The organism is Flavobacterium sp. (assembly GCF_043780635.1).
GTDB lineage: Bacteria > Bacteroidota > Bacteroidia > Flavobacteriales > Flavobacteriaceae > Flavobacterium.
Genome location: NZ_JAYWCK010000147.1, coordinates 1 through 44,387, shown reverse-complemented (window position 1 = coordinate 44,387; position 44,387 = coordinate 1). Strand labels below are relative to the sequence as shown.

The following is a 44,387-nucleotide window of genomic DNA, read 5'->3' as shown; positions in this document are numbered from 1 at the left end:
AATCCATTCAGGGATGAAAACGGAAAATTAGTTTTTAGACCAGGAGGTCATGGTGCTTTAATTGAGAATTTGAATAATCTTGAAACCGATCTTATTTTTATAAAAAACATTGACAATGTTATTCAAGATCATATCGATAGTATCGCTTTGTATAAAAAAGCATTGGCTGGAATTTTGGTTGAATTGCAACAACAAATTTTTAACTATTTGAATGAAATTGAAAAAGCGAAGGATGATAAATTGGATGAAATTATTGCTTTCGCCAAAAACAATTTGAATATAGAAATACTTGATAATTTTCAGAAATACACTTTAGACAATAAAATCAGCTATATAAAAAACATTCTAAACAGACCGATTCGTGTTTGTGGAATGGTGAAAAACGAAGGAGAACCTGGTGGCGGACCATTTTGGGTTCGTGATTCAAGGGGAAGTCTTTCATTGCAAATTGTCGAAACTTCACAAGTGGATTTGGCTAATTCCAATCAAATTAAAATTATGGCAAATGCGACACATTTCAATCCTGTAGATTTGGTTTGCGGAATTCGAAATTATAAAAATGAAAGATTTGATTTTACTGATTTTGTGGATCACAACAGCGGTTTTATTGTCGAAAAAGCTCAAAACGGAAAACCATTAAAAAGCTATGAGTTGCCTGGTTTGTGGAATGGAGCTATGGCAAAATGGATAACAGTTTTTGTCGAAGTGCCGTTAATTACCTTCAATCCTGTGAAAACAGTAAACGATTTATTAAAGGCAGCACACCAACCACAATAATTTTGGAACCCAATAAAATCATATCCGAATTACAGTATAAAGCCGTTCGCAGCAGTGGTCCTGGTGGTCAAAACGTGAACAAAGTTTCCTCGAAAGTTGTTTTGACTTTTGATTTAAAAAATTCCCAAGCTTTGTCAGAAGAGGAAAAGGCATTGTTGGAGACTAAATTTTCCTCAAGACTAACATCGGATTTTGTTTTAATTTTGAATTGCGACGAAGATAGAAGCCAACTCAAAAATAAGGAAATTGTAACTAAACGTTTTCTAGACCTAATCACTGCCGGGCTTCATATTCCAAAAATTAGGAAAGCCACAAAAGTCCCTAAATCTGTAATTCGAAAACGAATCAAAGACAAAAAGAATATATCCGAGATAAAGAAGTCCAGAAGAAAGCCGGAATTTTAATTTTCAAAAATCTTTAGACTTTAAACAAAAAAAACTATATTTGCCCGTCTCAAAGGGGTGCTCTAAATAACGAGCTGAGATTATACCCATAGAACCTGAACAGGTAATGCTGTTAAGGGAAAATAGAATTAAAGATGAAGTGCACGTCATCCGAAAATTCAGAAAAAATCAATTTTTAATTTAACAAAAGAATAATTCCCCCTTTTATTGGTAATACTTTTTACGGATGAACACAATTATTAGTTTCAAAATCAAAGAGCCGAAGAGACTTACTATTTCAATTTCTTTTCTCTTTTCTCTTTTCTCTTTTCTCTCTTTTTCACAAGAAAAACAGCAAGACACAACCAAAGTCAACCAACTCGATGAGGTTTTGGTTTCGGCAGTTCGTGCAACTACAAAAATGCCGGTTAGTTTCAGTAATTTGGACAAAAAAGAAATCAAGCTCCGAAATTTGGGACAGGATATTCCCATTTTGATGAACTATTTACCATCAGTTGTCACCACTTCCGATGCGGGAAATGGTGTAGGTTACACCGGAATTCGCGTTCGCGGAAGCGATGCCACCCGAGTAAATGTCACCATCAACGGAATTCCATACAATGATTCGGAAAGCCACGGAACATATTGGGTCAATATGCCTGATTTTGCCTCTTCGGTCGAAAGTTTACAATTGCAGCGTGGCGTGGGAACTTCTACTAATGGAGCTGGAGCTTTTGGCGCTAGTTTAAATATGCTGACGGATTCTTATTCCGACAACCCTTCAGGTGAAATTTCGAGTTCCTTTGGAAGTTTTAATACGTTTAAAAATACAGTGAAATTCAGCACAGGCTTGATTAACAACCATTTTGAAATTGCAGGTCGTTTATCAGCATTAAAATCTGATGGATATATTGACAGGGCGAAATCTGATTTGAAATCGTATTTTCTTCAAGGGACTTATGTGGGCAAAACAACCTTAATCAAAGCTTTGGCATTTGGAGGAAAAGAAAAAACCTATCAAGCTTGGTATGGTGTTGATGCAGCAACAATGGAAACCGATAGAACCTTCAATCCTGCTGGAATGTATACAGACGAATCTGGAAATACTCGTTTTTATGACAATCAAACCGACAATTACCAGCAAGATCATTATCAATTGCATTGGAATGAAAGAATTACCGATAATTGGAGTACGAACCTAGCATTTCATTATACTAAAGGGAAAGGATATTACGAAGAATATCAAGAAGATCAAAATTTTGCAGACTATGGTTTAGCACCAATTGTTGCTGCACCAACTGTAAATACTACTGATTTGGTTCGTCAAAAATGGTTGGACAATGATTTTTATGGAACCACTTTCTCGGCAAATTACAAAGAAGAAAACCTGGATTTGATTTTTGGTGGAGGCTGGAATAAATATGAAGGAGATCATTTTGGAAAAGTAATATGGGCACGTTTTGCTTCGCAAAGCGAATTGGGAGACCATTATTATGATGATTTTTCAACAAAAACCGATGGTAATATTTTTGCCAAAGCCAATTATAAACTATCCGATGAATGGAGTCTTTTCGGTGATTTACAATTGCGAAACGTTACTTATAAAGCCAATTCAGCAGAAACAGGTTTGGTAAATGACACCTTTAATTTCTTTAATCCAAAAGCTGGTGTCACTTATAAACTAAATGATATCAATAGTTTGTATTTTTCGTATGCGAGAGCAAATAGAGAACCCAACCGAACGGATTATGAAAGTGGAAGTCCTAAACCAGAAAAACTAAATGATTTTGAAATGGGATGGCGCTATCTTTCCGATAAAATTAAGTTGAATGCCAATGGGTATTTTATGAAATACCAAGATCAATTGGTTTTAACTGGAGAATTGAATGATGTGGGTTCGCCAATAAGAACCAATAGCGGCGATAGTTATAGAGTAGGAATTGAATTGGATGCTACTTTTCAACTTTCGGAAAAATGGTTGTTGCAACCTAATGTCACTTTAAGTCAAAACAAAAACAAAGATTTCTATTTTACAAAAGACGGTGTTTTGCAAAATTTAGGGAATACCAATATTGCGTATTCGCCAAATGTTGTTGCTGGAAATCGTTTGTCTTTTATGCCGACTAAAGATTTTCAAATTTCATTGTATTCCAAATTTGTTGGAGAACAGTATATGGCAAACATCGATTCCGATGGTTCAAAATTAGACAGCTATTTCGTTAATGATTTGAATGTGTCCTATGAGTTTAGACCAAAAAGTGTTTTCAAGTCTATTTTGGTTTCTGCTTTGGTCAATAACATCTTTGACTTGAAGTACGTGAGTAATGGTTATTTTTATACTTATGACGATGATTACAGCAATCCACCAGCTATAACAACGATAGAAGGCGCTGGTTATTATCCGCAAGCTGGAATCAATTTCTTGGTTGGATTAAGTTTGAAATTTTAGATTGCTTTGTTGAATTAAAAAAATCCTGATGGTTATTCTGTCATGATTTTTTTAATTATACACGTGTACCAAATTTCCGTTGACTTCAACTCGGTATTGCTTTAAAGGATATTGTTTCCCGGTACATTGACCTGAAAACAAACTATATTCCGCATTATCACAAGCACAAAGAGCATTTATCCCTTTTATTGTCATTGTAGAACAGGAACTCAAAGCCTGATTAGGACAAGCAGCGTCAAAGGCATTATATGTAGTGCCTGAATTATTAAAAACAATTATTCCACGCACTCCTTGATTGGGAATATAAACAGCATTACTCACGAATTTAAGATTGGAATATTCAGGAAGACTCAAATTAATATTTACATTAACAGGGTAATTTGGTAAATTGGGATTGTTGTTATTAAGAGAATTGGTGCTACAACCAAATAGCATTGGAAAGGCTATCAGCAAAAGGAAATATTTTTTCATTATTCAAAATATATTAAAAGAATTAGCGAAACAAATTTAATTTATTTAACTTTGAAATAGATATGTTTAACGTATATTTATAGATTAAATAAAATTAAAGTATCTTTGTGGAAAGAAATCCCGTCCTGATGGGATTTTTTCTATTTTATATAAACGATGAAGCTATGACCAAAGTATCTTATTACACCGCCGAAGGATTAAAGAAATTAAGAGAAGAATTAGACTATTTAAAAAGTGTGATGCGTCCAAAAGCGTCCCAAGATATAGCAGAAGCAAGAGATAAAGGCGATTTGTCTGAGAATGCCGAATACGATGCTGCCAAAGAAGCACAAGGAATGTTGGAAATGAGAATTGCCAAGCTGGAAGACGTGCATTCAAACGCAAGATTAATTGACGAAACACAACTTGATGTTTCTAAAGTTTTGGTTTTATCGAATGTAAAAATCAAGAATCAAGCTAATGGAATGGAAATGAAATATACGCTTGTAGCCGAAAGTGAAGCTGATTTAAAAACAGGAAAAATATCTGTAACTTCTCCTATTGGTAGAGGTTTACTAGGGAAAAAAGTAGGCGAAATAGCAGAAATCACCGTTCCAAACGGAGTTTTGAAATTCGAAATTCTCGAAATTTCTCGTGATTAAACAAGTAAACAAATAACCTTTTAAACAATGTCAAGTATTTTCACAAAAATCATAAAAGGAGAAATTCCTTGCTACAAAATAGCTGAGGATGATAATTTTTTGGCTTTTTTGGATGTAAATCCAAATGCAAAAGGGCATACTTTGTGTGTGCCAAAACAAGAAATTGACAAAATTTTCGACATCGAAGATGACTTGTATCTTGGGCTGATGCAGTTTTCCAAAAAAATTGCCATTGCGCTCGAAAAAACAGTTCCTTGTAAAAGAATAGGAATGGCAGTCATAGGACTTGAAGTTCCTCACGCCCATGTACATTTGATTCCTTTGAACGAAATGGGAGAAATGACATTCAAGCACAAAGTAAGTTTGACCAAAGAAGAATTTGAAACTTTGGCAGAAAGTATTAAAGCTAATTTATAATGTTTTATAAATAAAACAAATTGGTATGGTTTTCGTTTAGAAAGGGAATGGGTGAAAATCTATTCCCTTTTAATTTATGAGTTATCCTAAAACATGAAAAATATTTATATACTACTTTCTTTCCTTTTCTCCATTTTAAGTTTTGGTCAAGCCAATGTTGGATATGCTTTGATCGACAAAAAAATGGCGGAAATTCCACAAAAGTCAAGCACTTCTACAGATGCAATTGCACAGTATATTAACTCAAATTTTAAAACAGAAAACGATAAAATCCGTGCAATTTTTTATTGGACAGCTTCAAACATTAGTTACGATATAAAGAATATGTATGCGGTCACTTTAAATGAAAATCCACAAGGTAGAATCGCAAAAACATTAAAAACAAAAAGAGGAATTTGTGGTGACTATGCTGCAATTTTTAATGAAGTTGCCGCTTTAGTTGGTGTAAAGTCCGTTGTTGTTGAAGGTTATACGAAGCAAAACGGAAAAGTAGCCGCCTTGTCTCACGCTTGGTGTGCGGCAAAAATTGACAAAAAATGGTATTTATTTGACCCAACTTGGGGTTCTGGTTCAGTTTATAATGGGAAGTTTATTAAGAAAAGAAATGATTATTATTTTAAAACTGAACCTGAAAAAATAATTTCATCACACATTCCATTTGATTATTTGTGGCAATTTCTAAATTATCCTATTACTAATCAAGAGTTTTATGATGGTAAAATTCAAGTCAATAAATCAAAAAAGTATTTTAATTATCAAACAGAAATTGATAAATATGAACAACTATCAGACGGAGATAAGGCATTTGAGACAGCAGAAAGAATACAGAAAAACGGCATTTTAAATAATTTAATTTTAGAACAATATAATTACAAAAAGAACGAATTTGCAATTTTGACCCATAATTTAAATATTGAAAAATTAAATTCAATAACTAGCGATTATAATCAAGCCATAACTTTATTGAACGATTTTATTTATTACAGAAACAAAAAATTCAAACCCACTTTACCCGATTCTGAAATCAGCAAAATGATTCAAACCCCAAAAGAGAATTTGGTCAAATGCCAGAACGATATTAATTTTGTTGGTTCTGTAGGAAGTGAGAATGCTTCTAGTATAGCATCATTGAAAAAAAATATTTACGAAGCCTTAGCTCAGGCCGACGAATATGAAACGTTTGTAAAAGAATATTTAAGCAAGTCAAAAACGGGAAGAAAATCGATGTTTACCAAAGTAACTTGGTTTGGAGCCCCGTTAAATTAACTTATTTTTTTAAAACTCACTTGCATCGTAGTTCCTTTTCCTATTTCGGAATTCAGCACTTTTATAGTTCCTTTATGATATTCTTCGACAATTCTTTTTGTTAGAGAAAGACCTAAACCCCAACCTCGTTTCTTAGTTGTAAATCCAGGTTCAAACACATTTTTAAACTGTTTTTTTGGAATTCCATTTCCCGTATCCGAAACTTTTATTTTAACGAATTCGCCGTCCTCTTCAATTGAAACTGCTAATTTTCCCCTTCCTTTCATTGCATCAATGGCATTTTTCACCAGGTTTTCTATCGTCCAGCCGTGTAACGTTGGGTTCATAAATACAATAATTGGTTTACTTGGAGCTTTAAAAGAAAACTCAACTTGTTTTGAAAATCGGGATTGTAAATAATCATAGGATTGAAGTGTTTCTTCCACAATATCTTTGTTTTCTAGTTTTGGTTCTGAACCTATTTTCGAAAAACGATCCGTAATGGTTTTCAAGCGTTCGATGTCTTTCTCGATTTCAAACGTCGTAGATTCATCAACATTTTCGGCTTTCAGGAGTTCAACCCAACCTATTAATGACGAAAGAGGAGTTCCTATTTGATGCGCTGTTTCCTTTGCCATTCCTGCCCAAAGTTTGTTTTGAGTCGCCATTTTCGTACTGCGATAAAAATTATAAACCAGTCCTGTAAACAATACTATTATGAGTAATAAAGCGACGGGATAATATTTAAGTTTTTTCAATAACTCCGAGTTCCCATAGTATATTTTTTGAAATTTTCCTGGGACATATTCTATCACAATAGGGTCATTTTCGCTTTTTAGGCCAGACAAAACAGCTCTTATTCGTTGTTTGTCTTTAACAATCGCGTCATCAATATTCCTCGTATTTATGATGGAGTCATTTTCGGTAAGAATAATTGGAATTGAAGTATTGTTGCTGAAAATTTGAAGTGGAAGTTCTACATCAGTGGTTTCACCAGCATTTATGAGCGTCTTATGAGCATTTGCCCAAAGGTTCATTTTTAATCTTTCTTCATTTTTAAAAATTTGAAAAAAAGTATAGGTGTTCCAAAGAATTAATGAAATGATTAAAAAAGAGGCACAAATGATAACCCAGCGGGTTGTGTTTCTACTTTTGGAAAACTGCATACAACTAATTTTTGTGGCATAAATATAACGAAATAATCTATGTAAGATTGTGTTTTTTGAATTTCAGAAGATTTTTCTGCTTCCCGATAACTATCGGGACGTTTTATCCCCGATAAATAAAAATTACGGCTTAAAAAAAGCCTTGTTTTTATAAATCGGGAGATACCACTTCCATCAGGGCTAGGGCAGTTGTTTTTCAGACGAATATTTTGCTAAAATTCAACATTCTTATTCCTAATCACTACTTTTGTTTTAAATGAAAATTTTATGATTAGCATTGAACCAAAAGACCTTTCGATGTCACAATTGCAAGGGTATTTACAAGGAGCTGTTGCTCCACGACCAATAGCATTTGCAAGCACTTTGAGCAAAAGTGGAAAACCAAATTTATCACCTTTCAGTTTTTTTAATCTCTTTGGTTTTAATCCGCCAATACTTGTTTTTTCACCAGTGAGGAAAGGAAGTGATAATACAGCGAAACACACTTTAGTCAATTGCGAAGGGACTCGCGAGGTAGTTATCAATTTGGTCAATTATGATATCGTGCAACAAATGTCATTGTCAAGCGCCGATTATCCTGATGGTGTCAATGAATTTCTAAAATCAGGTTTGACGCCAATCCCTTCGGATATTGTGAAACCCTATCGCGTTGCCGAAAGCCCAGTTCAATTTGAATGCAAAGTCAACGAAATTATCCCTTTGGGAAAAGAAGGCGGAGCTGGAAATTTAATCATTTGCGAAGTGGTGAAAATCCATATCAATGAAGCTGTCTTGGACGAGAGCGGAGCAATCGATCCTTTCAAAATAGATTTGGTTTCCCGTTTAAGTGGTGATTGGTATTCAAGAGCAAAAACAGGATTGTTTTCAGTCGAAAAACCTTTGGCGACTTTGGGAATAGGAGTAGATGCTTTTCCTGATTTTGTCATGCAAAGTGTTGTTTTTGATGGGAATGATTTGGGAAAATTAGGCAACATTAATTGTTTGCCTACTAATGAAGAAATTGATATATTTGTAAAGCAAAATTTTGCCGTAAAAGGAGTTTTAAGTTCTGATGATGCCCAAAAAATACATTTGAAAGCGAAAGAATACTTGAATAACAATGATGCGATTTCGGCATGGAAACTGCTTCTCGCCAAAGGAATTTAAACAGAATAACAACAATAAAATTAAATAAAGTAAGATGGAAGTTACAGGAAAAATCAAAATGATTGATCAAACCAAAGAGGTTGGATCTGCAGGTTTCAAAAAAAGAGATGTTGTTGTTACAACAGATGAGCAATATCCACAGCATATTTTGGTTCAGTTTGTTCAGGACAAATGTGATTTGTTGAATAGTTTCCAAGTAGGAGATGCCGTAAAAATTGATATTAATTTGAGAGGACGTGAATGGACTAATCCACAAGGAGAAACTGTTTATTTCAATACAATTCAAGGTTGGAGAATTGGTAAAGCGCAAGCTGAAACTGCTTCACCTCAAGCCCCACCAATGCCTGCTGCAGCTGCGTTTCCGCCAGCAACAAGCTTAAATGAAGAGGAACCGGACGATTTACCGTTCTAAAAATAATCAAAAAAATCCTTTCAAATTTTAAAGGATTTTTTTTGGACTTTAGTGAAATCACACCAAATAGATTTGAATTTACTGGGAAAAACCCTTATTGTTTTGTCATTTCGACGAAGGAGAAATCACATTAGTTGCTCTCGTTATGTGATTTCTCCTTCGTCGAAATGACAAATTCATTTTCGTAAATTTTATACAAAAATGTTATTAATTCAGTTGAATAAGCGCCCCCATTCCGATTTGGCTTCCAATTTGCGGAAAAACATAAGCCGTAGTTTTTTTCTTTTTTCCAAAAGTTACTGACTTAAAAGGATTCCAATAAGAAACAACTAATCCTGATGCCAACCCTATTCCTGCGCCGGCAAGAACATCAGAAGTGTAATGTTTATTATTTGCAATTCGGAGAATTCCTGTTGCAGTTGCAAACAAAAATCCGCTGCTGGCATACCATAAATTCGAATCTTTGTACTCATAATAAAGAAGTGCAGCGTTTGTAAAAGCAGTTGCAGTATGACCGGAAGGAAAACTTAAATTATCTGAATTATCAGGTCTTTCTTCTTTAACAGTATGTTTTAAAGAATAAACTACAGTTCCCATAATAACATTGGCAATCACAATATTAATGGTTTGATGTTGGAAATCGTTCTTTGGTTTAAACCCAAAAGTCTTACCTAAATAGATTTGCGCTACAGGAACAAATTGAAGATAATTGTCGGCAGATGTATGAAAATCTTCACCAAAAAAATTGTTGGCGTTTGATTGTAAATCTTCATTAAGAGTCGTGTTCAAAAGCAATGTTCCAGCGGTTATAAGAGCAGCTGGAGCAATAAATTGTTTATATGAAAGTTTGTCTTGATTTTTTAGCGGAGCAATAGAATCTTTGGTTTGCGCATTTCCTAGGAAAACCAATAATGAAAATGTAAAAGTGATGAGTTTGGTTTTCATAGTTTTTTGAAAAACTTTAAGATTGATTTATAAAGCGTAAATTCGCTTTGCCAAATTTATACTTTTGTTTGAAACTATGTATTTTTTATCCAAAGAATTATTTTTTCCTCCAGTTTCCGAAGCCAATTCCGATGGAATTCTTGCCATTGGCGGCGATTTGTCCACAGAACGATTATTGTTAGCTTACAAAAGCGGAATATTTCCTTGGTTTGAAGAAGGAGAACCTATTTTTTGGTGGTCGCCCAATCCCAGAATGGTTTTGTTTCTAGATGAATTAGTAGTTTCAAAAAGTATGAGAAACATCCTTAATAGAAATATTTTCAAAGTCACTTTCAACCAAAATTTTAGAGAAGTGATTTCGAATTGCCAAAAGATAAAACGTGAGGATCAAAACGGAACTTGGATTACCAATGATATGATTGAAGCCTATTGTAAACTCAATGAATTAGGAATTGCAAAATCAGTCGAAGTTTGGCAAAACAACGAATTGGTTGGTGGTTTATACGGCATCGATTTGGGACATATTTTCTGTGGCGAAAGTATGTTTTCTAAAGTTTCAAATGCTTCAAAAGTGGCGTTTATTGCTTTGGTAAACCAATTAAAAGCAGCAAATTATAATTTATTAGATTGCCAGGTTTATAATGAACATCTCGAAAGTTTAGGCTGTCGCGAAATTGAAAGAGAGGAATTTATGAGGATTTTAGAATAGCTTTCAGTCGTTAATAGAGTAAATATTGCTAGTAATCCATCCTGCTGCAATCTGTCATCTGAAATCTGCAACCTGACCATTTCTTTTAAAACAATCTTCCACGTGATCGTCAACCATACCCGTGGCTTGCATATGAGCATAAATAACTGTTGAGCCTACGAATTTGAACCCACGTTTTTTTAAATCTTTGCTAATTTCATCCGAAAGTGGAGTAGTAGCGGGAACTTCTTTTAATGATTTACGATTATTTTTTATTGGTTTTCCATCGGTAAATTGCCAAATGTATTTACTGAAACTGCCAAATTCTTCCTGCACTTTTATAAAAGCAATCGCATTGGAAACTGCAGCGCGAATCTTTAATTGGTTGCGAATAATTCCAGTATCTTGTAGTAATTCCTGAATCTTTTCTTCGGGATATTGTGCGACTTTTTTATAGTCAAAATCATTAAAAGCAAGTTGAAAGTTTTCTCTCTTTTTTAGAATGGTAATCCAACTCAATCCTGCCTGAAAAGTTTCGAGAATAAGGAATTCGAATAATTTTTGGTCATCGTAAACAGGAACACCCCATTCTTCGTCATGGTATTGTTTGTACAAATCACTGGATAAGCACCAACCACATCTTGTTTTGTCTTCCATTTTTTCGTTGAATTAGAGTTTCAAATATAAAAAAATCCCATTTCAAATTGCTGTAAAATTGGATTTATAATTTGAAAAATTCGGGTATAAATTTTAATCAAATAAGCCATCCGGATTTAGTTGGGCAATGTTTATGTTGTAAATCAAATACATACAATTCAAAATAAGAGAGGTTATACAATTTAACAGGTTTCTGAAAATTAAGATTGTAATCAATCTAAAATATCTTATTTTAGAAACATTTTTTTGATTATCACATTTTTTTATCTGAATAAATAACTATAATTTGCGCCTTAAATATTTAACAATTTATAATGAAAAAAATAATTTTATCAACATTTGTTCTTTTAGTTTATTCCACGATTTCTTGGGGTCAAAACACGCTAAATTCTAATACGGATTTGAACACAAAAGTATCTGAATTACTTTCTAAAATGACTACCGAAGAAAAAATTGGACAAATGACACAAATTACGGTCACCATTTTTGAGAAAAAAGGAAAGCCAGGAGTATTTGATATGGTAAAATTAAATGAAGCTATCCAGAACTATCATATTGGATCTATATTGAATGTTCCAAATCCTGGAGCACAAACTATTAAACAGTGGAATGAAGTACAAACTATAATTAGTAATGAGTCAAATAAAACAAGGCTAAAAATCCCGATTTTGTATGGAATTGATGCCATACACGGTTCAAGTTATACGGCAGGTGCAACGCTGTTTCCACAGCAAATAGGAATTGCAGCAACTTTTAATACAGCAATAGCCAAAAAGGGAGCCGAAATTTCGGCTTATGAAACCAGAGCTTCCTCTATTCCTTGGGTTTTTTCTCCTGATTTAGATTTGCCTAGAAATCCATCTTGGTCTAGAATGTGGGAATCTTTTGGTGAGGATGCTTATTTGGCTTCCCAAATGGGGATTTCTTTTGTTGAAGGATTTCAAGGAACTGATATAGGTTCAAAATACAATGTAGCCTCCTGTATGAAGCATTTTATTGGTTACGGAAGTACAACAAGTGGTAAAGACAGGACGCCAAGTATTATTCCCGAGCGCATTTTACGTCAGTATGATTTGACTATTTATCAAGCTGCAATTCAGGCAGGGGCCAAAAGCGTAATGATTAGTTCAGGCGAAATCAATGGAACTCCTGTTCACGCTAGCAAATATTTAATTACGGATGTTTTGAAAAATGAATTAGGTTTTAAAGGCGTTGTGGTAACAGATTGGCAAGACATTGTTTATTTGCATACACGTCATAAAGTCGCGGAAACGAACAGAGATGCTGTTAGAATTTCAGTTAACGCAGGAATCGATATGAGCATGGTTCCCAAAGATTATAGTTTTTATGATATTTTACTGGATTTGGTTGCTGCAGGAGAAGTACCAATGTCAAGAATTGACGACGCCGTTTTCAGAATTCTAAAGATGAAATTTGAACTAAATTTGTTTCAGAACACTGTTGCCAATTTGAAGGATTATCCAAAATTTGGTTCCAAAGAATTTATCGACGTTGCTTATAATGCTGCTGCTGAATCCATTACGTTATTGAAAAATATTAATGCTGTTCTGCCTTTAAATAAGTCAGATAAAATCTTGGTGACAGGTCCAACTGCCAATAGCATGAAATATTTGAATGGTGGTTGGTCTTATAATTGGCAAGGAGAAAATTCAGATAAATATGCGGCTGATAAATTTACAATTCTTGAAGCTTTACAAAATAAAGTTGGAAAAGAGAATGTACTTTATACAAAAGGGGCTGATTTATCCACAGAAAATGATGAGGAACTTCAAAAAGCTGTAGATATGGCCAATGAGGCTTCTAAAATTATATTGTGTCTTGGAGAAAAAAATTATACTGAGACTCCTGGAGACATTAGTGATTTGTATTTAAGTGCTTCTCAAATAAAATTGGCTTTGGCTTTAGCCAAACTCAACAAACCTATTGTTTTAGTTTTAAATGAAGGAAGGCCCAGATTAATTAACAATTTTGAAGATAAAATGAACGCTGTAATTCAATGTTATTTGCCAGGGAATGAGGGAGGAAGAGCCTTAGTTGATATACTTTATGGTGATGTAAATCCCAGTGGAAAATTGCCTTACAACTATCCAAGATATCCAAATTCTCTAGAGAAATACAATAGGAAATATACAGAAAGTTTGTCTGACGACGAACAGAATGACGATGCAAAATACGAGAAAAGTTATTCACCACAATTCGAATTTGGTACTGGATTATCGTATACCACTTTTAGTTATTCTAATTTGAAATTTGATAAATCAGAAATCAGTAATACTGATACTTTGACAATCACAGTTGATGTGAAGAATACAGGAAACCGAAGCGGAAAAGAAGCGGTATTGTTGTATTTGTCTGATAATTATGCAAGTATTACCCCCGAAGTTAAAGTATTAAAAAGATTCGAAAAAATTAATCTAGAACCCAATGAATCTAAAACGATAACTTTTGTTTTAAATCAAAAGGATCTTCAATTTGTAAATAACGACTTGAAATGGATTTCAGAAAAAGGAACATTTAAGGTTCAAATTTCAAACCTTACCAAGGAATTCTTGTTGAAATTATAAATAAGAGATTCAATTTATTATACAATTGAAATTAGTTATGATTTAATGTTTTATCAAACTAATAATTACTTAAGACATAGTAACATTGAGTACCACTAACCCGTGCTTAATTTTTGCCAAAAAGCCGGAAAGTTACAAAGAACAACAACTAAATCGGTTGACTTAAAATAAATGTATCTAATAAGACGAATGCTATTTTATATAGACCCACGGTTAAAATCGTGGGCAATAGTATGAAATTAAAATTATAGAGCAGTTGAAAACCCTAGGTTTCAAACGTGGGTACATTAGGAAAAGCTACATTATTTATTTGAGGCTTCATTTCTTTGACAGAAAATCCCATTTCAAATTGCTAGAAATGGAATTTATAATTTGTATTTAACCGTAAATAGCGAGACAAATTAATTAATCAAACAATTCATTTGGATTAATTAGTTGATTTAATTTAGTTTTTAAATCTTTATTTAAAAGTGATAATCCCAATTGAAATGAGGCATTCATCCAGCCAAAACCTTCTCGGCTGATATATTCGAAATCGGTTCCTTGGTTTCCATATTCGGCAAAAACCTTGTGTGATGCACTTACTACATCGTATTTTTCCGGAACTGTTCCGTTATAATCAGCAGCATTTTTACTTATCATCCAAAGCCATCTATATATTAATTCTTGCGCTTTTTCTTCATATCCATAATTGAATAAGCCTTGCCAAATAACCATTTGATGTGGTGGCCATCCATTAGGAAAATCCCATTGCCGCTGCATTTGGTCATCTGAAATATTTGAAAGCGCCTCTTCTGAACAACCAGCAATTCCTCCTAAATAAATTAATTTTGGCAAACACTTTTCAATCATTTTATCCGCTTGTTCTTGTGTGGCGCAATTTGCCCAAAGAGGAAAAAAACTGGTTGCAGATAGAAAAATATTTTGTTTTTGGGTTTTCAAATTATAATCAAAAAAACAACTTTCTTGCTCATTCCAAAGGTATTGATTCATCAATATTTTTCGGCTAACTGCTTTTTCAGTCCAGTATTTTTGATTGTAAGTTGTAGTATTATATTCGAATTTATCATCAAAATGTGAGACGATTAATTCAGCAAAATCGGTTTCATATTTATACAACATTGCATTGAGTTCTACCACATTCAAATCAGCACAAATTGCTTCTAATCGATAAGTCGTATCGTGACCGCTTTCGCGAACGCTTCTATCGTGAACAAAATAGGCATCGAGTGTTTTGTTATCTATTTTTCTTTGGTAATAAAGCTTTTCGTATTCAGGAATTGACAAATTTGCTTCGTCGGCAAATGATTTCAAAATATCATCATAATGTCCTGATTCTGTTTCTGGTGGCAATCCAATTCCTTGTGCAAAATAACGATTTAATCCGTTTTCTGTAAGCCTTTTTCCGCTTTCCATCCAAACGCTTTCGTATTCTTTAATACAAATTTGGAGTTTTTCTCTTAACCATTTATAGTCTTTGATTTGCATTTTTTCAAAAACTTCTCGAATCATACTGGAGTAAAATGGTGGTTGTGTTCTGGTAAGATAATAGGATCTGTTTGCGTTTAGAATTTTACCATAATGCGTTATTTGATAGGCGAAATTTTCGACCATGCTTTGCGCTAATTCTAATTTTCCATCAATTAGCAATCCTATATTTTCAAAATAACTGTCCCAACCGTACATTTCGTTGAATCTAGCGCCAGGAACTACAAATGGATATCCTCTAACATTTTGACCTTCCTTTTTTAAAGCCAAAGCCAAAATTCCTCCTTCATCATTAATTCTGCTAACATATTCCGGAGAAATTATTTTGGGTAATTGTACCACTTTTAAATTGAAATTTGACGCAATTTTTTGATAATATTGCAATCCAAAATCATCTGAAAAAGGTATATAAATTATAGGCTTTTCGGTTTTAGATTTTGTATCAATTAATAATTTCTCTAATCCTTTTTCGTCCAAAGTTCTCGTTAAACCATCCCAAAAATAATTGCAAATCATTTTCGAAATTCGATTTGCCGGAAGTTCAAAAACGGAATCAGTTTCAATAAAATCTTGATTATTTTCCTTGGCTAAAACTAATTCTTGCAACAAATTGGAGAGATGATAAGTTCCTTCAACAACAATTTCTTCGGTCGTATTTTTTAATGTAAAATGTTTTGGCCCCTTGTCATCAACGGTTATTCTTTTATCGCCATCAGTATCTTCTTGCTCTAAAAGTTGTTGAATTGTTTGGTTAATATTAAGATTAATTTTCATTTTTAGAAGTTAATTTTTTTAATATAAAGAATGATACTAATAATAATGACATAGGAATTAAAGTAAAATAGAATGCGTTTTCTGGGCCTTGATTCATAAATAACCAACCGATTATTCGAGAACCAATTGTTCCGCCAAGAGCTGAAAAAACCACAATTAATCCCGTCATAGAACTATGTAATTTTTTGGGTAATGCACTTAAAATAACCGAATTTAACAATGGATAAATAGGTGCAATAAATAATCCAACAAGCGGAAATGCAAACCCTATTAATGGGATATCAGTCAATGAATTAATATTAGTTACTTTGAGTCCTACTGTTTTTGGGAGTACAAATAATACGATTAACATTGCGCAGATAATGCAAAAAACCAACACCCAAATCCAATTAATTTTCTTTGTTATTTGCCCAGCTAGTAGCCTTCCTACTGCTAAAGAGACGGCTAAAATACTTGCCATCATTATGCTGATATTTTCTGGAAGGTGAAGTACTTTGTCGTTAAATGTAGGCAACCAAGTCATAATTCCTTGTTCAATCATTACAAACAAGAAGGCACTAATCACAAAAACTATAGTTAAAAGTTTTGCAAATAATTTAAACATTTGTCTGAAATCATCAGCTAAATCAACACCTGGAATTTGAGTTTGACTTTCGAATTTTGCAAAAAATAGAAAGCCAAATGATAACAAAGAAACAAAAGCCAAGAACAAATATACATTCAGCCAAGCATCAGGATTAGTCTCAGAATTAAATGCTGGAAAAAGGAAATAAGCCAAGGCAATTCCAATCATAAACACCCCTTCGATGCTACTCATTAAACTATTATGTTCTTTTTGATTTTCTGTAATGGTTCCTATTAAAGAATAAACGGACACTTTAATTAATGCAAATGAAATACCTACGGTTGCAAAAAGTAATTTTGCAGTGTCAAAAGAATTTCCAAAATACATACTTATACAAGCAAAAGTTACCAATCCTAAACCGATAAGCATCGCTTTCTTATAACCTATTCGGGGTAAAAAAGATGCTATTAAAAAGGAGACAATGGCAATAGGTAAATCTTTGAAAGCTTCTAATATGCTTGCTTGTATTTCATTGACACCGTAATTTTTTTGAGATTTCAGAATCACTATACCTACACTGTTTAGCAAAATTGCGAAAACAAAATAGTTGAGATACATTGCTATTTTGATGGAGTTTTTTTTCATTGATTTTGTTTTCTAGTTAAATAATATTCATTTCAATATGTAGGAATTTTAGAATATTTTCCCACCAAAAAAAGCTTGATGTTTTATATAGGATTTTTAACTTGGTTGTAAGGTAATTTTACAAAAAAATTAAAAATATGATTCATTATAGTAATGAATACATAAATTCTAAAAATAGAAAAAATAACAATACTAAATACAGGATAATTACGGTTTTTTAAAACTAAGTTAGATCACTAAATCAATAGCTAAAAATAGTTGATATTCCATTCTCAAATTGCTCAATTGTAAAATTATAGGTATCAAGATCGGCCTTCAAATGGACAACAGATTTATCGTTTATCCATTTGATATCAATTTTATCTTCAATAGCATCATTTATTTCTATTTGACCTAAAAATGCTTTTGATGTGTTTCTTAAACGAATGATTTTGAGTTGTTTTTTTACAATGGCTGTTTTCAAACCTTGAGCTACGTCTTGCATCGACAATGTGGTACGATTTATTTCTTTATGACCAGCACTACCTCCATTATCAGCTGCTTGATAATTGTTTTTTCCAGCAAAAATATCGAGATACCAAACTTGTGGAATCCCAGGCATAAACATTTGTATTGCTCTTGCCAAAAGCATTTTTTGTTCATCTTCACCCAATGCACTAAAAAATGTAGCATTTATCTGGTAATACGAAATTTTGTTCCCTGATGGGTCATAAAGATTTTTTACACGACCGCCACGTTCCATAATTGTGGTCATGATTTTTTCAATCTCGGCATCCTCTAACAATCCTTTATTATAAACACCATCTATTTCCTTACCTTTCAAATCTAAAACGGGTATTCCATCGTGGCAACCCAACATGTTTACCGTTTTATATCCTTTGGCAATAATCTCATTTGCCCAACTCAATAAGGCTTTACTCGATTTGCTCTCAATAGTGTGAATTGTCAGTGCTGGTAAGAAAAAATCATAAATAGTGTAGCCCTTGTTTGCTACTTCATCATGTAAATGAAGTCCATATTCTGCATGAATTTCTGGCAAAAGCATCAAATTATTTTTTTGAGCTATGTTTTTAATTTGCTCTAAATATTCCCAAGTTCCCGGTTTATTAAAGAAATTTGATTCACCTACTTGTTTATGCAAATAGGCAAAAGCATCCAAGCGCAAAATATTGCAACCATAACTACTTAATTTCTGTAGTGTTTCTTCGTAAAATTCCCATACCAAGGAAGAGGAGGCATTTACATCCATTTGTCCCAAATAGGAACGTTTATTCTCTACAATTTGTACTATTTCTGTTTTTAAATTATTAGACTCTTCAAAATTAATCGTGCTGAAATCTATAGATTGTTCGATAGCAGAATTAATTTTTTGTACAATTTGAGGTTTTAATGAATCTGTCAATCCTTGAATGCTTTTTAAATCAGCTTCAATAATTGGATTGTATGTTATTTGTTGGTAAAATGTATTCCAATAAGGTTGCTCAGATCCATCAGGGAATCGCACTTTTAATATTGGCAATCCCGATTTTCTCATAAACAGTTTATTGAGAAACTGTGGTTCTGGAATGACGATGTCATCTTCGTTTTTTACTCCGTAACCTTCCCAGAACTCATTCCAATTAATAAAAAAATCTTTAAAAATAGATTTGTCACCTTTTTGCAGTAAATCTTTAAATTGTGGTGATCCAACCGATAAATGGTTTAACACAATATCAAATTTTAATTTGATATCAAGTGTATTTAAATCATTCAAATCATTTGTGTCAACTAAATCTTTATTAATATTATAATCAATAATTGAAAAACCCCTGTCTAAATCGCTATTAAAAAAAGTAGGCAACACATACATAAAAGAAAAAACATCTTTAAATTCAGACATTTTAAGCATTGCAACTGTATCGCTAAATTTGGTTCCAATGCTATCCGGGTAAGCATTAAGCATTACACCATTATTGATTTCATTATTTTGTTGCATATTATTTTATAAAAGTTGAGATAGAATATTGATATTATCCGGTAATCTTCCTACGTTTTGCAGTTTTAAAGCCGCTAATTTCAAGGCAATACTCAAACATTCATCAATTGGTTTTTCTTTGATATATGCAAATAAAAAACCAGACCAAAAAGCATCTCCAGCTCCAGTGGAATCCATAACCTTATCAATTTTAATTGCTGGCAATTGTATGATTTCTTTTCCTTTTTGAGATAATTTGACACCTTTGCTTCCTAAAGTTAAGCATACAATATCTACACCCTCGTTATGGAAAAAATTAAAAATTTCTTCATGTGGCATTTCCTTTTCAAAAAGGCGAAGCATATCGTCTTCACTAATTTTAATCAATGGATTAAAACTGCAATAGGTTTTAATTACCTGAAAAGCTTCTTCTTGACTACTCCAAAGTTTTTTGGCGTAATTAACATCTATACTTAATTGACATCCTAAGTTATAAGCTTCTTGCGCTTTTTTCAGAATTGTTTTTTGGGCAGGGTTTTTACTTAATGCAAAGCAAGTGGTATGGTATATTTTGGTATTAGATAAAATTTGCTCAGAAATTTGTTCTTCATAAATGCAGCAATCTGCTTCGCGATAGGGTATAAAATCTGGTGTCCCATCGGACCTTGAAACGAAAATGACGCTTGTTGATTTACTATCTATGACATTAACATGATTCGTATTTACCCCAACACTTGACAATCTATCTAAGATATAACTACCGAAACCATCATTGCCTACAGTAGCAACTAATGTAGTATTCAAACCTAATCTCGTAGAATTCATGGCGACATTAGTAGGAGAACCTCCTAAATATCTGTGATAATCTCTGGTTTCGTCGATAAGAACACTTTCTTGGTGCCCAATAAAATCTACTAATACTTCTCCAACGCAAAGGATATCTATATTTTCTGTCATATTATTTGTTGAATTATTCGCTTAATTTTCTGTTTTTTATTTTAATTAATAAAGTACAAATAGCTGCTAGGACTAATAATACACCCGCAAAACGAATTGCTTGACGAGGATCGTTATCTAAGAAGTTCTTTAAAATATAACCAAAGGAGAGGTTTTGGATAATCATTGGAATAACAATCATCATATTTATAATTCCCATATAAACCCCATAACGCTCTTTTGGAACAACTGCTACAACCATCAAATATGGAATACCCATCATACTTGCCCAGGCAATACCGTAGCCAATAATCACCGCAAAAAACACGTATTGATTTTGAACTATTGGAAACCATAAAAAGGAAATAGCACCTAATAGAAGACACGCAAAATGAATCATTTTCGCACCATGTTTTTTAGCTAATTTGGCCAAATAAAAAGCAATAGAGAATGTCACTATAAATCCAAAAGCGCCAATTAATCCATTCCATTCAACCGCTTTTTCGTAACCCATCACATCCTTTGGAGTTACATTCCACACAGACAAGGCAATACTTTTTGAATTGTTTTGCCAATAGCACATCATCGCATACCACTGAAACAAATACACCAGAGACAGTTGCCACATCACTGTTGGCATATCTAAAACGGCTTTGTAAATATCAATGAAAGGCGAAAAAACATTTAAAGGTTCTGCTTTTAAAATGGCTAATTCTTCTGCTGTTGGAGGAATTTCTTTTGTTTTGCTCATACTCCACCAAATGGAAGTTACAGAAAGTATTGCTCCTAAAAAGAAGGAAGCATAAATCCAAGTTGGTAACGACCCAGTATAACCTACAAAAACAATTGGAAAAAGAAAAAGAGAAATGTATGCCAAAAACTGTCCAAAACCTGTAAAAAAGCTTTGAGCCTGAAAACCTATTGGTTGTTGTTCTTCATTCAGCGTATCTGCAATAAAAGCTCGATAGGGCTCCATGGCGGTGTTGTTACCAACATCTAGAATCCAAAGCAAACCGGCAGCCATCCATAATGAACTACTAAATGGAAATAGAAATAAAGCGATACTACAAACTATAGCTCCAATAAAAAAATAAGGTTTTCGTCTTCCCCATCTTGGATGCCAAGTTTTATCACTCATTGCACCAATAATGGGTTGAATCAATAAGCCAGTTAATGGTCCTGCAAGATTTAATATCGGAATTTGATCTGGACTTGCGTGTAAAAAATCATAAATGGGGTTAACAGCACTTTGTTGTAAACCAAAACTATATTGAATACCAAAAAAACCGACATTCATATTGATAATCTGCCAAAAGCTTAATTTTACTTTAAAACCCATTATATTTATTTAAGTGATTAGAATCTAAATGTAATGTTAAATTGCTAAAACATTACATATTCAAGACAAAAACGCCTTCGGGAATGCCGAAAACGTTTTCGTATTGTTAAATAAATTGTGATTTTTTATTTCAAGGATTTATTTGTAGGGAATAATGATTTTAGTTTCCCATTGAAGCTCTTCTCCACCATTAAATGGGTTGGCCAAAAAATGTTCCAATGGTTTAGTATTTAGTTCTATTTTATTTCTTTTAGCATAATCCAAAATTGCAAACCAAGCTCTATCTGAAGTTCTAAAATTACCATAATACGTTGCCTGAATTCCCTTTAATGCAGGTATAGTTTTAAACTTTACCATCGGGTCTTCAACATATTTGGTATTTTTTGCAATAGGAAAACAATAATTAAATTCTAGCTGTTCTGTTTTTTGGTTCCATTTTAAGATTTCAACATATGGTTTTCCAATAATAGGTATAGCGTTTTGTCCTAAATACCCTGTAATCACACCATCATCTCTAATCATTTTTTGGGCCTTTTCTTGCATTACGCTTTTTAAAGTTATGTATGCCACAAAATCCTCTTTTGATGTTCCTTCACCATCAATTTTTACTTTAAAATTTTTAATGTGATTTTCTAAGCCATCTTTAAAACTTTTAATTTTATTGATTTGCGATAGTTTAAAAGCTGTATTGACAAAAGGCGCAGTAAGTCTATTATAAATGGAATGATTTGCGTCTTTTATACTTACTGCAACTTGAGTTATTGAATCATTGATAGAATTCATTTCCCATTTATAAGTCATCAACTCATTCTTGAATTGAAAGTTATGAATAATATGATTGTAATTGCTTTTCTCTAAAACAACATAATTACCATGATTATTTTTTTGCTCACCATCAGTCCATTCTTCAATTCCTTGAAAAATAGTACCAGTTGCCCCCTTAACTTTAAAAGTTATAGTGTAATCACTTTCTTTGAATCCTAAATACCAAATGATTCCAAAAGTAAACAATACTCCAAAACCAATCCATAATTTTTTTGCTGACATTATTTGGTCATTTTTAATTTTGAAACAATAAAAGCACCAATATTTTTCCCTTGATCTATTCCATTTACAATTCCAGCTTTATAATGTATTCCTCCATAAAAACGACTCATTGCGGCCTCTTTTGAAGCATCCTTAAACGACTTAAAAGATCTTTTTGGAAGTCCAAAAGGGATTTCAGTATCATCTATATACGTAAAATTTTCTCCAAAAATTGATGTTAAAACTGTTGCTGAACAAGTAGAAACTACCGAATGTCCACTTGTGTATTCAGGGAAAGGTGGTGTTTGTAATAATGGTTTCCAATTTTCGTCGATGTTTTGATTGATTAATGTTTCAGGACGTACTACATTACTTCTATACTTTTCGTCCCAGCAACTTATAAAGCCATCGAAAATTCCAATAGAAGTTTTTGTATAGGCATAAACTGTTTTTGCAAAGTCTGATTTGGTTTGTTTACAAGCAATTTTTACAATTCCCATCCAATGTGCGCCAGGTGTAATTTTCTTTTTTGCAAACATCATATGCCCTTGACTAACTGTGACATATGGATTACAGTCCCAAAATTGTGCTATCTGGATTTCTTCGCAAGTATCACCTTTTTTTGCGACCATCAAACTGATATCATAAACCTCTTGAACCTCCTTGAAAAATGGCGAATTTTTTTCCAATGAAAAAGGCAAGGCAGGAATTGGTTTGAACTGTGAAGCCGAATCTAAAACCAATGTTCTAATTTCTCCCCAATGTGGCTCGATTGCATCCATATAGGCTGGAGGCGTAGGTTGCCACCTTCCTTTGTTACCAGAAAAAACAGAAAATTTTGAAAAGGTTCTCGTTTGCTTGTAATTATCGGCACCCATCCATTTTTTGATGCGTTCGGCAACTTTTAGTCCATATTCTTTAGAAACTTCAAATTCATTTGAGTTTTCATCGCCCCATTTTTTATATAAACTATCTCTGAATTTTTCGACTAATTCCTCTGAGAAAACCAATTGTTTGCTGACTTCCATATGTGCAATTATAGCTGCCAAAGGCTTGTTTACATTGCTTTTTGGGTCTAAAACTGGAATAGAATCAAGTCCTTTTAATTGGCCTTGAAGACTTACATATTCTTTGCTATTCTGAGCCATGATTTCATAAGCAGCAATATTCGGATAGACATAAATTCGACTTGCAACAGGAGGTGAAAAAATATCATGAATCATAATTTGCGTTACATTATCAATCGCAGCATGATATTCTGTTGTGGTAACTTCGATTGACTTATCCTTTGTGCAAGAAACCAATAAAAAACCTATCGCAAGCACACTATAAATTCTGGATTTCATTTGATTGAATTTATTAAAATTATTTTGTTTTGTTATTATTTATTTCATAAACCTCGGCATGCTTATTATTGATTGTCACTAACATATATTTTTTGTTATTAAGAGTTAGTATATCAAGATGACGAACTGCCTTTTGTGTTAAATTTATTCCAATTTCATTTCCCAAATAGATCTTTTTGTTGTTTTTAATCAATGCACCTGCAAAACCGTCCAATCTACTGTGGTATGGGGTCACGCCGAAGTAGTTACCAGCAGCAAAAACCTCTTCATCTTTATCCGAATCAAAATTAGCTTTTACAAAACAGTTGATAGGAGCAACTTGTAGTTTATTAGTAAAAGTAATAAAAGTGAATTTTCCGTTTTCGTTTTTCAGGTAACCCGATTTTAAATTATGAACTTCATATAATTTTGCTTTTTCTAGCATTTTGGCATCAAAAATCTCTTCTAATTTTTTCCCTGCAAATGATTTATAAGTAACAAATTTCTTTTTTAACATTCCGCTAAACTGTTCTGCTAACTCGTCAAGCCCCAGAGTTGTATAATAACTTCCATTCTTTTCGATGGCAACAATTGTTTCAAAAGTTCCGTTGGTATCGAAGTCGTCATAGTACATTTTTATAGGAAAAGTTGCCGAAGCTTTAAACTTGGTATTAACACCCCAATTACCCACCAAATAGTCTAAATCTCCATCTTTATCAATGTCAAAAGGTAAGACCGATTGCCATAAACCATTATTTTCTTCAGGATAAACAGTTTGGGTTACATTGGTAAATTTTCCGTTTTTATTTGCAAAAAATGTTGGTTTCATCCATTCTCCTACTACAATAAGATCGTACTTACCGTCTTGATTGAAATCGGTAAAAACGGCATCAGTAACCATTCCTATTCCTTCAAAAGTCTTGCTTTGAACAAGAGTGAAAACTCCTTTTTTGTTATTCAACAAAAAACAATCTGATGAACTACCAAATCGATTGTTAAGAGAATTGTTACCAATAAAAATATCTAAATCTCCATCTGAATCGTAATCAAATGATTTAACTACTGAAGCATTTTGGACTAGATTTGGCAAGGTTGTTTTAGTCATTTGATTTATACCGTTGAGATATAATCGATCTTGAAGATTTGATGCGTTTTCTCCACCGCCAGAAGCGATAAAGAGATCATTTTTTTTATCTAAATTAAAATCAGCAATGACTGCAGCAACGTCTTCAAAAACAGAATCATTCTTTATTGCTGAATATTCTTTTAAAGCAAACCCTGAATTATTTTGTAAATAAATGGCAGCTTTTTTCCCTTTTGAGCCGCCAAAGAAAACATCATCTTTTCCATCACCATTTAGATCGCCAATAGCTGCAGCCGGTCCTCTGTCAGATCTTTGATACGGAATCAATTTTTGAACTGTAAAATCAATATAGTCGTTTTCTTGGTGAGTAAAATTAATTCCTAAATTAGAAGTTATTTTTTGAAGTAATGGTAAAACTCTAGGATGCAATGTGCTGTAATCAAAGGTTTTTCTGATTGTATTAGGTTTTATAGTTATTGTTTGATTGACTTTGACCCCTTTCAAAGTTTGAAAAGTTTTATCAGGCCAGATTACCACAATCGAATCTAACATTGATATCTTACCATAGCCGAAATGCACTATTGGTTCCGATGACGATTGAAAACCTCTAGTTGTTTGTAGCTCTTTGAACTGTTTATTTCCCTTACTGTATGAGATTACTTTTGAGCCTATTCCGAAAGTGTTTTGACCTTGAAATCGCAATTTAATTTTTAGATAATTGGATTTTGTGTTCGTTTGATTACAATAGACTGAAGCCACAGCATTTATATTATTTGTAATTATATCTAAATCGCCGTCGTTATCAATATCAGCATAACCGCTTCCATTAGAAATAATAGAATCTTTTTCAATCCAATCCTTTGACTTATCTATAAATTTCAAATCTGCTCCACCTTGAAAAATATAGTTTGGGACATTTCCTGTAGGCATTTTGTTGAGTGCTTGCTTATCGAGTAATTTTGTGGTAGTGATTTTCGTCTTAACTTGATCGTTAGAATAATACTTCACATAATCTAAATCATTTGGTCGTTTTGGAATTCCATTAGAAACAAAGATATCCTGCTCTCCATCTTGATCATAATCTGCAAATAAGGTACTCCAACTCCAATCTGTTGCCGCTACTCCGCTCAATAAAGCAGTTTCTGTAAAGTATTGCCCAGCTTGATTTAGTTGCAACATGTTTCTCGAATATTGGTAATGATAGCCTAATTTTTCGGTTCTCATTTTCATCATTTGTACATTATCATCTCCTAGAGAAGATTTTAATACCTTCTCGTCTTCGGGTAACATATCTAAAGTCATAATGTCGGGAAATCCATCATGATTAATATCGGCGACATCTACACCCATTGAAAAACGACTTGTATGACCAAAATACTGTTTTAAACTTTCGGTAAAAGTTCCATCACCATTATTTAAATAATAATAATCATCCTCGTGAAAATCGTTGCCAACATAAATATCTGGATAGCCATCTAAGTTAAAATCCGCAACAGCTAAGCCTAAACCATACCCATTTGCCCCTCCAAAAATGCCTGCTTTTTCTGATACATCAACAAATTTCCCATTATTGTTTTGAAAAAGTTTATCTCCACATTCATAACTTCTTTTATTTCTGATAGCAGCATTGCCAAAAGACAATTCAGAATGCACCGCATGGTTTAATAAATACATATCTAAATCACCATCTAAATCATAATCAAAAAAAGCAGCAGATGAGCTGTAATTATCTAAATCCAATCCATACTCAGCAGCACTTTCTGTAAATGTGTTGTTTTTATTATTGATAAATAATTCGTTATGACCTTCAAAGCCATTAATTCCAACAACAGCACACACATAAATATCCAAAAACCCATCACCATTAACATCGGCCATAACGGTTCCGGAGCTCCAATCACTTTGTCCTTCTACTCCAGCTTTCCCGGTAATATCTTCAAATTTATTATTTCCCTTGTTTAGATATAATTTGTTCTTTCCTTGGTTTGATGAAAAATAAATATCTACTAAACCATCATTGTTTATATCCCCAAGAGCGACACCTCCGCCATTATAATAATAGAGATAATCTAATATTGAAATGTTTTTTGATGGTAATAATTCATTGGTAAAATTGATATTAGTATTCTTAACATCTAACTTTTCGAACAATAGATTTTCTTTTTTTGAGCAACCAATCAATAGTAAAGAAATAATGATGGTTTTATAAAAATTATTCATTCTTTTTAAAAATTACTGGTTTACTATTATTTACAACTGCAATAACAGTTTCTGACTTGTTTTTGTTCTTAATCGCTTTAATATGTTTTACTTGACCTTTTACAACAAAACCAGACTCTGCATAGGGCAGCCAAGTATAAGTTCCTTTTTTATTTCCGATAAGTACGGAACCAAAATTAGCATCAATTCTAGAAAATTGTGGTTTAAATCCGTATTGATTTCCCCCAAGAATAATATCCAAAATTCCATCTTTATTAACATCCATCGTACAAATAGCGTTTACTGTAGAAAACTGAACTTCTTTGGGCAATGCAGTCACTTGAAAGTTTCCATTTCCCTTATTAATTGCAATCACACTTTCTTGAATTGTTACTGTATGTTGAATAGAATTTTCAATAACATCTTGTTTAAACAATTCTTGAAAAGATTTTTTAGAATAATCAGTATAACTTAAATTCTCCTTTTTTATCATCGGAATTTGCTTTGCTAATTCTTGTTTTAAAGGAATCGGCAGATCCCTTCCTCCAATTGAACGAGTAGAAATTTGTTCTATAGTTCCGTTATTATCAAAATCATTTACAAATAATTTCATCGGATTAGAAGTAGTTGCTTTATAGGCCGTATTAGTCCCTCTATTTCCTAGTACTAAATCTTTCTTACCATCGTTGTTCAAATCAACGCAACTTACTGCATTCCAAAAACCCGAATAATTAATTAGGTTAGATTTATAATCAGCAAGTCTTTTTCCTGTATTTTTAAAAATACGAGGCGCCATCCAATCACCCACAATGATCAAATCTTTTTTCCCATCATTATCAATATCTTCCCAGACTGCATCGGTAATCATGCCAACTTCATTTAATTTAAATGCTTTTTTGTCCGTAACATTTGTAAAATTTCCTTTTCCATCGTTTTCTAGAAATAAATGTTTTGGTACAATTCCGTAAACTCCAGGAACACTGCGACTGCCAATAAAAACATCTATATCTCCATCATCGTCAAAATCATAAGCAGCAATTACTGCAACATTAGTATTTGCGGTAGGGATATTTGAATTACTTTTCACAAAAACTCCTTTTCCGTTATTCAAATACAAACGGTTTTTATAATTTGATTGATCTGCCTTATCATTCCCTCCTGATCCAATTAATAAATCCATATCTCCATCTTGATCGGCATCGAAAAAGCTTGCAGCTGTATCTTCAAATAACATATCCTTTTCTAATTCTTTTTGTGGTGATTGTACAAAAGATTCATTTCCTTTATTCAAGTAAATTTTTCCTGATTGTCCTTTTGTTCCTCCTATAAAAACATCTTCATTTCCATCTCCATTTACATCAGCTACAGCAAACGCTGGACCTTCTTGAGATAACATTTTTGAAATCAGCCCTTCAAAGTCAAAATCGATATAATCATTTTCAAAATGTGCTGCCATCGAATTTGATTTTTCAGAAAAAAGTTTGTTAATGGCTATTTCTACTTTTTGTTTAGCTAATACAGCATCTCCAATCTTTAAAGTCAATGTTGAATTATTTTTAATCTTTTTGATAGTTTGCGTTTTCAGATTGGGCCAAATAACGCGAAGTGAATCTATTTTTTTTGCACCAATACCAAAAGTTAAAACATAATCTATCGAAGATTGAAAACCACGTGTAGGTATTAATTCTTGACGTAGAATTTCTTTTCCAGAAAATAATTCGACTACACTTCCAATCGCAAATTTATTAAGATTCTCTCCTTTTAATTTTACTTTAACAAAATGATTTGCTTTGTTTTTCTCAGAATTGTTTCGATATACAAACGCTTCTTGGTTTACATTATTGACTATTAAATCAAGATCGCCATCATTATCTAAATCACCATAAGCGGCACCATTTGAAAAACTAGGTGTATCAAGCCCCCAATTTGTTGCCTCATTTGTAAAAGTTAAATTTTTGTTGTTTCTAAATGCATAATTAGGAATAGGAGTACTTGGCATTTTGGCAATAATATTTTCTATTTGTTCTTTTTTGCCAGTAACGACCATTTGTTGCATTAAACCGTTTGCAAAAAAGTCCATGAAATCTTGATTCGTTAAATCATTATTAATACCATTACAAACATAAATATCCTTAAATCCATCATTATCCATATCAAATAATAATGCTCCCCAACTCCAATCTGTTTTAGATACTCCGGCGTAATTTGCGATTTCTAAAAATTGATTATTATCTGAATTGAGTTGCAAAGTGTTTTGCATATATTGATTGAAGAAGTCCAATTTTAACTTTCTTGTAAACAAATCAAAATTATCAAAACTAGTTGTTGTTTTCAGTCTTTCATCTCCTTCGGGTAGCATATCTGTTACAAAAATATCAGCTTTACCATCATTGTTAATATCTGCCATGTCAGCTCCCATCGAAGATTGACTGGTGTGCGAAGCCCAACTTTGTATCTGTTCTGAAAAGGTGCCATTCTTGTTGTTGATATAGAGATAATCTCTTTCGTAAAAGTCATTTGAAATATAAATATCCTCATACGAATCGCCATTTACATCTCCAACAGTTACTCCAAGACCAAAACCAATAAGACTTCCATAAATTCCAGCGGATTCACTAACGTCTACGAATTTTCCATTATCATTGCGCATCAGCTTATCACCTCCGCCTTTTAAAATGTTATTTACTTTCCAATCTTTGTCTCGTAATTCCCTTTTATTAGAATAATTTAAACTGCTTACAGGGATAAAACTGTTATTCAATATATATACATCAAGATCTCCATCTTTATCATAATCAAAAAATGCCGCGTGAGTTGTAATTCCGGTGTCAGCCAGATTATACTCAGCCGCTTTTTCTGTAAATGTAAGGTTTCCATTATTGATAAAAAGTTCGCTTTTTCGAGTTGCATCTATGCCATTTCCAGCATTGCAAACAAAAATATCCAACAAACCATCACCGTTGATGTCAATCATTGCCACGCCTGTTGACCAAGATTTAGTAATTACAATTCCAGAAGATTTGGAAATGTCTTGAAACTTAAAATTTCCTTTATTTAAATAGAGTTTGTTTTCACCAATGTTCGAAGTAAAAAAAACATCGGCAAGCCCATCATTATTAATATCACCTATAGAAACACCACCTCCATTGTAAAAATTACGATATTTAAATATATTCATATTCTTACCATTCTTAATTTCGTTGACGAAATTAATCCCAGTCTTTGAAGCTTCTAATTTGGTAAATAAAGAATCAGTATTATCTTTTGAACAATTACTTAAAAAAGGAATAAGAACGAAAAAAGAGACAATCCGTTTAAACATATTATGTTGAGTTTGGTTAGGAAATTAGTGGGATTACAATTGCCTAAATTATAATATATAATTTAATAAAAAAATAAGATTTCAAATATAATTAAAAAAAATAAAGAGGGTAAAATACCCTCTTTATTACTAACTAACCACAAAAATATTAAAAAACCAAATTAAACTTAGTAACCAGGATTTTGTTGTACATTAGGGTTGAATAATGCATCAGCTGGAATTGGGTAAAGTAAGAATTTAGGGTCAGACACAGCTGGTTTTAATTCTCTAGCTGCTAAAAATTTACCAAAACGAATCATATCGTTTCTTCTCCAACCTTCAAACCATAACTCTTTTCCTCTTTCTAAATAAACACCGTCTAGTGTTGCTGGAGTTGTACCTGCTACAAGCTTTGCTCTAACATCTATTTGATCGATTATTATTTTAGCAGCAGCAGCTCCACCTGTTCCACCACGTAATGCAGCTTCTGCTTTCATTAATAAAGCGTCAGAATAGCGCATTAATACGTAGTCATTTTCAGGAGCACCTAAATTTGCGTTGTCCGGTTCGTATTTTTGTGTACGAATACCTGCTGTTTCTATAGCAGTAGCATTAGATATTACAAGAGTTACAGCAGGAGTGAAGATTAATGGGTTACCATTTCTGTCTTTCAACGGAGTAACTCCTCCCGGTTTGTACATTTGTCCTATTTGAAAACCAATTGGATTTCCAAAATTCGCAATAATTGAAGGAGTAGAGTGTTGTCTACGATCATCAGTTGTAGCAAATCTATTATAATACTCCGCTACAGTAGCAAATCCATTCCATCCATCTGGAGTTTGGTTGTAGTGCATACCCATTCTCCAACGAGATTGTATACCTCCACCATTTCCTAAAACATTTTTAGAGGAGAATAAAATTTCATTAGAAGTATTATTGGTAGGTGCAAAGTTGCTCCAATAATCTGTAGCCAAAGTTGATGTAATTGCATCAACATAGGAAATTACTTTGTTCATGTCTGCTGCATCAAAAGTGTAAGGTCCTGCAGGACTTGCTGCATTAAATACTGCTTTATTAAGATACAATTTAGCTAATAAAAAGTTACATGCATCTTTATTTGCCATACTTGCATCATTAGCAACACGAGTTGGTAATTTTGGAAGCACAGCTTCAAGTTCGCTGATTATTAAAGCAGTAGCTTCTTTTCTTGACCAAAATTTTGGAGGATCTGTAATAGCAGATCCTACTTCTCTGTACGGTGCTTGACCGAACAAATCTACTACATTGTAGTAATAAAAAGCTCTTAAAAATCTTGCTTGAGTTTTTTGATCATCAGTTGCCGTATTATTTATTACCAAGTCACAATTGTAAACTTGTGTCAATAAATCATTATAAGCACCTCTAATTTCCTCATTATCTGCACCCCAAGTATGTACGTGAAATTGTCTCCATTTCGCGTTATCATCCCAGTCACTCCCTCTTGTAGGCCCAACAAGTGCATCTGTAGACATTTCGTCCATTGTAAATGTACCTCCCTGACCTTGAAAGGTTCTTAATCCCTCGTATGCGGATTGTAAGAAATTACCAGTATTTACATTACCGCCAGTTCCGCTAGCATTTACGAAACCATCTAAAACTTCTTCATCTAAATTTGTACAACTTATTCCAAAAGTAATTGTACCCATAAATAAGATGCTTTTTATTATATTTATTCTTTTCATTTTTCTTTTAATTAAAATGTTACATTAAGACCAAGAGCTATACTTCTATCTCTAGGATAGGATAAATAATCCATTCCCGCAGAAGGTACTCCATTTAGCGTTTTATCAGTATCTACTTCAGGATCAAATCCAGAATAGCTTGTGATTACAAATAAGTTATTTGCACTTACAAAGAAACGAGCAGATTTAATTTTCAACTTATCCATTGTAGGGCCATTCAAAGTGTACCCAAATGTTAAATTACCCATTCTTAAGAAATCTCCTTTTTCCAAAAATTTAGTGGAAGGAGAGTTTGGATCTGACCCATTTTGAGTAGATGCGCCTACAGCTTGGGTTACGTTTCTACCACCTAACAAGGCGCTTTTAACGAAGTAAGCATTAGCAGTATTGTTGTATAAATAATGACCCGCAGCACCATAGAATGAAGTACTTGCATCAAATCCTTTATAAGTAAAATTAGTAGAGAAACCATAACTCATCGTTGGTAATGCTCGTTTGTCAAGGTATTTTTTGTCCGCAGTTCCTAAACCTGTTGGTGCCCCATTAACATCCGTATAAATAGAATTTCCTGCTGCATCATATCCTTGAAAGTCATATAAAAAATAAGTATACAATGGATAGTTATTTTTAATTACCTCAGCATAAGCTCCTGACAAACCTTGCCCGTTGATGCCTCCTGCCAATAAATCTACAGGAAAATTTTCAATTTTATTATCTAAGAATGCTACATTTCCTGAAACAGACCAAGACATATCTTCATTATCAAGAATTTTATAGTTTAATCCAACCTCATAACCAGTATTGATTAAGTTTCCTTTTAAGTTTTCAGCTTTTATCGATGGGGGACCTGGTTGTCCTGAAGCTGCTGGAATAGGTGAAATTAAATCTTTTGTGTCTCTATGGAAATAATCTAACGAACCTGTTAAACGATTATTGATTAGCGTGAAATCGGTACCTACACCATAAGTAGTTGTAGTTTCCCAACGTAAGTCCAAGCTAGTACCAGAAGTTGCTCTTGGTGTACCCCCATTTTCATAAACAGTTCTAGCATTAGCAGAGTAAACAGGAAATTCTGAATTACCAGTAAGACCATAAGTTCCTCTTACTTTGAAATCATTTACTATACCATCTTTACTACTGATTATTTTATATGCAGCACCTACAGCAGGGAAGGCTCCCCATTTATTATTAGCACCTAGTTTTGAAGAACCATCAAAACGAATTGAACCTGTTAGAAGAAAATCTTTGTAAATGACCATTTCTGCTCTTGCAAAATACGATTGTAATTCAACTTTATTTTTATAGGAACTTACTCTAAATTCATTTGCAATACCACCTTGAATATCGTCAATCAAATTAGTTTGTTCTGGAACATATCCTTTTCCTCTAGCTTGATTTCCATTAGTGTCATAAGAATAATAAGAGAAACCTAATAATCCGTTTAATTTAAAATTATCACTGAAACTGTTGTCATAGGCAAGTGTGTTTTCAAAAGTTTTGTTGAATTGGTTAACGCCTGCTATTTCAGCAAATCCTCTTTTTAATACTCCACCATTTGCAGTATCATTACCTTGTAAATCCGCACTATTAATTCTAATAGTTGGCAACAATTGGCGTTTTCTAGTTGAAGTTGAATTTTCTACTCCAAACAAAAATTTATATTTAAGTTTGCTAGTTATTTTTAAAGTAGCAGCAATATTACCCAATATTTTATTTGTGTTGGAATAATCCTTATATGAATTTAGCAACTGTACTGGGTTTAAATAACTATCTCCAACAAAAGTATAAGAACCATCCGGTTGATTTATTGGTAAAGTTGGATTCCAGTACAATGCTGTACCAATTAAATTCCCAATAAAACCAGCATTAGTACTTAATAATGTAGTTTCATCATTTAGAGCAGCATACTGTAAATTTGTGTCTAATTTTAAATATCCATTAAAAAAAGTATTACTATTATTAAAAGACATAGTATACTTATCAAGACCAGTGTTTTTTACAACACCCTCTGAATTTGTAGCGCCTATTGAAACTCTTGTGTTAGAGTTTTCAGTACCACTACTATAGGTTAAGTCGTGATTTTGGGTAAATCCATTTCGTAAAATTGCATCTTCCCAATTGTAAGATTTTGAACCTTTATCTGGTCCGCCAGCTTTTACAAATTCATCACCACTTAATAATTTGAAACCATTCAATGCTGGTTTGCTAAAACTATAAGAGGTTCCGTATGTTATAGTGGGGATTTTTGATTTTCCTTTTTTAGTAGTAATTATAATTACACCATTTGCCGCACGAGAGCCATAAATTGCAGTAGAAGAGGCATCTTTCAAAACAGATATGCTTTCGATATCATTTTGATTGATAAAGTTTAAAGGATTTCTTGCAGCAGAAACGCCTAAATCACGTATTTCAGCTCCACTAGCAGAAACATTTCCACCGCCTAACGGAACACCATCTACAACATACAAAGGTTCATTTCCAGAACGAATTGATGAGTTTCCTCTAATTCTAACTGATATAGCAGCTCCTGGCTCACCACTTGATGTTGTAACTTGTACTCCAGAAACTTTACCTCTTAACAATTCTGCTGGCGAAGTGGCTGCTACATTGTCAAATTCTTTTGAAGTAAGCATATCTACAGCGCCTGTTGCATCTTTCTTTTTAACAGTACCGTAACCAACAACAATTACTTCTTTTAACTCAGCATTGTCAGGAATTAAAGTTACGTTTAAATTACTTTTTCCTGTTACATTGATTTCTTGCGATTTTAGTCCGATGTAACTAAAAACTAAAACTGCATTTGTTCCCACATTTCTGATGATAAATTTACCATCTAAATCGGTTTGAGCTCCATTTGTTGTTCCTTTTACTAAAACAGAAGCCCCGGGAAGTGGACCACTAGAATCGGATACTGTTCCTGACACATCTTGCGAATAAGTCAGACTCGTAAATAGCATCGTTAGAAACACCATTAAGCCTTTGATTAGACTGTTTTTCATACGTAATAAATAAGTTTGGTTAGTATTATTTTTATTTAGTTTAAATAACTTTTCCAAACATAAACTATTTTTTTATGATAATATTAAGAAATACATAACTAAAACGTTATAGTAGTATCGAAAACGTTTTCGATTTTGTAAATTACCTGTTAAAATTTTATGAGTACGAAATTTATATTAAAATAAAAAAACACATAATATAATTTTATTCATTTAATTTTAAAGATTTGATAAATTAAACAGATAAAAAGGAATTGTCTAGCCACTTCAAAAACAATTGCTAAATTCATTCTAAATATTTTTCATCAAATTGACAATTAAAAAACACAATTACTTCATTATCAAAACGATAAAAATTAATTTGTCAAACTATAAAAAATCTTTATTTGATTCTTTTTTATAATAAAATAAGTTAATGTTAAGGAAATTTTCATTTGATAATAACTCAAAAGTTTTTTAATAAGCGTTATTACAAAAAAATAATTTTCTAAATAATAAGCATAAAAAAAACCACAATCTAAGAAATTATATTTCCAAAGATTGTGGCAATATAAACATAAGATTTATTTTATAGTAATCGTTTTGTCTTCAACTCCAACTCCAATAATTTTTAGAGATTTCCAATGCTTAGGCAGAAGACCTTTATTGTATTTAAGACCCATATCCGTTTGTTCTACACCTCCAAAACCATAAATTACTGCTTGAAGCATTGCACCGGCACCAGTAGCGAAATAAGGATTATTGCTATTAGCTGATTCTGAAAAAACCCCAAATGGAGGACGACTGTTTGGTAAATACGATTTTACGAAATATTCGTATGCTTTTTCTTTATCTCCCAATCTTGAATATAAAACCGACAAAACTCCAGAAGCCATTGCAGGGCCATCTTTTTTATCAATTTTTTCTACATAATAATCCAAGTCTTTTTCGATTTGAGCTTTATCAGTTATAATATGTAAAGGATAAGCCAATAAATTTACATCTGCTTGCTTTATGATTTGCCCTTTATAACCTTTGTAATTCTGTGTAATTCCATTTTCTCTATGAATGACTAATTTCTTAGAAACATCCTGCCATTTAGGATCAATTGGTTCGTCTAATATAGTTGCTGCTTTAATGGTATTTTTTAAAGCTTCAATTGCAGATGCATTGGTAAAAGCATTATCATCTACATGTTGTGCATATTCATCAGCTCCAACTACATTCAAAATTGAATAACTTCCGTCTGTATTTTTTACTACGCGACTTACCCAAAAATCGGCAGTTTCTTTTAATACTTTAAATTCACTTTGCAGCCAAGATTTGTCTTGAGTTAAGGCATAGTAATTCCAAAAAGCAATCGACACATCTGCCGTAATATGTTGTTCGAAAATACCAGTTAAAGCCCAAGTTGGTGTTGCTTCTTCGCCGGTGTCATCAGATTCCCAAGGATACATTGCACCTTTATATCCGTAAATTGTTGCTTTTTGCTTGGCTTTTTGCAAACGATCAGAACGATAATCCAGACAAGATTTTGCCATATCGGGTTGCAATGCCAAAAGCGTTGGATACATCCAAAGTTCAGAATCCCAAAAAATATGTCCATTATAGCCCTGGGATGACAATCCCATTGGAGCAATACTTTGTCTAGTTTCTGGACGGATGTAAGAATATAAATTATACAGTGCAAAACGAACTCGTTGTTGGGCGTCAAGATCGCCTTCGATTTGGACATCTCCTGTTTTCCATAATTCAGCCCAAGCAAGTTTATGACGACTTAGCAAATTATCAATTCCTTGTTGAAGAGCATAAATAGGTTGTCTTTCGGATTCGTTCAAAGGATCGGTAAAATCTTTAGAAGTACAAATTCCACCGGCAATAGCAAAACGATATTTTTTGCCTTTGAATAATTTTTTAGTGAAACCAACTTCATTTCCTGTTTGTTTCAACTCTTCACTTGTTCCATCAAAAAGAAAAGTTGTTGCTGCAGAAACAGTATATTTTCCGTTTAGAGTTTTAGCTGTGGTTCCAAAAACAGGCATTAAATATTGATTGTCTTTCAATACTCGAAATTGACTTTTTGCTTCTTTTAATTCGTCAGGAACCAACATATAATTATTGGCAAGTATTTCGATATCTTTATTAGGGATAATTTCTATAATCGCCATCGCCGAATAAGGAACCGCTCGATTGGCCAAAATGGTATAATTGATGGTTGCCAAATCTTTGAACGAAAAAGAAGTGGTACTCATTCCTTCTTTCATCGAAATTACTTGACTCCAATTAGAAATAGTACTAGATTCTATTTGTTGGCCATCTATGCTTAAATGTAGATTTAAAAATTCGATACCACGAACAATTCGACTAATTCCATTTTCAGGACTCCCTTCATACACGCCGTTTAAAATAATTTCTTTCGTTTTAAGAGGAGTGTCATCTGTCACGATTCCTATTTGACCATTTGCCATGGCTACACCAAAATAATTTTCACGAGAATTAGCCACTAAATGCCATTCGTCAGATTTTGTTTGCCCAATAAAGGAAGTGCTAGTTAGGAGCAATAAAAACAATAATTTGAAATTTGAGTCCATAATATTTTAATTAAAAAACCAAACCTATTCAAAATATTTATTAATATCCGTATTTATCTAATAAGTTTTAATAACGAGGAATCGAAATCGTTTTCGATGCTTCAAAAGCTATTTAGCTAATAAAATTCAGAATAGTACAAAAACGAATTCTATTTTTATCAATCTATTTAATATTTAAAATGAAAATTGATAAAAAAAAAACACTTCTTTTTCTACTTATTGCATTCTTTTTTTCTGTTTATACAAACGGACAAAATCTTAATTATACTGTTATATCGAATGAAAAAATTGTTGCTGATTCATCAAAAAAGTATAAAGAAGCTTTTCGACCACAATTTCATTTTTCACCAGGAAAAAAATGGATGAATGATCCTAACGGATTGGTATTTTATAAAGGAATTTATCATTTATTTTATCAATATTATCCAGAAGATATTGTTTGGGGACCTATGCACTGGGGACATGCAACGAGCACTGATTTAATACATTGGAAACACCATAAAATTGCATTATTTCCTGATAAATTAGGATATATATTCTCAGGAAGTGCAGTTATGGATGTCAATAATACTTCGGGATTGGGAACTTTGAAAAATCCAGCAATGATTGCAATATTCACTTATCATAATATGCAAATTGAAAAAGCGGGAGGAATAAATGTACAATCACAAGGTTTAGCATACAGTCTTGATGAAGGAGAAACTTGGTTGAAATATAATGAAAATCCAATTATTGCGAACCCTGATTTGAAAGATTTTAGAGATCCAAATGTCTTTTGGAACAAGGAAACAAATACCTGGAATTTAATATTGGTAGCCGGTGATTACGCTCAATTTTATACTTCGAAAAACTTGATTAGTTGGAAATTGGAAAGCGAATTTGGGAAAGGAATTGGAGCTCACGGTGGTGTTTGGGAATGCCCCAATCTTTTTAAAATTAAAGTCGAAAACTCGAATGAAGAAAAATGGGTGTTGCTAATCAGTATCAATCCTGGCGCACCAAACGGTGGTTCTGGAACACAATATTTTATTGGAGATTTTGATGGTAAAAATTTCAAAACGAACCAAAACGACACCAAATGGGTAGATAACGGTGCCGATAATTATGCAGGGATAACCTATAATGATGCGCCAGATAATAAGCGAATATTTATTGGGTGGATGAGTAATTGGTTGTATGCAAGAAATACACCAACAAAAAATTGGAGAAGTGCGATGACGCTTCCTAGAGAAATTTCTCTTTCTAAAATAAACAATAATTATGTCTTGAAAAACTCGCCAGTTTCACAATTAAAATCACAATTGAAACAAGATTTTTATAAAGATTTAATTGTTTTAAAATCGAAACAAAAGACGACTTTGAATTATGACAATCTGAATCAATCACAAATACAATTTAGTGCGAATGCAAAAAATTTGAAATTGGTTTTTTCAAATGATGTTAAAGATTCTTTAGTTCTAAATTATGATAGTACACAAAAGACTTTTTCTATTGATAGAAGACATTCTGGAATCGTGAATTTTGAACCTAATTTCGAAAAATCAATTCATACAACTGCGACGCCAAATATCATTTCGGAAACCATAGATTACCAAATTATTTTAGATTGGTCATCAATAGAAATTTTCTTGAATGGCGGAGTTTATAGTTTTACGGAACAAATTTTTCCTAAAAAACCATATACGAAACTTACGATTCAATCAGATGAAAATCAAGAAATAAGAAATATTTCAATATATAAAATCAAAGGAATTTGGTAACTCTTTAAACTTAAAAGATGAAAAACAAAAAAATACTTTATTGGTCAATTATAGTTGCATTTGCAGGTTTCTTATTTGGTTTTGACACCGTTGTAATCTCGGGAGCGGATAAACAACTGCAACAATTATGGGGTTCTTCGGATTTATTTCACGGATTAGTGGTTATGTCTTCCGCATTATGGGGAACTGTTATAGGCGCTATTTTTGGATCTTTTCCAACTAATATTTTGGGAAGGAAAAAGACATTAATTATCATTGGAATACTGTTTTTTATATCTTCACTTGGAACTGCATTTGCAAATGATCCAATTTTCTTTTCGATTTTTCGATTTATTGGAGGAATAGGAATTGGAGCATCAACTATTGCTGCGCCAACTTATGTTTCTGAAATTGCCCCAGCTAAAGACAGAGGCAAATTGGTCGCTTTATACCAATTCAATATTGTTTTTGGGATTCTTATGGCTTTTACATCTAACTATTATTTGCAAGATATTGGTGAAAATTCTTGGAGATGGATGTTGGGAATACAAGCTTTTCCTTCTTTTGTTTATACGCTTCTTGTCTTTGGAATTCCAGAAAGTCCGCGTTGGATTTTAGAGTATAAAAAAGACCGAGAAAAAGCAGTTGCAATTTTAAAACAAATTCGTACAGAAGCCGAAATTGAGTCTGAAATTCGCGCCATAGTAAATGAAATGTCACAGGAAGTGAAAGACGAATCCATTTTTATTAAAAAGTATAGGAAACCATTATTATTGGCTTTTTTCATTGCTTTTTTCAATCAACTTTCAGGAATTAATGCCTTTCTATATTATGCTCCCCGAATTTTTGAATTGGCTGGATTAGAGAAATCAGCATCGTTTTTGAGTAGTATTGGTATTGGTATTATCAATTTAATTTTTACAATGATTGGGATTTCATTAATTGATAAATTTGGTCGAAAAACTTTAATGTATATTGGTTCTGTAGGTTATATTATTTCTTTGGGATTAGTGACCACTGCATTTTATTTTGAATGGAAAGGAATGGCAATTCCCTTGTTTTTTTTCTTGTTTATTGCCTCTCACGCCATTGGTCAAGGAGCTGTAATTTGGGTTTTTATTTCTGAATTATTCCCCAATAAACTTCGAGCGGCAGGAACTTCTTTCGGAACTTCTGTTCACTGGGTTTTGGCAGCTTTAATTCCGTCATTTATCCCGTTTTTATTCAAACAAATTGGGACAACTACTGTTTTTAGCATTTTCTGTCTTATGATGGTTTTCCAATTGCTTTGGGTTTACTTCAAAATGCCTGAAACGAAAGGAAGAACATTAGAAGAATTATCAGAAAGTCTGTCAAATAACAAATAATTATGAAAACGAATATAGTCTGTTTTGGAGAGGTTTTATACGATGTTTTCCCAACACATAGAAAAATTGGTGGCGCACCTTTGAATGTGGCTTTGCGATTAGCGTCATTAGGAATTAATGCCCAAATTATTAGCCGAGTTGGGAATGATCAAATTGGAAAAGAATTAGTAGCATTTATTCAATCAAACAATGTTCCCACAGATACAATTCAAATTGATGAAACCTATTTAACGGGTGAAGTTCTGGTTCAATTAGACAAAAAAGGATCGGCTACTTATACCATTAATTATCCTGTGGCTTGGGATGAAATCGAAGTTACTCCTGAAGCTAAAAAGGCTGTGAAAAATTCAGATGCTCTAGTTTTTGGAAGCTTAGTTTGCAGGGATGAGATTTCATATAAAACCTTGTTGAGCTTTTTGAAAATTGCAAAATACAAGATATTTGATGTCAATTTACGTGCGCCTTTTTATACCAAAGAATTGCTTATTAATCTAATGTTGAAGTCTGATTTCATTAAATTTAATGATGATGAATTGTATGAAATTAGCGAATATTTTAATTCCCCATTTCATTCATTGGAACAAAATATACTTTTTATTGCAGAACAAACTAAAGTAAAAAGCATTTGTGTAACAAAAGGAAATCATGGAGCTGTTTTGTATTATAAAGGAAAAATGTATTACAACAGTGGTTATAAAATTGATGTTGCCGATACTGTTGGAGCCGGAGATTCTTTTCTTGCTGGATTATTAAGTAAATTATTGACTAGTGATGAACCGCAAAAAGCAATCGATTTTGCATGTGCATTAGGTGCTTTGGTAGCAAGTAATGAAGGTGCAAATCCAAAAATCACAAATGAAGAAATTGCAAAATTCATGAATATTCCGAATTAAGTTTTAAAAGATTAAGCCTCTAAAGCTTGAGCAATTTTACCAGGAACATGAATTAACAAAACTTAAAACTCCTCTGTGAATGTTGGTTTTTGAATTTGCCTATTTTATAATAATATTCATACCTAATCCAAAATTTCAATAAAAAATAAATTTGTATACAATTTTAATAATAGAGAATCGAAAACGTTTTCGAGGCTTCAAATGCTTTTTCGACATCAAAAACCCAAGATATTGGAAAACGAATTCTATTTTTATTGCCTATTATTTCCTAAAGGAATCAAAACAATAAAGGCAAAAAAACCAATATAAAAACAAACAAATGAAATTTATAAAAGCAAAAAACACAATTAGTGTTATTATTTTAATGATTATTACAAGTAACAGTTTGATAATTGCTCAGGAAAAAATGGTTGAAAAGGAACCTAAAATTGAAAAAAAATGGTGGAAAGAAGCTGTTGTTTATCAAATTTATCCAAGAAGTTTCAAGGATACAGATGGTGATGGCGTAGGCGATTTAAAAGGAATTATTTCTAAACTGGATTATATCAAGAGTTTAGGAATAGACGTGGTTTGGTTGAACCCAATTTATGGCTCTCCTAATGCAGATAATGGATATGATATTTCTGACTATCAATCGATTATGAAGGAATTTGGAACAATGGAAGATTTTGATGCATTGCTCAAAGGGATGCATGAAAGAGGTTTAAAATTAGTAATGGATTTAGTTGTCAATCACAGTTCAGATGAACATAAATGGTTTCAGGAGAGTAGAAAATCACGAGACAATCCATACAGAGATTACTATCATTGGTGGCCAGCCGAAAAAGGGAAACCAGCTTTTCGTCCAGGTGCTTTTGAAGCTGATGGAAGCGGTTGGAGATATGATAAACAAACAGATTCGTACTACTTGCATTATTTCAATTACAAGCAACCCGATTTGAATTGGGAAAACCCAAAATTGCGTCAAGAAATATTCAGTATGATGAATTGGTGGTTCAAAAAAGGAATTGACGGTTTCCGTATGGACGTGATTCCGTTTATCGCAAAAGACACCACTTTTCCAGTAATCACTCAAGAAGAATTAAACAAGAATTATCACGGACGCTGGGATGTATACCTAGCAAGCGGGCCACATTTGCATGATTATTTGAAAGAAATGAACAAAGAAGTTTTGAGTAAATATGACTGTATGGCATTGGCTGAAGGCGCTGGAATGACAAAAGAAACTGCCCTGAATTTTGTAGATCCAGATAGAAAAGAATTGGATATGGGCTATCATTTTGAAGGAACTAACTTGGGATATATTCCTGGCTATTTCAAAAAAATGGGTCAATATTCATTAGTAGATTTCAAAAAAATATATTCAGATTGGGATAATGTATATGCCAAAAAAGGTTGGGGAACCATATATTTAGGTAATCACGATCAACCCAGAATGACATCGCGTTGGGGGAACGATGCTTCAGAATTTAGAGTGTTATCTTCTAAAATGTTGACTACATTTTTGTTAACTATGGGAGGAACGCCTTATTATTATAATGGTGACGAGATAGGAATGATTAATGCTAAATTTAATAAAATTGAAGATTATCGTGACATCGAAACATTCGCTGAATATGAAAAGGTTAAAATAGCTGGTGGGGATTTGAATGAATTTATTGAAAACCAAAAAACAGGTGGCGCACGAGATAATGGACGAACTCCTTTCCAATGGGATGCATCTAATAATGCTGGATTTTCAACAGGAATACCTTGGTTGAAAGTAAATGATAATCATACTTTTTTGAATGCTGAAGCCCAAGAAAAGGATCCAAATTCTAACTTGAATTATTTTAGAAAAATGACCAAATTAAGAAAATCAAATCTTGCGTTGGTTTACGGAAAATATACGCTTTTAGACAAAGAAAATCCAAATGTTTATTCCTATACAAGAGAATTTGAAGGTAAAAAATTATTGGTTATGTTAAACTTTACTTCAAAAAATGCAACTGCAAATACAGGAATTAGCACTGCTAATGCTAAAGTATTAATTAACAATTATCCTATAGCTTCAAAAAGTTTGGAACTCAGACCTTACGAAGCGGTTGTTTTGGAATTAAAATAATTTTTATGTCTCTAAAGTTAAAACATATTGCAATTCTTGTTAAAGACTACGATGAAGCAATATTGTATTATACCCAAAAGTTAAATTTTGTTATAATTGAAGACACAAAAATATCTGAAGAAAAACGTTGGATTGTAGTAGCTCCTTCTAATTCTTCTGAATGTTCTTTTTTACTTGCTAAAGCTGTAAATGAAAAACAAAAAAATAGCATTGGTAACCAAGCGGGTGGTCGAGTATTTTTATTTTTAAATACTAATAATTTTGAAAAAGAGTATCAAAATTTAATCAAAAGAATTCCTCGAAGCTCTGCTTCGGGGTTCGATGGTAAGTAAAATTATTATCTTTGTTTTATGAGCGAACACATTCATAAGAGACA

General features: G+C 32.8%; 31 protein-coding genes and 1 riboswitch. Of the genes, 15 read left to right on the top strand and 16 right to left on the bottom strand.

Annotated elements, in window-relative coordinates; translation table 11 throughout:
- The 3 genes from ACH2BV_RS13515 to ACH2BV_RS13505 form a co-directional block, all read left to right on the top strand.
- A partial coding sequence (locus ACH2BV_RS13515; protein WP_395051277.1) for a DUF4301 family protein occupies positions 1 to 777 on the top strand: 777 nt, incomplete at its 5' end.
- A 2-nt stretch (positions 778 to 779) separates the two neighbouring features.
- Positions 780 to 1,181 (top strand): alternative ribosome rescue aminoacyl-tRNA hydrolase ArfB, encoded by a 402-nt coding sequence (gene arfB, locus ACH2BV_RS13510; protein ID WP_395051275.1) that lies wholly within the window; start codon positions 780 to 782, stop codon positions 1,179 to 1,181.
- A 43-nt stretch (positions 1,182 to 1,224) separates the two neighbouring features.
- Positions 1,225 to 1,319, top strand: a riboswitch (TPP riboswitch).
- Positions 1,320 to 1,407: 88 nt separating this feature from the next.
- Positions 1,408 to 3,609, top strand: coding sequence for a TonB-dependent receptor (locus tag ACH2BV_RS13505; RefSeq protein WP_395051273.1), 2,202 nt, complete (start codon positions 1,408 to 1,410; stop codon positions 3,607 to 3,609).
- 51 nt (positions 3,610 to 3,660) lie between these two features.
- On the opposite strand, the gene ACH2BV_RS13500 is transcribed toward ACH2BV_RS13505, so the two are convergent.
- The gene (locus tag ACH2BV_RS13500) at positions 3,661 to 4,080 is read right to left on the bottom strand and encodes a Rieske (2Fe-2S) protein (protein ID WP_395051271.1); all 420 of its coding nucleotides are present in this window, start codon (positions 4,078 to 4,080) and stop codon (positions 3,661 to 3,663) included.
- Positions 4,081 to 4,244: 164 nt separating this feature from the next.
- On the opposite strand from ACH2BV_RS13500, the gene greA reads away from it, so the two are divergent.
- From greA to ACH2BV_RS13485, 3 genes are all read left to right on the top strand, one after another.
- On the top strand, positions 4,245 to 4,721 hold the full coding sequence (greA, locus tag ACH2BV_RS13495) for a transcription elongation factor GreA (RefSeq protein ID WP_395051269.1): 477 nt from the start codon (positions 4,245 to 4,247) through the stop codon (positions 4,719 to 4,721).
- Between the two features lie 27 nt (positions 4,722 to 4,748).
- Positions 4,749 to 5,138 carry an HIT family protein gene (locus ACH2BV_RS13490; RefSeq protein ID WP_395051268.1) on the top strand — a complete coding sequence of 130 codons (390 nt, stop codon included), beginning with the start codon at positions 4,749 to 4,751 and terminating at the stop codon, positions 5,136 to 5,138.
- Positions 5,139 to 5,231: 93 nt separating this feature from the next.
- Entirely contained in the window at positions 5,232 to 6,404 is a 1,173-nt protein-coding gene (locus tag ACH2BV_RS13485; protein ID WP_395051267.1) for a transglutaminase domain-containing protein, read from the top strand.
- On the opposite strand, the gene ACH2BV_RS13480 is transcribed toward ACH2BV_RS13485, so the two are convergent.
- The gene (locus ACH2BV_RS13480) at positions 6,401 to 7,549 is read right to left on the bottom strand and encodes a sensor histidine kinase (protein WP_395051266.1); all 1,149 of its coding nucleotides are present in this window, start codon (positions 7,547 to 7,549) and stop codon (positions 6,401 to 6,403) included. The genes ACH2BV_RS13485 and ACH2BV_RS13480 overlap by 4 nt on opposite strands.
- Positions 7,550 to 7,816: 267 nt before the next feature.
- Between ACH2BV_RS13480 and ACH2BV_RS13475 the strand changes: the two genes are divergently transcribed.
- Entirely contained in the window at positions 7,817 to 8,695 is an 879-nt protein-coding gene (locus ACH2BV_RS13475) for a flavin reductase family protein (protein WP_395051265.1), read from the top strand.
- A 34-nt stretch (positions 8,696 to 8,729) separates the two neighbouring features.
- Positions 8,730 to 9,107, top strand: a complete 378-nt coding sequence (locus ACH2BV_RS13470; protein WP_395051264.1) for a DUF3127 domain-containing protein — start codon at positions 8,730 to 8,732, stop codon at positions 9,105 to 9,107.
- Between the two features lie 207 nt (positions 9,108 to 9,314).
- Here the strand turns inward: ACH2BV_RS13470 and ACH2BV_RS13465 are convergent, their stop codons facing one another.
- Entirely contained in the window at positions 9,315 to 10,052 is a 738-nt protein-coding gene (locus ACH2BV_RS13465; protein WP_395051263.1) for a phosphatase PAP2 family protein, read from the bottom strand.
- Between the two features lie 76 nt (positions 10,053 to 10,128).
- Here ACH2BV_RS13465 and aat point away from each other — a divergent pair, with 76 nt between their 5' ends.
- Positions 10,129 to 10,761, top strand: a complete 633-nt coding sequence (gene aat, locus ACH2BV_RS13460; protein ID WP_395051262.1) for a leucyl/phenylalanyl-tRNA--protein transferase — start codon at positions 10,129 to 10,131, stop codon at positions 10,759 to 10,761.
- A gap of 54 nt (positions 10,762 to 10,815) precedes the next feature.
- On the opposite strand, the gene ACH2BV_RS13455 is transcribed toward aat, so the two are convergent.
- Entirely contained in the window at positions 10,816 to 11,397 is a 582-nt protein-coding gene (locus ACH2BV_RS13455) for a DNA-3-methyladenine glycosylase I (protein WP_395051261.1), read from the bottom strand.
- Positions 11,398 to 11,711: 314 nt separating this feature from the next.
- Between ACH2BV_RS13455 and ACH2BV_RS13450 the strand changes: the two genes are divergently transcribed.
- A complete protein-coding gene (locus ACH2BV_RS13450) occupies positions 11,712 to 13,982 on the top strand; it encodes a glycoside hydrolase family 3 N-terminal domain-containing protein (RefSeq protein ID WP_395051259.1) in 2,271 nt (756 codons plus the stop codon).
- Positions 13,983 to 14,387: 405 nt separating this feature from the next.
- Here the strand turns inward: ACH2BV_RS13450 and ACH2BV_RS13445 are convergent, their stop codons facing one another.
- The 12 genes from ACH2BV_RS13445 to ACH2BV_RS13390 all read right to left on the bottom strand — a co-directional run bounded on the left by ACH2BV_RS13445 (position 14,388) and on the right by ACH2BV_RS13390 (position 37,908).
- Positions 14,388 to 16,244 carry a trehalase family glycosidase gene (locus tag ACH2BV_RS13445; RefSeq protein ID WP_395051258.1) on the bottom strand — a complete coding sequence of 619 codons (1,857 nt, stop codon included), beginning with the start codon at positions 16,242 to 16,244 and terminating at the stop codon, positions 14,388 to 14,390.
- Positions 16,234 to 17,454: an MFS transporter gene (locus ACH2BV_RS13440; RefSeq protein WP_395051257.1), complete on the bottom strand. Its 1,221-nt coding sequence runs from the start codon at positions 17,452 to 17,454 to the stop codon at positions 16,234 to 16,236. Before ACH2BV_RS13440 ends, ACH2BV_RS13445 begins: the two co-directional genes overlap by 11 nt.
- 241 nt (positions 17,455 to 17,695) lie before the next feature.
- On the bottom strand, positions 17,696 to 19,429 hold the full coding sequence (locus ACH2BV_RS13435; protein WP_395051256.1) for a glycosidase: 1,734 nt from the start codon (positions 19,427 to 19,429) through the stop codon (positions 17,696 to 17,698).
- A 6-nt stretch (positions 19,430 to 19,435) separates the two neighbouring features.
- A complete protein-coding gene (locus ACH2BV_RS13430) occupies positions 19,436 to 20,365 on the bottom strand; it encodes a carbohydrate kinase family protein (protein WP_395051255.1) in 930 nt (309 codons plus the stop codon).
- A 13-nt stretch (positions 20,366 to 20,378) separates the two neighbouring features.
- Positions 20,379 to 21,683, bottom strand: a complete 1,305-nt coding sequence (locus ACH2BV_RS13425) for an MFS transporter (protein ID WP_395051254.1) — start codon at positions 21,681 to 21,683, stop codon at positions 20,379 to 20,381.
- A 138-nt stretch (positions 21,684 to 21,821) separates the two neighbouring features.
- Positions 21,822 to 22,730, bottom strand: a complete 909-nt coding sequence (locus ACH2BV_RS13420; RefSeq protein ID WP_395051253.1) for a hypothetical protein — start codon at positions 22,728 to 22,730, stop codon at positions 21,822 to 21,824.
- Positions 22,730 to 24,055, bottom strand: a complete 1,326-nt coding sequence (locus ACH2BV_RS13415) for a vanadium-dependent haloperoxidase (RefSeq protein ID WP_395051252.1) — start codon at positions 24,053 to 24,055, stop codon at positions 22,730 to 22,732. The genes ACH2BV_RS13420 and ACH2BV_RS13415 overlap by 1 nt, the downstream gene beginning before the upstream one ends.
- A 19-nt stretch (positions 24,056 to 24,074) precedes the next feature.
- Positions 24,075 to 27,338, bottom strand: a complete 3,264-nt coding sequence (locus ACH2BV_RS13410; protein WP_395051251.1) for a VCBS repeat-containing protein — start codon at positions 27,336 to 27,338, stop codon at positions 24,075 to 24,077.
- Positions 27,331 to 30,639: a VCBS repeat-containing protein gene (locus tag ACH2BV_RS13405; RefSeq protein WP_395051250.1), complete on the bottom strand. Its 3,309-nt coding sequence runs from the start codon at positions 30,637 to 30,639 to the stop codon at positions 27,331 to 27,333. Before ACH2BV_RS13405 ends, ACH2BV_RS13410 begins: the two co-directional genes overlap by 8 nt.
- A gap of 167 nt (positions 30,640 to 30,806) precedes the next feature.
- Complete coding sequence (locus tag ACH2BV_RS13400; protein ID WP_395051249.1) at positions 30,807 to 32,339, bottom strand: RagB/SusD family nutrient uptake outer membrane protein; 1,533 nt, start codon at positions 32,337 to 32,339, stop codon at positions 30,807 to 30,809.
- An 11-nt stretch (positions 32,340 to 32,350) separates the two neighbouring features.
- Positions 32,351 to 35,338 carry a SusC/RagA family TonB-linked outer membrane protein gene (locus ACH2BV_RS13395; protein ID WP_395051248.1) on the bottom strand — a complete coding sequence of 996 codons (2,988 nt, stop codon included), beginning with the start codon at positions 35,336 to 35,338 and terminating at the stop codon, positions 32,351 to 32,353.
- A 563-nt stretch (positions 35,339 to 35,901) separates the two neighbouring features.
- Positions 35,902 to 37,908 (bottom strand): glycosyl hydrolase family 95 catalytic domain-containing protein, encoded by a 2,007-nt coding sequence (locus ACH2BV_RS13390; RefSeq protein ID WP_395051247.1) that lies wholly within the window; start codon positions 37,906 to 37,908, stop codon positions 35,902 to 35,904.
- A gap of 179 nt (positions 37,909 to 38,087) precedes the next feature.
- On the opposite strand from ACH2BV_RS13390, the gene ACH2BV_RS13385 reads away from it, so the two are divergent.
- The 5 genes from ACH2BV_RS13385 (at position 38,088) to ACH2BV_RS13365 (ending at position 44,343) form a co-directional block, all read left to right on the top strand.
- The gene (locus tag ACH2BV_RS13385; protein ID WP_395051246.1) at positions 38,088 to 39,668 is read left to right on the top strand and encodes a glycoside hydrolase family 32 protein; all 1,581 of its coding nucleotides are present in this window, start codon (positions 38,088 to 38,090) and stop codon (positions 39,666 to 39,668) included.
- A gap of 17 nt (positions 39,669 to 39,685) precedes the next feature.
- Positions 39,686 to 41,014, top strand: coding sequence for a sugar porter family MFS transporter (locus ACH2BV_RS13380; RefSeq protein WP_395051245.1), 1,329 nt, complete (start codon positions 39,686 to 39,688; stop codon positions 41,012 to 41,014).
- A gap of 2 nt (positions 41,015 to 41,016) precedes the next feature.
- The gene (locus tag ACH2BV_RS13375; RefSeq protein ID WP_395051244.1) at positions 41,017 to 41,907 is read left to right on the top strand and encodes a carbohydrate kinase; all 891 of its coding nucleotides are present in this window, start codon (positions 41,017 to 41,019) and stop codon (positions 41,905 to 41,907) included.
- Positions 41,908 to 42,226: 319 nt separating this feature from the next.
- The gene (locus ACH2BV_RS13370) at positions 42,227 to 44,011 is read left to right on the top strand and encodes an alpha-glucosidase (RefSeq protein WP_395051243.1); all 1,785 of its coding nucleotides are present in this window, start codon (positions 42,227 to 42,229) and stop codon (positions 44,009 to 44,011) included.
- Positions 44,012 to 44,016: 5 nt separating this feature from the next.
- Positions 44,017 to 44,343 carry a VOC family protein gene (locus ACH2BV_RS13365; protein WP_395051242.1) on the top strand — a complete coding sequence of 109 codons (327 nt, stop codon included), beginning with the start codon at positions 44,017 to 44,019 and terminating at the stop codon, positions 44,341 to 44,343.
- The last annotated feature ends 44 nt before the right edge of the window (positions 44,344 to 44,387 follow it).

Coding starts and splice junctions, on each gene's coding strand:
- ACH2BV_RS13505 (WP_395051273.1), top strand. CDS start 1,408: ATGAACACAATTATTAGTTTCAAAATCAAAGAGCCGAAGAGACTTACT.
- ACH2BV_RS13500 (WP_395051271.1), bottom strand. CDS start 4,080: ATGAAAAAATATTTCCTTTTGCTGATAGCCTTTCCAATGCTATTTGGT.
- greA (WP_395051269.1), top strand. CDS start 4,245: ATGACCAAAGTATCTTATTACACCGCCGAAGGATTAAAGAAATTAAGA.
- ACH2BV_RS13490 (WP_395051268.1), top strand. CDS start 4,749: ATGTCAAGTATTTTCACAAAAATCATAAAAGGAGAAATTCCTTGCTAC.
- ACH2BV_RS13485 (WP_395051267.1), top strand. CDS start 5,232: ATGAAAAATATTTATATACTACTTTCTTTCCTTTTCTCCATTTTAAGT.
- ACH2BV_RS13480 (WP_395051266.1), bottom strand. CDS start 7,549: ATGCAGTTTTCCAAAAGTAGAAACACAACCCGCTGGGTTATCATTTGT.
- ACH2BV_RS13475 (WP_395051265.1), top strand. CDS start 7,817: ATGATTAGCATTGAACCAAAAGACCTTTCGATGTCACAATTGCAAGGG.
- ACH2BV_RS13470 (WP_395051264.1), top strand. CDS start 8,730: ATGGAAGTTACAGGAAAAATCAAAATGATTGATCAAACCAAAGAGGTT.
- ACH2BV_RS13465 (WP_395051263.1), bottom strand. CDS start 10,052: ATGAAAACCAAACTCATCACTTTTACATTTTCATTATTGGTTTTCCTA.
- aat (WP_395051262.1), top strand. CDS start 10,129: ATGTATTTTTTATCCAAAGAATTATTTTTTCCTCCAGTTTCCGAAGCC.
- ACH2BV_RS13455 (WP_395051261.1), bottom strand. CDS start 11,397: ATGGAAGACAAAACAAGATGTGGTTGGTGCTTATCCAGTGATTTGTAC.
- ACH2BV_RS13450 (WP_395051259.1), top strand. CDS start 11,712: ATGAAAAAAATAATTTTATCAACATTTGTTCTTTTAGTTTATTCCACG.
- ACH2BV_RS13445 (WP_395051258.1), bottom strand. CDS start 16,244: ATGAAAATTAATCTTAATATTAACCAAACAATTCAACAACTTTTAGAG.
- ACH2BV_RS13440 (WP_395051257.1), bottom strand. CDS start 17,454: ATGAAAAAAAACTCCATCAAAATAGCAATGTATCTCAACTATTTTGTT.
- ACH2BV_RS13435 (WP_395051256.1), bottom strand. CDS start 19,429: ATGCAACAAAATAATGAAATCAATAATGGTGTAATGCTTAATGCTTAC.
- ACH2BV_RS13430 (WP_395051255.1), bottom strand. CDS start 20,365: ATGACAGAAAATATAGATATCCTTTGCGTTGGAGAAGTATTAGTAGAT.
- ACH2BV_RS13425 (WP_395051254.1), bottom strand. CDS start 21,683: ATGGGTTTTAAAGTAAAATTAAGCTTTTGGCAGATTATCAATATGAAT.
- ACH2BV_RS13420 (WP_395051253.1), bottom strand. CDS start 22,730: ATGTCAGCAAAAAAATTATGGATTGGTTTTGGAGTATTGTTTACTTTT.
- ACH2BV_RS13415 (WP_395051252.1), bottom strand. CDS start 24,055: ATGAAATCCAGAATTTATAGTGTGCTTGCGATAGGTTTTTTATTGGTT.
- ACH2BV_RS13410 (WP_395051251.1), bottom strand. CDS start 27,338: ATGAATAATTTTTATAAAACCATCATTATTTCTTTACTATTGATTGGT.
- ACH2BV_RS13405 (WP_395051250.1), bottom strand. CDS start 30,639: ATGTTTAAACGGATTGTCTCTTTTTTCGTTCTTATTCCTTTTTTAAGT.
- ACH2BV_RS13400 (WP_395051249.1), bottom strand. CDS start 32,339: ATGAAAAGAATAAATATAATAAAAAGCATCTTATTTATGGGTACAATT.
- ACH2BV_RS13395 (WP_395051248.1), bottom strand. CDS start 35,338: ATGAAAAACAGTCTAATCAAAGGCTTAATGGTGTTTCTAACGATGCTA.
- ACH2BV_RS13390 (WP_395051247.1), bottom strand. CDS start 37,908: ATGGACTCAAATTTCAAATTATTGTTTTTATTGCTCCTAACTAGCACT.
- ACH2BV_RS13385 (WP_395051246.1), top strand. CDS start 38,088: ATGAAAATTGATAAAAAAAAAACACTTCTTTTTCTACTTATTGCATTC.
- ACH2BV_RS13380 (WP_395051245.1), top strand. CDS start 39,686: ATGAAAAACAAAAAAATACTTTATTGGTCAATTATAGTTGCATTTGCA.
- ACH2BV_RS13375 (WP_395051244.1), top strand. CDS start 41,017: ATGAAAACGAATATAGTCTGTTTTGGAGAGGTTTTATACGATGTTTTC.
- ACH2BV_RS13370 (WP_395051243.1), top strand. CDS start 42,227: ATGAAATTTATAAAAGCAAAAAACACAATTAGTGTTATTATTTTAATG.
- ACH2BV_RS13365 (WP_395051242.1), top strand. CDS start 44,017: ATGTCTCTAAAGTTAAAACATATTGCAATTCTTGTTAAAGACTACGAT.